Origin of the sequence: Pigmentiphaga litoralis (assembly GCF_013408655.1) — a bacterium.
Taxonomy (GTDB): domain Bacteria; phylum Pseudomonadota; class Gammaproteobacteria; order Burkholderiales; family Burkholderiaceae_B; genus Pigmentiphaga; species Pigmentiphaga litoralis_A.
In genome coordinates this window covers 3362788-3419122 of sequence record NZ_JACCBP010000001.1, presented here as the reverse complement: position 1 = coordinate 3419122, position 56335 = coordinate 3362788, and the positions used below count along the sequence as shown (strand labels likewise).

Annotated in this window: 56 protein-coding genes and 2 tRNA genes (2 of these 58 running past the window's edge); 38 read left to right on the top strand and 20 right to left on the bottom strand. The window is 63.1% G+C overall.

Annotated features, from left to right (window positions below; all coding sequences use genetic code 11):
- From hisD to HD883_RS15410, 16 genes are all read left to right on the top strand, one after another.
- A protein-coding gene (gene hisD, locus HD883_RS15485; protein ID WP_179583862.1) for a histidinol dehydrogenase crosses the window boundary here: on the top strand, positions 1-558 show its final stretch. 768 nt of this gene lie to the left of the window's left edge; only the last 558 of its 1326 coding nucleotides appear in the window; its start codon lies off the left edge, out of view; its stop codon occupies positions 556-558.
- Positions 559-562: 4 nt separating this feature from the next.
- On the top strand, positions 563-1687 hold the full coding sequence (gene hisC, locus HD883_RS15480) for a histidinol-phosphate transaminase (RefSeq protein ID WP_179583864.1): 1125 nt from the start codon (positions 563-565) through the stop codon (positions 1685-1687).
- Between the two features lie 2 nt (positions 1688-1689).
- The gene (gene hisB, locus HD883_RS15475) at positions 1690-2277 is read left to right on the top strand and encodes an imidazoleglycerol-phosphate dehydratase HisB (RefSeq protein WP_179583866.1); all 588 of its coding nucleotides are present in this window, start codon (positions 1690-1692) and stop codon (positions 2275-2277) included.
- A 1-nt stretch (position 2278) separates the two neighbouring features.
- A complete protein-coding gene (gene hisH / locus HD883_RS15470) occupies positions 2279-2911 on the top strand; it encodes an imidazole glycerol phosphate synthase subunit HisH (protein ID WP_179583868.1) in 633 nt (210 codons plus the stop codon).
- A 92-nt stretch (positions 2912-3003) separates the two neighbouring features.
- Positions 3004-3747, top strand: a complete 744-nt coding sequence (gene hisA / locus HD883_RS15465; protein ID WP_179583870.1) for a 1-(5-phosphoribosyl)-5-[(5-phosphoribosylamino)methylideneamino]imidazole-4-carboxamide isomerase — start codon at positions 3004-3006, stop codon at positions 3745-3747.
- 4 nt (positions 3748-3751) lie between these two features.
- On the top strand, positions 3752-4528 hold the full coding sequence (gene hisF, locus HD883_RS15460; protein WP_179583872.1) for an imidazole glycerol phosphate synthase subunit HisF: 777 nt from the start codon (positions 3752-3754) through the stop codon (positions 4526-4528).
- A gap of 21 nt (positions 4529-4549) precedes the next feature.
- Positions 4550-5002: a phosphoribosyl-AMP cyclohydrolase gene (gene hisI, locus HD883_RS15455; RefSeq protein ID WP_179583874.1), complete on the top strand. Its 453-nt coding sequence runs from the start codon at positions 4550-4552 to the stop codon at positions 5000-5002.
- Positions 4999-5325, top strand: a complete 327-nt coding sequence (locus HD883_RS15450) for a phosphoribosyl-ATP diphosphatase (protein WP_179583876.1) — start codon at positions 4999-5001, stop codon at positions 5323-5325. The genes hisI and HD883_RS15450 overlap by 4 nt, the downstream gene beginning before the upstream one ends.
- A gap of 8 nt (positions 5326-5333) precedes the next feature.
- Positions 5334-5687: a histidine triad nucleotide-binding protein gene (locus HD883_RS15445; RefSeq protein WP_179583878.1), complete on the top strand. Its 354-nt coding sequence runs from the start codon at positions 5334-5336 to the stop codon at positions 5685-5687.
- A 133-nt stretch (positions 5688-5820) separates the two neighbouring features.
- Positions 5821-6060: a Sec-independent protein translocase subunit TatA gene (tatA, locus tag HD883_RS15440; protein ID WP_179583880.1), complete on the top strand. Its 240-nt coding sequence runs from the start codon at positions 5821-5823 to the stop codon at positions 6058-6060.
- A gap of 101 nt (positions 6061-6161) precedes the next feature.
- A complete protein-coding gene (gene tatB, locus HD883_RS28025) occupies positions 6162-6899 on the top strand; it encodes a Sec-independent protein translocase protein TatB (RefSeq protein ID WP_179583882.1) in 738 nt (245 codons plus the stop codon).
- On the top strand, positions 6896-7648 hold the full coding sequence (tatC, locus tag HD883_RS15430; RefSeq protein ID WP_179583884.1) for a twin-arginine translocase subunit TatC: 753 nt from the start codon (positions 6896-6898) through the stop codon (positions 7646-7648). The genes tatB and tatC overlap by 4 nt, the downstream gene beginning before the upstream one ends.
- A gap of 49 nt (positions 7649-7697) precedes the next feature.
- Positions 7698-8846 (top strand): ABC transporter substrate-binding protein, encoded by a 1149-nt coding sequence (locus HD883_RS15425; RefSeq protein WP_179583886.1) that lies wholly within the window; start codon positions 7698-7700, stop codon positions 8844-8846.
- A 46-nt stretch (positions 8847-8892) separates the two neighbouring features.
- Complete coding sequence (locus HD883_RS15420; protein WP_179583888.1) at positions 8893-9927, top strand: branched-chain amino acid ABC transporter permease; 1035 nt, start codon at positions 8893-8895, stop codon at positions 9925-9927.
- The gene (locus HD883_RS15415) at positions 9927-11744 is read left to right on the top strand and encodes a branched-chain amino acid ABC transporter ATP-binding protein/permease (protein ID WP_179588538.1); all 1818 of its coding nucleotides are present in this window, start codon (positions 9927-9929) and stop codon (positions 11742-11744) included. The genes HD883_RS15420 and HD883_RS15415 overlap by 1 nt, the downstream gene beginning before the upstream one ends.
- Complete coding sequence (locus HD883_RS15410; RefSeq protein ID WP_179583890.1) at positions 11741-12526, top strand: ABC transporter ATP-binding protein; 786 nt, start codon at positions 11741-11743, stop codon at positions 12524-12526. The genes HD883_RS15415 and HD883_RS15410 overlap by 4 nt, the downstream gene beginning before the upstream one ends.
- A 137-nt stretch (positions 12527-12663) precedes the next feature.
- On the opposite strand, the gene HD883_RS15405 is transcribed toward HD883_RS15410, so the two are convergent.
- Positions 12664-13842 (bottom strand): trypsin-like peptidase domain-containing protein, encoded by a 1179-nt coding sequence (locus HD883_RS15405; protein ID WP_179583892.1) that lies wholly within the window; start codon positions 13840-13842, stop codon positions 12664-12666.
- Between the two features lie 30 nt (positions 13843-13872).
- Between HD883_RS15405 and HD883_RS15400 the strand changes: the two genes are divergently transcribed.
- Positions 13873-14676 carry a Nif3-like dinuclear metal center hexameric protein gene (locus tag HD883_RS15400; RefSeq protein WP_373563377.1) on the top strand — a complete coding sequence of 268 codons (804 nt, stop codon included), beginning with the start codon at positions 13873-13875 and terminating at the stop codon, positions 14674-14676.
- 66 nt (positions 14677-14742) lie between these two features.
- Here the strand turns inward: HD883_RS15400 and mscL are convergent, their stop codons facing one another.
- The gene (mscL, locus tag HD883_RS15395) at positions 14743-15195 is read right to left on the bottom strand and encodes a large conductance mechanosensitive channel protein MscL (RefSeq protein WP_179583894.1); all 453 of its coding nucleotides are present in this window, start codon (positions 15193-15195) and stop codon (positions 14743-14745) included.
- Between the two features lie 442 nt (positions 15196-15637).
- On the opposite strand from mscL, the gene petA reads away from it, so the two are divergent.
- The 9 genes from petA (at position 15638) to HD883_RS15350 (ending at position 24209) form a co-directional block, all read left to right on the top strand.
- Complete coding sequence (gene petA, locus HD883_RS15390; protein WP_179583896.1) at positions 15638-16246, top strand: ubiquinol-cytochrome c reductase iron-sulfur subunit; 609 nt, start codon at positions 15638-15640, stop codon at positions 16244-16246.
- A 147-nt stretch (positions 16247-16393) separates the two neighbouring features.
- Positions 16394-17779 (top strand): cytochrome b, encoded by a 1386-nt coding sequence (locus HD883_RS15385; protein ID WP_179583898.1) that lies wholly within the window; start codon positions 16394-16396, stop codon positions 17777-17779.
- Between the two features lie 60 nt (positions 17780-17839).
- Positions 17840-18676: a cytochrome c1 gene (locus HD883_RS15380; protein WP_179583900.1), complete on the top strand. Its 837-nt coding sequence runs from the start codon at positions 17840-17842 to the stop codon at positions 18674-18676.
- A 90-nt stretch (positions 18677-18766) separates the two neighbouring features.
- Positions 18767-19378, top strand: a complete 612-nt coding sequence (locus tag HD883_RS15375; protein WP_179583902.1) for a glutathione S-transferase N-terminal domain-containing protein — start codon at positions 18767-18769, stop codon at positions 19376-19378.
- A gap of 31 nt (positions 19379-19409) precedes the next feature.
- Positions 19410-19946, top strand: a complete 537-nt coding sequence (locus HD883_RS15370; protein ID WP_179583905.1) for a ClpXP protease specificity-enhancing factor — start codon at positions 19410-19412, stop codon at positions 19944-19946.
- Positions 19947-19997: 51 nt separating this feature from the next.
- A tRNA-Thr gene (locus HD883_RS15365) sits at positions 19998-20073 on the top strand.
- Between the two features lie 261 nt (positions 20074-20334).
- On the top strand, positions 20335-21402 hold the full coding sequence (locus tag HD883_RS15360) for a catalase family peroxidase (protein WP_179583907.1): 1068 nt from the start codon (positions 20335-20337) through the stop codon (positions 21400-21402).
- Positions 21402-21755 carry a hypothetical protein gene (locus HD883_RS15355; RefSeq protein WP_179583909.1) on the top strand — a complete coding sequence of 118 codons (354 nt, stop codon included), beginning with the start codon at positions 21402-21404 and terminating at the stop codon, positions 21753-21755. Before HD883_RS15360 ends, HD883_RS15355 begins: the two co-directional genes overlap by 1 nt.
- A gap of 39 nt (positions 21756-21794) precedes the next feature.
- On the top strand, positions 21795-24209 hold the full coding sequence (locus HD883_RS15350; RefSeq protein ID WP_179583911.1) for a putative bifunctional diguanylate cyclase/phosphodiesterase: 2415 nt from the start codon (positions 21795-21797) through the stop codon (positions 24207-24209).
- 39 nt (positions 24210-24248) lie between these two features.
- Here HD883_RS15350 and HD883_RS15345 read toward each other — a convergent pair whose 3' ends face one another.
- The 3 genes from HD883_RS15345 to bglX all read right to left on the bottom strand — a co-directional run bounded on the left by HD883_RS15345 (position 24249) and on the right by bglX (position 28665).
- Positions 24249-24611, bottom strand: coding sequence for a response regulator (locus tag HD883_RS15345; protein ID WP_179583913.1), 363 nt, complete (start codon positions 24609-24611; stop codon positions 24249-24251).
- Positions 24612-24628: 17 nt separating this feature from the next.
- Positions 24629-26077, bottom strand: a complete 1449-nt coding sequence (locus HD883_RS15340) for an RAD55 family ATPase (protein WP_373563376.1) — start codon at positions 26075-26077, stop codon at positions 24629-24631.
- Between the two features lie 299 nt (positions 26078-26376).
- The gene (bglX, locus tag HD883_RS15335) at positions 26377-28665 is read right to left on the bottom strand and encodes a beta-glucosidase BglX (RefSeq protein WP_218863379.1); all 2289 of its coding nucleotides are present in this window, start codon (positions 28663-28665) and stop codon (positions 26377-26379) included.
- A 294-nt stretch (positions 28666-28959) separates the two neighbouring features.
- Between bglX and HD883_RS15330 the strand changes: the two genes are divergently transcribed.
- Entirely contained in the window at positions 28960-30552 is a 1593-nt protein-coding gene (locus HD883_RS15330) for a glucan biosynthesis protein G (protein ID WP_373563375.1), read from the top strand.
- A gap of 31 nt (positions 30553-30583) precedes the next feature.
- On the opposite strand, the gene HD883_RS15325 is transcribed toward HD883_RS15330, so the two are convergent.
- Complete coding sequence (locus HD883_RS15325; protein ID WP_179583917.1) at positions 30584-32164, bottom strand: phospholipase D family protein; 1581 nt, start codon at positions 32162-32164, stop codon at positions 30584-30586.
- 209 nt (positions 32165-32373) lie between these two features.
- On the opposite strand from HD883_RS15325, the gene HD883_RS15320 reads away from it, so the two are divergent.
- Positions 32374-33555 carry a sensor histidine kinase gene (locus tag HD883_RS15320; RefSeq protein ID WP_179583928.1) on the top strand — a complete coding sequence of 394 codons (1182 nt, stop codon included), beginning with the start codon at positions 32374-32376 and terminating at the stop codon, positions 33553-33555.
- 16 nt (positions 33556-33571) lie between these two features.
- On the opposite strand, the gene HD883_RS15315 is transcribed toward HD883_RS15320, so the two are convergent.
- Positions 33572-33940, bottom strand: coding sequence for a hypothetical protein (locus HD883_RS15315; RefSeq protein ID WP_218863130.1), 369 nt, complete (start codon positions 33938-33940; stop codon positions 33572-33574).
- Positions 33940-34899: a LysR family transcriptional regulator gene (locus HD883_RS15310; protein WP_179583930.1), complete on the bottom strand. Its 960-nt coding sequence runs from the start codon at positions 34897-34899 to the stop codon at positions 33940-33942. The genes HD883_RS15315 and HD883_RS15310 overlap by 1 nt, the downstream gene beginning before the upstream one ends.
- 132 nt (positions 34900-35031) lie before the next feature.
- On the opposite strand from HD883_RS15310, the gene HD883_RS15305 reads away from it, so the two are divergent.
- The 3 genes from HD883_RS15305 (at position 35032) to HD883_RS15295 (ending at position 38374) form a co-directional block, all read left to right on the top strand.
- Positions 35032-35925 carry an MBL fold metallo-hydrolase gene (locus HD883_RS15305; protein WP_179583932.1) on the top strand — a complete coding sequence of 298 codons (894 nt, stop codon included), beginning with the start codon at positions 35032-35034 and terminating at the stop codon, positions 35923-35925.
- A gap of 90 nt (positions 35926-36015) precedes the next feature.
- Complete coding sequence (locus HD883_RS15300; protein ID WP_179583934.1) at positions 36016-36996, top strand: Bug family tripartite tricarboxylate transporter substrate binding protein; 981 nt, start codon at positions 36016-36018, stop codon at positions 36994-36996.
- Positions 36997-37135: 139 nt separating this feature from the next.
- Positions 37136-38374 carry a multidrug effflux MFS transporter gene (locus HD883_RS15295; RefSeq protein WP_179583936.1) on the top strand — a complete coding sequence of 413 codons (1239 nt, stop codon included), beginning with the start codon at positions 37136-37138 and terminating at the stop codon, positions 38372-38374.
- A gap of 121 nt (positions 38375-38495) precedes the next feature.
- Here the strand turns inward: HD883_RS15295 and HD883_RS15290 are convergent, their stop codons facing one another.
- The 6 genes from HD883_RS15290 to hemA form a co-directional block, all read right to left on the bottom strand.
- Entirely contained in the window at positions 38496-38990 is a 495-nt protein-coding gene (locus HD883_RS15290) for a hypothetical protein (RefSeq protein WP_179583938.1), read from the bottom strand.
- Positions 38990-39505 carry a nucleoside 2-deoxyribosyltransferase gene (locus HD883_RS15285; RefSeq protein WP_179583940.1) on the bottom strand — a complete coding sequence of 172 codons (516 nt, stop codon included), beginning with the start codon at positions 39503-39505 and terminating at the stop codon, positions 38990-38992. The genes HD883_RS15290 and HD883_RS15285 overlap by 1 nt, the downstream gene beginning before the upstream one ends.
- Positions 39506-39572: 67 nt before the next feature.
- The gene (gene grxD, locus HD883_RS15280) at positions 39573-39896 is read right to left on the bottom strand and encodes a Grx4 family monothiol glutaredoxin (RefSeq protein ID WP_179583942.1); all 324 of its coding nucleotides are present in this window, start codon (positions 39894-39896) and stop codon (positions 39573-39575) included.
- Between the two features lie 35 nt (positions 39897-39931).
- Positions 39932-40789: a peptide chain release factor N(5)-glutamine methyltransferase gene (gene prmC / locus HD883_RS15275; RefSeq protein WP_179583944.1), complete on the bottom strand. Its 858-nt coding sequence runs from the start codon at positions 40787-40789 to the stop codon at positions 39932-39934.
- 3 nt (positions 40790-40792) lie between these two features.
- Positions 40793-41872 carry a peptide chain release factor 1 gene (prfA, locus tag HD883_RS15270; RefSeq protein WP_179583947.1) on the bottom strand — a complete coding sequence of 360 codons (1080 nt, stop codon included), beginning with the start codon at positions 41870-41872 and terminating at the stop codon, positions 40793-40795.
- A 6-nt stretch (positions 41873-41878) separates the two neighbouring features.
- The gene (gene hemA, locus HD883_RS15265; protein WP_179583949.1) at positions 41879-43159 is read right to left on the bottom strand and encodes a glutamyl-tRNA reductase; all 1281 of its coding nucleotides are present in this window, start codon (positions 43157-43159) and stop codon (positions 41879-41881) included.
- Positions 43160-43401: 242 nt separating this feature from the next.
- On the opposite strand from hemA, the gene gdhA reads away from it, so the two are divergent.
- Together gdhA and HD883_RS15255 are read left to right on the top strand one after the other, a co-directional pair.
- Positions 43402-44745 carry an NADP-specific glutamate dehydrogenase gene (gene gdhA, locus HD883_RS15260; RefSeq protein WP_179583951.1) on the top strand — a complete coding sequence of 448 codons (1344 nt, stop codon included), beginning with the start codon at positions 43402-43404 and terminating at the stop codon, positions 44743-44745.
- Between the two features lie 144 nt (positions 44746-44889).
- A tRNA-Phe gene (locus tag HD883_RS15255) sits at positions 44890-44965 on the top strand.
- Between the two features lie 160 nt (positions 44966-45125).
- Here HD883_RS15255 and ydiJ read toward each other — a convergent pair.
- The 4 genes from ydiJ to HD883_RS15235 all read right to left on the bottom strand — a co-directional run bounded on the left by ydiJ (position 45126) and on the right by HD883_RS15235 (position 51300).
- Positions 45126-48218, bottom strand: a complete 3093-nt coding sequence (ydiJ, locus tag HD883_RS15250) for a D-2-hydroxyglutarate dehydrogenase YdiJ (RefSeq protein ID WP_179583953.1) — start codon at positions 48216-48218, stop codon at positions 45126-45128.
- Between the two features lie 20 nt (positions 48219-48238).
- The gene (locus HD883_RS15245; RefSeq protein ID WP_179583955.1) at positions 48239-49294 is read right to left on the bottom strand and encodes a hydroxyacid dehydrogenase; all 1056 of its coding nucleotides are present in this window, start codon (positions 49292-49294) and stop codon (positions 48239-48241) included.
- A 33-nt stretch (positions 49295-49327) separates the two neighbouring features.
- Entirely contained in the window at positions 49328-50200 is an 873-nt protein-coding gene (locus tag HD883_RS15240) for a tripartite tricarboxylate transporter substrate binding protein (RefSeq protein ID WP_373563374.1), read from the bottom strand.
- Positions 50201-50370: 170 nt separating this feature from the next.
- The gene (locus HD883_RS15235; RefSeq protein ID WP_179583958.1) at positions 50371-51300 is read right to left on the bottom strand and encodes a LysR family transcriptional regulator; all 930 of its coding nucleotides are present in this window, start codon (positions 51298-51300) and stop codon (positions 50371-50373) included.
- Positions 51301-51563: 263 nt separating this feature from the next.
- Here HD883_RS15235 and HD883_RS15230 point away from each other — a divergent pair, with 263 nt between their 5' ends.
- The 5 genes from HD883_RS15230 (at position 51564) to HD883_RS15210 (ending at position 55140) form a co-directional block, all read left to right on the top strand.
- Positions 51564-52034 (top strand): MarR family winged helix-turn-helix transcriptional regulator, encoded by a 471-nt coding sequence (locus HD883_RS15230; protein WP_179583960.1) that lies wholly within the window; start codon positions 51564-51566, stop codon positions 52032-52034.
- A gap of 211 nt (positions 52035-52245) precedes the next feature.
- On the top strand, positions 52246-53298 hold the full coding sequence (locus HD883_RS15225; protein ID WP_179583962.1) for an aromatic ring-hydroxylating dioxygenase subunit alpha: 1053 nt from the start codon (positions 52246-52248) through the stop codon (positions 53296-53298).
- 82 nt (positions 53299-53380) lie between these two features.
- Complete coding sequence (locus tag HD883_RS15220; RefSeq protein ID WP_179583963.1) at positions 53381-54193, top strand: SDR family NAD(P)-dependent oxidoreductase; 813 nt, start codon at positions 53381-53383, stop codon at positions 54191-54193.
- Positions 54194-54277: 84 nt separating this feature from the next.
- Entirely contained in the window at positions 54278-54544 is a 267-nt protein-coding gene (locus HD883_RS15215; RefSeq protein WP_179583966.1) for a hypothetical protein, read from the top strand.
- A gap of 20 nt (positions 54545-54564) precedes the next feature.
- Positions 54565-55140, top strand: a complete 576-nt coding sequence (locus HD883_RS15210; RefSeq protein WP_179583968.1) for an alpha/beta hydrolase — start codon at positions 54565-54567, stop codon at positions 55138-55140.
- Here the strand turns inward: HD883_RS15210 and HD883_RS15205 are convergent.
- Both HD883_RS15205 and HD883_RS15200 read right to left on the bottom strand, forming a co-directional pair.
- Entirely contained in the window at positions 55137-56129 is a 993-nt protein-coding gene (locus tag HD883_RS15205; RefSeq protein WP_179583970.1) for an AraC family transcriptional regulator, read from the bottom strand. The two genes, HD883_RS15210 and HD883_RS15205, sit on opposite strands and share 4 nt — an antisense overlap.
- Positions 56130-56240: 111 nt before the next feature.
- Positions 56241-56335, bottom strand: the 3' end of a protein-coding gene (locus HD883_RS15200; protein ID WP_179583972.1) for an ABC transporter ATP-binding protein. 616 nt of this gene lie beyond the right edge of the window; 95 of the gene's 711 nt are visible here — the last part of the coding sequence; the start codon falls outside the window, past its right edge — the gene reads right to left on this strand; its stop codon occupies positions 56241-56243.

The following is a 56335-nucleotide window of genomic DNA, read 5'->3' as shown; positions in this document are numbered from 1 at the left end:
ATGGACCTGTTCTCGCAAGCCGAGCACGACGAACTGGCACAGGCGATCCTGCTGTGCCCCGACGCGGGCTTCATTGCCGAGGTCGAAGCCGCCATCGCCCGCCTGCTGCCGACCATGCCGCGTGCCGAGATCATCCGCACCAGCCTGTCGAACCGCGGCGCGCTGATCCTGGTCAAGGACCTGGAGGAAGCCTGCGCGATCGCCAACGACATCGCCCCGGAACACCTGGAGATCTCGACCGAGAATCCCGACCGCTGGGCCGACCTGATCCGCCATGCCGGCGCGATCTTCCTGGGACGCCACAGCTCCGAATCGATTGGCGACTACTGCGCCGGCCCGAACCACGTGCTGCCCACGTCGCGCACAGCCCGGTTTTCGTCGCCGCTGGGGGTGTATGACTTCCAGAAGCGGTCCAGCCTGATCAATGTGTCGCCCGCCGGCGCGCAGACGCTGGGCCGTCTGGCGTCCGAACTGGCCCACGGCGAAGGCCTGCAGGCGCACGCCCGCAGCGCCGAGTTCCGGCTCGACGATCCCGCCCGACCTTCCACGCCGGACTGACGCCATGACCGCCAGCGACGCCAGCACGGCCCGTGTGATCGCCGCGACCATCCGCCCGGATGTCCAGGCCCTGGCGCGGTATGCCGTGGCCGACGGCACCCAGGCGATCAAGCTCGACGCGATGGAAAGCCCGTATTCGCTGCCCGACGACATCCAGGCGGCCGTGGCTCGCGCGGTGGGCAAGGTGGCGCTCAACCGCTACCCCAGCGCCGATCCCCGGCCGGTCAAGGACGCCGTACGCACGGCGTTCGACATCCCGGCCGGCGCCGACATCATGCTGGGCAACGGATCCGACGAGCTCATCAGTCTTGCGATCCAGTCCACCTGCGTGCCGGGCGACGTGGTCATGTCACCATGGCCGTCGTTCGTGATGTACGAGGCCTTTGCGCGCCTGAATCACGCCACCTTTGCCGGGGTGCCGCTGACGGCGGACCTGCAGATCGACGTGCCCGCCATGGTGGAAGCCATGGCCCGGCTGCGCCCGAAGATCGTATTCCTGGCCGTGCCGAACAACCCGACGGGGCTGATGTGGAGCGCCGATGCGATCCGCACGGTGGTCGAAGCCGCCCCCGGACTGGTCGTGATCGATGAGGCCTACCATGCCTTTGCGCGGTCCACGTCCATGGACCTCGTGCTGTCGCATCCCAATGTGGTAATCGTGCGGACGGTGTCCAAGATCGGGCTGGCCGGCATGCGCCTGGGCTACCTGGCCGGCGCGCCGGCCTGGGTCGATCAACTCGACAAGCTCCGTCCGCCCTACAATCTGAATGTGCTGACCCAGGCTGCGATCGTTGCCGTGCTCGAGCACAAGCCTGTGCTGGACGCGCATGCCGCGCAGATCTGCGCCGATCGCGACGCGCTGATCGCGTCGCTGGCGGCGCTGCCGGGCGTGACGTCCTACCCGTCGGCCGCCAACTTCGTGCTGGCGAATTTTTCCAGCGTGGCCGCGCAGCCCGGCAACGCGGCCCGCATCTACGACGACCTGAAGGCCCGCGGCATCCTGGTGCGCAACGTGGGCCCCATGCATCCGCTGCTGGCCGAGTGCCTTCGCATCTCGATCGGCACCCCCGACGACAATGCTGCCCTGTTGGCAGCCCTGAACGACATTCTTCCTACTATCCGGAATTGATCATGCGTAGCGCCGAGATCACTCGCAACACCAACGAAACGCGCATCCGCGTGGCCGTCAATCTGGACGGCACCGGCAAGCAGAAGCTGAATTCCGGCGTGCCGTTTCTCGACCACATGATGGATCAGATCGCCCGCCACGGCATGTTCGACATCGAAGTGGACTGTGATGGCGATCTGCATATCGACGACCACCACACCGTGGAAGACGTCGGCATCACCATGGGCCAGGCATTCGCCCAGGCCGCCGGCACCAAGGCCGGACTGCGCCGCTACGGCCACGCCTATGTGCCGCTGGACGAAGCGCTGTCGCGCGTGGTCGTGGACTTTTCGGGCCGTCCGGGCCTGGAATACAACGTCCCGTTCACCCGCGCCATGATCGGCCGCTTCGACGTCGACCTGGCCCGCGAATTCTTCCAGGGCTTCGTGAACCACGCACTGATCACCCTGCACATCGACAATCTGAAGGGCGTCAACTCGCATCACCAGTGCGAGACGGTCTTCAAGGCCTTCGGCCGCGCGCTGCGCATGGCGCTGGAAGTCGATCCGCGCGCCGGCAGCTCGATCCCGTCGACCAAGGGAGTGCTCTGACGTGACCACGATTGCCATTGTCGACTACGGCATGGGCAACCTGCTGTCGGTCGCCCGGGCCCTCGAACACGTCGCGCCCGACGCCAATATCCGGCTGTGCACCGATGCCGCCGGCATTGCCGCCGCCGACCGGGTGGTGTTTCCGGGGCAGGGCGCCATGCTGGACTGCATGCGCAACCTGGACGCGTCCGGCCTGCGCGAAGCGGTGCTCGACGCCTCCCGCACCAAGCCGATGCTGGGTGTCTGCCTGGGCGAACAGATGTTGTTCGACCACAGCCAGGAAGGCCCATCCAATGGCCTGGGCATCATGAAAGGCGAGGTAGTGCGTTTTGCCGGCAGCGCCTTCGACGGCGATTCGCGCCTGAAAGTCCCGCACATGGGTTGGAACCGGGTGAAGCAGACCCAGGTCCACCCTTTGTGGGAGGGCGTGGCCGATGACACGTATTTCTACTTCGTGCACAGTTACTATGTGGTGCCTGAAGACGTAGGGGTAATTGCCGGGCGGACCGATTACGGTCTCGGCTTTACCTGCGCCGTAGCCAGAGATAACATCTTTGCAACCCAATTCCATCCCGAAAAAAGCGCCAGCGCGGGCTTGCAGATCTACCGTAATTTCGTGCGATGGAACCCGTGATACGCATGCACTTCCCGCCGGCCTTCCTGGCCGATTCCTCATTGGCTTGCCGTGTGCAGCCGTCCGACCCGAACGTCACTTTCTGACTCGTCATGCTCCTCATTCCTGCGATTGACCTCAAAGACGGTCGTTGTGTTCGCCTGCGTCAAGGCGACCTCGACGACGCTACCGTGTTTTCCGAAGAACCCGCGGTCATGGCCACCCACTGGCTGGATCTCGGCGCACGCCGGTTGCACCTGGTCGACCTGAACGGCGCCGTGGCCGGCAAGCCCAAGAACGAGTCGTCGATCCGCGCGATCGTCAAGGCGGTCGGCGACGACATTCCCGTGCAGATCGGCGGCGGCATCCGCGACCTCGACACCATCGAGCGCTACCTGGACAACGGCATCTCGTTCGTCATCATCGGCACGGCCGCGGTCAAGAACCCCGGCTTCCTGCACGATGCATGCAGCGCGTTCCCGGGCCAGATCATCGTCGGCCTGGATGCCAAGGACGGCAAGGTTGCCACCGACGGCTGGAGCAAGCTCACGGGCCATGACGTCATCGACCTCGCCAAGAAGTTCGAAGACTACGGCTGCGCATCGATCATCTACACCGACATCGGCCGCGACGGCATGCTCTCGGGCGTGAACGTCGACGCCACCGTGCGCCTGGCGCAGCACGTGCGCATCCCGGTCATCGCCTCGGGCGGCATTGCCGACCTGCGCGACATCGAACAGCTGTGCGCGGTGGAAGAAGAGGGCGTCGAAGGCGCCATTCTCGGCCGCAGCATCTACGAAGGCACACTGGACTTCCAGGCCGCGCAAACGCTGGCCGACAAGCTCGGATCGGTCTGACGACATGCTTACCCGACGTATCATCCCCTGCCTTGACGTGACCGCCGGTCGTGTCGTGAAGGGGGTCAATTTCGTGAACCTGATGGACGCCGGCGACCCGGTCGAAGTGGCCCGCCGCTACGACCTGCAGGGCGCCGACGAAATCACGTTCCTCGACATCACCGCGTCCAGCGACCAGCGCGACATCATCGTGTCGGTCATCGAACAGGTGGCGTCTCAGGTCTTCATCCCCCTGACGGTGGGCGGCGGCGTGCGCGAAGTCGGCGACGTGCGCCGGCTGCTGAACGCGGGCGCCGACAAGGTCGGCATCAACACGTCGGCCGTCACCAACCCGACGCTGGTGCGCGACGCGGCTCAGCGCTACGGGTCGCAGTGCATCGTGGTCGCGATCGACGCCAAACGCGTGTCGCAGCCGGGCGAAACCCCGCGCTGGGAAGTCTTCACGCACGGCGGCCGCAAGGCGACCGGGCTGGACGCCATCGAATGGGCGCGCACCATGGCCAACTATGGCGCCGGCGAAATCCTGCTGACCAGCATGGATCGCGACGGCACGCGCTCGGGTTTCGACCTGGCCTTGACGCGCGCCGTGTCCGAAGCGGTGCCGGTGCCCGTGATCGCGTCGGGCGGCGTGGGATCGCTGGACGACCTGGCCAATGGCGTGACCGAAGGCAAGGCCGACGCGGTGCTGGCCGCCAGCATCTTCCACTATGGTCAACACACGGTCCAGGAAGCCAAGCGCTTCATGGCCGATCGCGGCATCGCCATGCGTCTGAATGACTGATGCTGCTGGATAATCGATAGCATGGCTCTGACTTCTGAAGCCGCGGATCAACCCGCGGCGTTTTCCCCGACGGACTCGGCCAGCGATGCCTGGCTGGACGAACTGGTGTTCGACGACAACGGCCTGATTCCTGGTATTGCGCAAGACGTGACCACCCACAAAGTGATCATGTTCGCGTTCCTGAATCGTGAATCGCTGCGCGAAACGCTGCGCACCGGCAACGCTACCTACTGGTCGCGTTCGCGCGGCCGCCTGTGGCGCAAGGGCGAAGAGTCCGGCCACGTGCAGAAAGTGCGCGAACTGCGCCTGGATTGCGATGGCGACGTGGTGCTGCTGCGGGTCGAGCAGGTGGGCGGCATCGCCTGCCATACCGGCCGCGAGCGCTGTTTCTACCGGCGTCTGGACACCGATGGCGCCACCCGCTGGGTCGAGACGGATCCCGTGCTGAAAGACCCCGAGAGCATCTACAAATGAGCGATTTCCTGTCCCGCCTGGCCGACACCATTGCCACGCGCCGCCCGGAAAACGGCGGTTCGCCCGACGCGTCCTACGTTGCGCGGCTGCTGTCCAAGGGTCCCGATTCGTTTCTGAAAAAGATCGGCGAAGAAGCAACCGAAACGGTCATGGCCGCCAAGGATGGCGACGCCGATCGCATCGTGTCCGAAACGGCCGACCTGTGGTTTCACTGCCTGGTCATGCTGGATTTCTACAAGTTGCGTCCTGAACAGGTGATCGCCGAGCTTGCGCGGCGTGAAGGCCTGTCAGGCCTGGAAGAAAAAGCGTCCCGACCTGCCTGAGGCCCGTCATGAGCGACAATTGCCTGTTCTGCAAGATCAGCCGCGGCGACATTCCGTCGCGCAAGGTCTATGAAGATGACGAGCTATATGCTTTTCATGACATTCATCCGATCGCGCCGGTCCATTTTTTGGTGGTGCCCAAGCGACACATCACCTCGCTGCAGGATGTGTCACAAGAGGACGCCGGGGTGTTGGGTAGAATGACGGTCCTGCTTCCGCAGCTGGCGCTCGAACAGGGTTGCCGGCCCGGACCGGACGGCGGATTTCGCGTCATGGTCAACAATGGCGCGGACGGCGGCCAGGAAGTCCCCCACCTCCACTATCATGTGATTGGTGGTCCCCGGCCCTGGGAAAGGGATTAACCCCAGGGGACTGACCCCAGGGGACTGACCCCGGGGGACTGACCCCGGGGGACTGACCGGAATTGAGTACCGGAGGCCAATCGGCGCTTCGGGTGACTGGACGAATTACCGCCTCGCGGCGCGGAGTATTGCAATGGGAAGCTTTAGCATTTGGCACTGGCTGATCGTGCTGGTTATCGTCGTGCTGATTTTCGGCACCAAGAAACTCAAGAACATGGGCGGCGACCTTGGCGGCGCGGTCAAGGGCTTCAAGGACGGCATGCGTGAAGGCGGCGAAGCCGCTGGCCCCACCACCACGCACACGACGGCCGATCCGAAGCGCGTTCCTGGCGACACGATCGACGTGCAAGCCAAGGAAAAAGAACGCATCTGATAGCGGCGCGGCCCTCCGGGCCGGCATCGTGGTTGGCCCCAGCCGGACCCGTCCGGCTTGGGGCGTCTTGTTTTTTACTTATCTGCAACGGTGCGTGCTGAATGTTCGATGTCAGCTTTACCGAGATGCTAGTGATCGCCGTCGTGGCGCTAGTGGTCATCGGTCCCGAACGTCTGCCCAAGGTGGCCCGCACAGTCGGCCATCTGCTGGGCCGGGCCCAGCGTTACGTCAGCGATGTCAAGGGTGACATCCGGCGCGAAATGGAACTCGACGAACTGCGCAACCTGCGCAGCGAAATGGAAGAGGCGGCGCGCACCATCAAGTCGACCGTCGACACCAACGTCGAAGAAATGCGCAAGGAACTGGATCACACCACCCGCGAGGTAAAAAGCCTGGCGGACGACGCCGCGCACAGCGCCTCGACCGCCACCGCGGCGGCCGACGCAGCCGATGCGGCGGTCCATGGCGGCGATGCGGTGTTCCTGCCGGAAGGCGCCACGGGCGCTCCGCATGCGGCGCATGCGCCCCACGCACCCCATGCGCCTGACGCGGTGGCCGCGGTGCCCAATCCCGCCATCACCCCGCGCGATCTGCCGCCCGGTGCGCCCCAGGTCACGCCGGACCCCATCGTCACGCTGCATGCCGATGCCGCCCCGGCGACGCCTGGCGAACCCATTCCGCAAGCGTCGCTGTTCCCGTCGGACGTCCTGCCGCCCGCCGCCGTGCCCGCCCCGGCCGACGCCGTGCCGCCTGCCGCCGTGCCTGTGGCTGACGCCAGCCAGGCCGCCGAAACCCACCCAGCTGCGGCGCCTGCCGCGCGCGATCGGGAAAAAGCGTGAGCACAGAAGACAGTTTCATTTCCCACCTGGTCGAACTGCGTGACCGCCTGATCCGCGCCCTGCTGGCGGTTGGCGTGGTGTTCATCGTGCTGTTCCTGTATCCCGGCGCATCCACGATCTATGACCTCCTGGCCCAGCCGATGCTGGCCACCTTGCCGCCGGGCACGCGCATGATCGCCACCGGCGTGATCACGCCCTTCATGGTGCCCGTCAAGGTGACCATGCTGGCCGCGTTCGTGGTGGCCTTGCCCGTCGTGCTGTACCAGGCCTGGGCCTTTGTGGCCCCTGGCCTCTACATGCACGAAAAGAAGCTGGCGCTGCCGCTGATTGTGTCCAGCACGTTGCTGTTCATCATGGGCATGTCGTTCTGCTACTTCTTCGTGTTCAAGACGGTGTTCCATTTCATTGCGACCTTCGCGCCGCAATCGATCACGCCGGCGCCGGATATCGAGGCCTACCTGAACTTCGTGATGACGATGTTCCTGGCCTTCGGCATCACCTTCGAAGTGCCAATCGCCGTGATCCTGCTGGTCAAGACCGGCGTGGTCACGGTTGAGAAACTCGCCGCCGCGCGGGGCTATGTGGTCGTGGGCGCGTTCGTGATCGCCGCCGTGGTGACGCCGCCCGACGTGGTCAGCCAGTTCATGCTTGCCGTGCCGCTGTGCGTTCTGTTCGAATTGGGGCTGCTCGTTTCTCGGTTCATCAAGAAAAAAGAAACCGAAGAACGGGCGATCGTAGAAAAAAATTGAAATCGGCCCGGGTGATGCCCGGGCGATTCGCAACTTGTTGGAGACTTGCATGCACGTGTTGAACAAACTGGCCGTCGCCCTGGCGCTCGCCACGACGGCGTTTGCCGCGCACGCCGACATCACTGTCGGCGTGAACGTATCGGCCACCGGTCCCGCCGCTTCGCTGGGCATCCCGGAAAAGAACACGTTCACCTTGATGCCCAAGACCATTGCAGGGCAGAAGGTCAACTACATCGTCCTGGACGATGCGACCGACACCACCACGGCCGTCAAGAACGCACGCAAGCTCACCACCGAAGACAAGGTCGACATCCTGGTCGGCTCCACCGTCACGCCGAATTCGCTGGCGATGATCGACGTGGCCGCCGAGACCGGCACGCCCCTGATCTCGATGGCCGCATCGGCCGTGATCGTCGAGCCGCTGGACGGCAAGAAGCGCTGGGCCTTCAAGACGCCCCAGAACGACGCGCAGATGGCCGGCGCGATTGTCGAGCACATGAAGGCGAACAACGTGAAGACGGTGGCGTTCATCGGCTTTGCAGACGCGTACGGCGAAGGCTGGTATTCCGAATTCAACAAGGCCGCCACGGCGGCCGGCATCAAGGCTGTCACTAACGAGCGCTTCAACCGTACCGATACGTCGGTCACGGGCCAGGTCCTCAAGATGATGGCGAGCAAGCCCGACGCCGTCCTGATCGGCGCCGCCGGCACCCCCGCCGCGCTGCCCCAGAAAACGCTGAAGGAACGCGGCTACGCCGGCAAGTACTACCAGACCCACGGCGTCGCCAACAACGACTTCCTGCGGGTGGGCGGCAAGGACATCGCCGGCACCTTCCTGCCGGCCGGCCCCGTGCTCGTCTGGAACCAGTTGCCCGACAGCAACCCGGTCAAGGCGTCCGCCACCGAATACGTGCAGAAGTACGAAGCTGCCTTTGGCAAGGGTTCCGTGTCCACCTTCGGCGGTCACGCCTGGGACGCCGGCAAGCTGATCGAAGCCGCCGTGCCGGAAGCCCTGAAAAAAGCCAAGCCGGGCACGCCCGAGTTCCGCACCGCGCTGCGCGATGCGCTCGAGCAGGTCAAGAACGTGGCCGGCGCACACGGCATCTTCAACCCGACCGCCACGGACCACGTGGGCCTCGACAACCGGTCACGCGTGATGGTGACGATCGAGAACGGCGGTTGGAAGCTGATCAAGTAAATCCAGGCGGAGGGTGGGCGAAGGCTCCGGCCCTTCCGGAGTCAAGATGGACCTCCAGATAGTTCTTTTCCTGGTGCAGGACGGCATCACCAATGGCGCGATCTACGCGCTGTTGGGCCTGGCGCTCGTCCTGGCCTTTACGGTCACCCGCGTGATCTTCATTCCCCAGGGCGAATTCGTCGCCTGGGGCGCCCTCAGCCTGGCCGCGTTGCAAGCCGGCAAGTTGCCCGGCACCGTCTGGCTGCTGGTGGGCGCGGGCGCCGTGGTCGCCGTGGTCGAACTGTGGACGGCGTTTCGCGCCCGGTCCTGGCGGCGCGTGCCCTCGGTGCTCGGCTGGAACGTGGTGTATCCGCTGGTCGTGCTGGCCATTGCACGGTATGTCTCGTTTGCCGAACTGCCGCTGATCGTCCAGATCCTGTTTACCTTCGTGATGGTCGTCCCGCTCGGCCCAATGATCTGGCGCCTGGCCTTCCAGCCGGTCGCCGAAAGCTCGGTGCTGGTGCTGCTGATCGTATCGGTGGCCGTGCACATGGCGCTGGTGGGCCTGGGCCTGCTGTTCTTTGGCGCCGAAGGTTCGCGCACCCCGCCGTTTTCCGAAGGCAGTTTCGAGCTGGCCGGTGTGCCGATCAGCGCGCAAACGCTGTGGGTGGTGGGCTGCTCGCTCGCCCTGATCGTGCTGCTGTCCTTGCTGTTCGAACGCACGCTGTACGGCAAGGCGCTGCGCGCCACCGCCGTCAACCGCGTGGGCGCGCGCCTGATGGGCATCCCGACCAGCCTGGCCGGCAAGCTCAGCTTCACGCTGTGCGCGCTGATCGGCGTGTTCTCGGGCATTTTGATCGCTCCCATCACGACCATCTATTACGACACCGGCTTCCTGATCGGTCTGAAGGGCTTTGTCGCGGCCATCATTGCCGGGCTGGCCAGTTACCCGATCGCTGCGGCGGGCGCGCTGCTGGTGGGCCTGCTGGAAGCGTTCTCGTCGTTCAGCGCCAGCGCCTACAAGGAAGTGATCGTCTTTACCCTGATCATCCCGGTGCTGGTGTGGCGGTCGCTGTCGTCGCGTCACGTGGAGGAAGAATGATGCGGGTGCGTCCTTCCTGGCTCGTGGCCGCGGGCGTGCTGGCGCTGCTGGGCGCGGTGTTCGGCCTGTCCGAATTCACCGTCACGCTTCTGAATTACATCGGACTGGCCGCGCTGGTCTCCCTGGGACTGGTTCTGCTGACCGGCGTCGGGGGCCTGACATCGTTTGGCCAGGCCGCCTTTGTCGGCCTGGGTGCGTACGCCACGGCCTGGCTGACGACCGCGACCTTGCCCACCTGGCTGGCATGGACAGGCGGGTCGCCCTGGGCCGGGCTGCTGCTGGGCTTGCTGATCACCGGCGCGTTCGCCTGGATCCTGGGCGGCATTTCACTGCGGCTGTCGGGCCACTATCTGCCCCTGGGCACCATCGCCTGGGGCCTGAGCCTGTACTTCCTGTTCGGCACATTCGATTTTCTGGGTGGCCACACCGGTCTGTCGGGCTTGCCGCCGATCACCTTGTTCGGCACGCAACTGGTCGGCGGACGCGACCTGTTCTGGCTGATCTGGATCGTGCTGGGCGTGGCCATGCTGCTGATCAGCAACCTGCTTGACTCGCGGGAAGGCCGGGCGATTCGTGCGCTCAAGGGCGGCATGGTGATGGCCGAATCGATGGGCGTGGACACGGCCCGTTCGCGGATCGCCATCTTTGTGATCGCGGCGCTGCTGGCCGCGCTGTCGGGCTGGCTCTACGCCCACATGCAGCGCTTCGTGAACCCGACGCCGTTTGGCCTGGGCATCGGCATCGAATACCTGTTCATGGCGGTGATCGGCGGTGCGTCGCAGGTCTGGGGCGCCTTGCTGGGCGCCGGGGTGGTCACGCTGCTCAAACAATGGCTGCAGAACGTGCTGCCGTCCTTGCTGGGGGCGTCGGGCAGCTTCGAAACCATCGTGTTCGGCGTGCTGCTGGTCGTGTTGCTGCAACGGGCGCGCGACGGTCTGTGGCCGCTGTTGGCCCAACTGACCCGCAAGGTGCTGCCCTTTGCGCCGCCCAGTCGCGCCATCGACACGGCGGTTGCGCCCCTGGAACGCCGCGCCATGCCGCAGCGGGGTGAAGAGGTGCTGGCTGCCGAACACCTGACCAAACGTTTTGGCGGCCTGGTTGCCAACAACGACATCAGTTTTTCGGTGCGCGCCGGTGAAGTGCTGGCGTTGATCGGCCCCAACGGCGCGGGCAAAAGCACCATGTTCAACCTGTTGTCGGGCGTGGACGATCCCACGTCGGGCGTGGTGCGCTTTCGCGGCGACGCCGTGACCGGCCGCAGCGCGCGCCACATTGCCGCGCAGGGGCTGGGCCGGACCTTCCAGCATGTGCGCCTGTTGCCGCAAATGAGCGTGATCGAGAACATTGCGATCGGTGCCCACCTGCGCGAACGCCGCGGCATTGTCCACGGCCTGTTCACCGGTGCGTTCAAGCTGGACCGGAAAGAAGAAGCGCGGCTGCTGGCTGAAGCCGCCCGCCAGGCTGCCCGGGTGGGCCTGGGTGACCAGCTGTGGGTGGCTGCCGGTTCGCTGCCCCTGGGCCAGCAACGCATGCTGGAGATCGCCCGCGCGCTGTGTGCCGATCCCTGCCTGCTGCTGCTGGACGAGCCGGCCGCCGGCCTGCGCTACCTGGAAAAGAAGGCCTTGTCCGAGACGCTGGCGACGCTGCGGGCCGAGGGCATGGCCATCCTGCTGGTCGAACATGACATGGATTTCGTGATGGGCCTGGCCGATCGGATCGTGGTGATGGAGTTTGGCGAGAAGATCGCCGAAGGGTTGCCGGAACAGGTGCAGAAGGACCCCCGCGTGCTCGAAGCCTATCTGGGAGGCGTGGAATGACCGCAACGACACCATCACCCACGTCAGGCGTGCGGGACGGCGCGGCGGCCACCTCCGCGCCCGCTTTGCTTGCCGTATCCGACCTGCATGTGTCCTACGGCAAGGTCGAAGCCTTGCACGGCGCCGATCTGGTCGTGCCCGCCGGCAGCATCGTGACCGTGATCGGGCCGAACGGCGCCGGCAAGACGACCATGCTGTCCGCCATCATGGGCCTGCTGCCCTCGCGCGGCACGGTCACGATCGATGGCGTGGTGCAGCCGCAGCCCGAGATCGAAAAAATGGTGGCCCTGGGTCTGAATCTTGTCCCGGAAAAGCGCGAGCTGTTCGGTGAAATGACGGTGGAAGACAACCTGCTGCTGGGGGCGTTTTCGCGCTACCGCCGCGGCGAGCGCGATCAGGCTGCGTCGATGGAAGAGGTCTTCACGCTGTTCCCCCGCCTGAAAGACCGCCGCAAGCAACTGGCCGGCACCCTGTCGGGCGGCGAGCGCCAGATGCTGGCGCTGGGCCGCGCGCTGATGGCCAAGCCACGGTTGCTGCTGCTGGATGAGCCGTCGCTGGGGCTGGCGCCAAAGATCGTGAAAGAGATCTTCCACATCATCAACGAACTGAAGGCCCGCGGCGTGGCGATCCTGCTGGTCGAGCAGAACGCCCGCGCGGCCTTGCAGACGGCCGACTACGCGTACGTGCTGGAGACCGGCAAGGTGGTGCTGTCCGGCCCCGCGCGCGAACTGGCCGACGACCCGCGTGTGGTCGAAAGCTATCTGGGCTTGGGCAAGCACTAAGGGGCAAGCACTCGCCGTCGATTACGTACTTCGTATGCCACCAATAAAAAACGCCAGGCTGTTTCCAGCGCTGGCGTTTTTGTTGCTGCGGACGAATCGGGGAGGGAACAGGCCTTGCGATCCCGCGGCTCATTCCATCACGGCGTCTGCGGTTCCCGCCGTGGTTGCGGCCGCGTGGCCACCGTCACCACGGAATCAAATTCCTGCCCGCCCCGCACCAGCTTGATCTTGACCTTCGTGCCCGGCGCCAGCGCGGCAATCGCGTTCAGCATGGTCGTGGTGTCCGTGATGCCCTTGTCGTCCACCGACACCACGATATCCCCGGTGCGGATGCCGGCCTTGGCCGCCGGACCGCCGCGCACGACGCCCGCAATGATCACGCCTTCGCGGCGCGACAGCTTGAATGCATCGGCCAGTTCGCTCGTCAGGTCCTGCGGTTCGACGCCGATATAGCCGCGCGTGACGGAACCGGACGTGATCAGCTGTTCCATGACCTGCCGGGCCGTGCTGACCGGAATGGCAAAGCCGATCCCCAGCGAGCCGCCCGACCGCGAATAAATGGCCGTATTGATCCCGACCAGGTTGCCGCTGGCGTCGATCAGCGCGCCGCCCGAATTGCCCGGGTTGATGGCCGCGTCGGTCTGGATGAAGTTTTCGAAGGTGTTGATGCCCAGGTGCGTCCGGCCCAGCGCCGACACGATGCCCATGGTGGTCGTCTGGCCAACCCCGAACGGGTTGCCGATCGCCAGCACCACGTCGCCCACCGACAGGTCTTCGGCCCGGCCGAAGGTCACGGCGGGCAGGGTGGGCAGCGTCAGTTTCAGCACGGCCAGGTCTGTTTCTGGATCGGCGCCGACCAGCATGGCCTTGCCCTTGCGGCCGTCGGCCAGGGCCACTTCGATTTCGTCGGCCGCTTCGATCACGTGGTTGTTGGTCAGGACGTAGCCTTCGGGGCTGACGATCACGCCCGAGCCCAGGCTGGACGTCTGCTGCCGGCGCGGATTGAATTCATCGCCAAAGAAGCGGCGAAACACCGGGTCATCGGCAAAAGGATGGCTGTTGGACTGCGGCGCGTCTTTGCTGGTGAAGATGTTGACGACGGCAGGCGCCGCCTTGCGGGTCGCCAGCGCATACGACGAGGTTGCGGCCGCAGCAGGCGCGGTGGCCGGGGGCGCTGCTTCGAAGAACGGGACCACCATGGCGCCGTTGGGCCCGCCGCTGCGCGGCAGCCATTCCGGACGCAATGTCGCCACGATGAATAAAATGGCCAGACAGACAGTCGTGGTCTGGGCGAATATCAGCCATAGTCGGCGCATGTAAACACTTCTGGACGTAGGAGATTGACAATGATGGCAGGCGAACCACCGCAAACGCAAACCGGCAGCGCGCGCACCGAAGATCTGGTGTCATGGCTGGCCGCCGAGCTGCAGTCGGACCGGTTCCGCGACTACTGTCCGAACGGGCTCCAGGTTGAAGGACGCCCAGTGATCCGCCATATTATCGCCGGGGTGACGGCTTCCGAGGCAATTATTCGTCATGCGATTTCGGTCGGGGCCGATACGCTGCTGGTCCATCACGGCTGGTTCTGGAAAAACGAAGACCCGCGGGTGCGGGGCATCCGCCGGACGCGGCTGGCGCTGACCCTGGGCCATGACCTGAATCTGCTGGCCTATCACCTGCCCCTGGACGCCCATCCGGTGCTGGGCAATAACGCCCAGCTGGCGCGCGTACTGGGCATCACGCCCAACCTGGTCAACGGCAAGCCGGAACAGACGGGCAGCGACGGCCTGATCTGGCTGGGACAGGCCGACGGCATCCGGACCCTGGGTGCCCTGGCCGACCGCGTGGCCCAGCGCCTGCAACGCCCGCCCCTGGTGGTCGGCGACCCGAATCAGCCGGTGTCCCGCATCGCGTGGTGCACCGGCGCGGCGCAGGGCATGCTGCAGGATGCGATCGACGCAGGCGCCGATGCCTACATCACCGGAGAGGTGTCGGAACCCACCGTGCACCTGGCGCGCGAAACGCGCGTAGGTTTCCTGGCCGCGGGGCATCACGCCACGGAACGATATGGCGTCCAGGCCCTGGGTGAGGCGATTGCAGAACGGTTCGGGGTGCGTGTGGACTTTGTCGACATCAACAACCCGGTGTAAGGGCAGGGAAGGGACCCCGGACCAAAGTCCGGGGCCGCCGCCCGCCGTGGCGGGCGGCCAGGATGCTCAGCCCAGCCGCTGGCGCGTCAGCGCATCGCGGATTTCACGCAGCAGCACCACGTCTTCCGGGGTGGCAGCGGGCGCCGCGGCGGGTTCTTCACGCTCGAAGCGGGCCTTGGCGCGATTCATCAGCTTGATCATCCAGAAGATCACGAACGCCAGCAGAATGAAGTTGATCAGGATGGTGACGAAGTTGCCCCAGCCCAGCACGGTTGCGCCGGCCTTGGTCAGTGCGTCGTAATTCATCGGCCCGCTGTAGTCGGCCGGCAATCGGAGCACCAGGAACTTGTTGCTGAAGTCCACCGATCCGCCCAGGATCAGGTTGACCAGCGGCATGATGATGTCCTTCACCAGCGAATCGACGATCTTGCTGAACGCCGCGCCAATGATCACGCCAACCGCCAGATCGACCACATTGCCGCGCATGGCGAATGCGCGGAATTCCTTCATGATGCTCATAGTTGCCCCTTCCCACCGTTGTGAACGTGCTGTCTTGACCTGCTGTCGGGCCAAGTATCAACTGCCTTTTACACAATGCGCTACCGTTTCCTCCACATCTGGGGAACTTTCGCCATAAGCTGTAGAACACTGCGGGCATTACGGTATAATCGAAGGTTAAGAAGTCCCTGCACGGGCACGAGACAGAATAGATAAAAGCAGCAGATAGAAAGCAGCAGATAGAAAGCAGCGCTAAAAAAAGTCGCTACACAACACGCAGTCAAGAACACAGCATTAGCACCACCGCAATGAAAAGCACAACAGCGCATGACACGCGCGCATGCGGGTGACTGACGCCGGAGACAGAAATACCGGACAGTGTCCCAGCCTGGGCGTGCAGGAATGCACGAATCTAGTACTGCGGGCGGTAGATACCGCGCGTTAAGGATCTGAGGGTCGTTCAATGAGTCAGGACAATGTGATGGATGCCGAACGCCGCTTCTGGGTTGGCACCACCTGTGCCGTCGGTGGCGCCGCTGCAGTCGGTGTTGCCGTCCCCTTCGTCAGCACCTTCGCGCCGTCCGAGCGCGCCAAGGCCGCCGGCGCACCCGTCGAAGTCGACGTTGGCGACTTGAAGCCGGGCGAAATGCGCACGGTGGAATGGCGCGGCAAGCCCGTCTGGATCGTGCGCCGCACGCCGGAACAGCTGGCGTCGCTCAAGGCGACCGACCCGCTCGTGGCCGACCCCAAGTCCGAACGCAATCCGGCCGAAATCACGCCCGAATACGCGCGCAACGAATACCGGTCCATCAAGCCGGAATTTTTGGTCGCGGTCGGCATCTGCCCGCACCTGGGTTGCTCGCCCTCCACCCGTTTTGCCGAAGGCCCGCAGCCCAGCCTGCCCGCCGACTGGCACGGCGGCTTCCTGTGCCCCTGCCACGGTTCCACGTTCGACATGGCCGGCCGGGTATACAAGAACAAGCCGTCGCCAGACAACCTGACGATTCCCCCCTACGAGTTCCTGTCCGATTCCCGCATCATCGTGGGTGTCGACGCCAAGACCAAGGCCTGACGCTGTTCCTCGGGTTGTTCGATATGGCGCGGGGTCACCCGCGTTACTGAAACAGTACACACACGTTAGTGAATGCCGGATCCTCCCGGCTGCGCCAGGTGCGCACCAGGGATCCGGTAAACCGCCGAGCAAAAGGAGCAGCACGTCATGGCTGGCGAGAAGAATGTCGAAACAACAGGCATCGTAGGTTGGGTCGACGCCCGCTTTCCGCTCACCTCGACCTGGAAAGCGCACCTGTCCGAGTACTACGCACCGAAGAACTTCAACTTCTGGTATTTCTTCGGTTCGCTGGCGCTGCTGGTCCTGGTGATCCAGATCGTGACCGGGATCTTCCTGGTCATGCACTACAAGCCCGATGCGGAACGCGCGTTCCAGTCGGTCGAATACATCATGCGCGAAGTGCCGTGGGGCTGGCTCGTCCGCTACATGCATTCCACCGGCGCATCCATGTTCTTTGTCGTGGTGTACCTGCACATGCTGCGCGGCCTGTTCTACGGCTCGTACCGCAAGCCGCGCGAACTGGTCTGGGTATTCGGCGTGGCGATCTTCCTCTGTCTGATGGCCGAGGCCTTCATGGGCTACCTGCTGCCCTGGGGCCAGATGTCGTATTGGGGCGCCCAGGTGATCGTGAACCTGTTCGCCGCCATTCCGTTCGTCGGCCCTGACCTTGCCCTGCTGATCCGCGGCGACTACGTCGTGTCGGACGCCACCCTGAACCGCTTCTTCTCGTTCCACGTCATTGCCGTGCCGCTGGTGCTGCTGGGCCTGGTCGTGGCGCACATCATCGCGCTGCACGAAGTGGGTTCGAACAACCCCGACGGCATCGACATCAAGAAGCACAAGGACGAAAACGGCATTCCGCTCGACGGCATCCCGTTCCACCCTTACTACTCGGTGCATGACCTGTTCGGCGTGTCGATCTTCCTGATGATCTTCAGCGCGATCGTGTTCTTCGCCCCGGAAATGGGTGGCTACTTCCTTGAGTACAACAACTTCATCCCGGCTGACGCGCTCAAGACGCCGCCGCACATCGCCCCGGTCTGGTACTTCACGCCGTTCTACTCGATGCTGCGCGCCGTCACGTCCGACTTCGCGATGGTGCTGACGGTCCTGGCCGTGCTGGCCGCCGCCGCGATCTTCGTCAAGGGCCGCTTCAACTTCAAGCTGAAGTTGGCCGTGACGGTGGTGCTGCTGGTCCTGGCTGTCCTGCTGCAGGTCTTCGACGCCAAGTTCTTTGGCGTGGTGATGATGGGTGGCGCGGTCGTGATCCTGTTCTTCCTGCCGTGGCTGGACCACTCGCCGGTGCGGTCGATCCGCTACCGTCCGGGCTGGCACAAGGCGCTGTACGCCGTGTTCATGATCAACTTCCTGATCCTGGGCTACCTCGGCACGCAAGCGCCGAACGACGTCTTCAACCTCATGTCGCAGATCGGGACCCTGATCTACCTGGCGTTCTTCCTGCTCATGCCGATCTGGAGCCGCCTGGGTACGTTCAAGCCGGTGCCTGACCGCGTGACGTTTGCCGCCCACTGAAGATTTCGACCGGGTCCGGGCGCCAACGCCCCGGACCGGCATGCCATTACGGATATCAAGATGAAGAAGCTCCTCGGTGCCCTGATCCTGATGCTGACCTGCTCGGGGGCCTATGCCGCTGAAGGCGGGTTCCCACTGGATACCGCGCCCTTCCGCAGCAACGACCTGTCGGCCTTGCAGAACGGCGCGAAGCTGTTCGTGAACAACTGTCTGAACTGTCATTCGGCGTCGTCCATGCGGTATAACCGCCTGCGCGACATCGGCCTGACCGATGAACAGATCAGCAAGAACCTGCTGTTCACCGGCGAAAAGGTCGGCGACCTGATGACGGTGGCCATGACGCCGAAAGACGCCAAGACCTGGTTCGGCGCCGCGCCGCCCGACCTGTCGGTGATCGCCCGCGCCAAGTCGGTCAACGCCGGCCCCAGCGGTTCGGACTATATCTATACCTACCTGCGTACCTTCTACCGTGACCAGGCCCAGGCCACCGGCTGGAACAACCTGGTGTTCCCCAGCGTCGCCATGCCCCACGTGCTGTGGCAGGAACAGGGTCCGCACACCGTCACGACCGTCGCCATGCACGCCGCCGAAGGCGAGCACGGCTGGGAACGCATCACCACCGTCCATGACGAGAATGGCGTGCCGACCGTGACTCGGGAGCCCGTCCCGAATTATCATGGGCACGAAAGTTCGGTCAGCCGTATCGTCCCGAAGAATCCGGCCCAGGCCGCGGTCTTCGACAATCAGGTGGCCGACCTGGTCGCCTTCATGACCTGGATGTCCGAGCCCGCCGCCCAGCAGCGCACCCGCCTTGGCGTCTGGGTTCTGCTCTTCCTTGCCGTGTTCACGATCATCGCCTGGCGACTGAACTCGGTGTACTGGAAAGACATCAAGTAGCTTTTCAGGCTACATTTCCGGGGCCAGCGTCCGCAATGCGGTCGCTGGCCTTTCACGCTTCTATCTTTAACATCTCACGGGGACCCTGCCATGATGGTGCTTTACTCCGGAACCACGTGTCCGTTTTCCCAGCGCTGCCGCTTTGTGCTGTTCGAAAAAGGCATGGATTTCGAGATCCGCGACGTCGATCTCTACAACAAGCCTGAAGACATCTCTGTGATGAATCCGTATGGCCAGGTGCCGATCCTGGTCGAACGCGACCTGGTGCTGTACGAATCCAACATCATCAACGAGTACATCGACGAGCGTTTTCCGCATCCGCAGCTGATGCCTGCCGACCCCGTCATGCGCGCCCGCGCACGCCTGTTCCTGTTCAATTTCGAAAAGGAACTGTTCGTGCACGTGACCACGCTTGAATCGCGTGAATCCAAGAGCGACGAAAAGGCGCTGGACCAGGCCCGCCTGCAGATCCGCGATCGTCTGGCGCAACTGGCGCCCATGTTCCTGAAGAACAAGTTCATGCTGGGCGACGAATTCTCGATGCTCGACGTGGCGATCGCGCCGCTGCTCTGGCGCCTGGATCACTACGGCATCGAACTCCCGAAGAATGCGGCCCCGCTGCAGAAGTATGCCGAGCGCATTTTCTCGCGCCCGGCCTACATCGAAGCGCTGACGCCGTCCGAGAAGGTGATGCGCCGTTGATTCGGCACGTCCTGATAGCTGGCAGACACGTATGAGCGAAACCTCCACCAAGCCTTATCTCATCCGCGCGCTGCACGAGTGGTGTACCGATAACGGCTACACCCCGTTCCTCGCGGTCACGGTCGACGAACGCGTCACCGTGCCGCGAGAGCACGTCAAGGATGGCGAGATCGTGCTGAACGTCGGCCGCCTCGCGACCAGCAAGCTCGACCTCGGCAACGAGTACATCGAATTCCAGGCGCGCTTCGGCGGCGTCGCACGCCAGATTTCGGTGCCGGTTGACGCCGTCACCGCGATCTACGCGCGCGAAACCGGCCATGGCATGGCCTTCGAAGCCACGCCGCCCGCCGCCAAGCGTCCGGTCGGCCTGGCCGGCGCCGTGGATGACGACAGCACGTCCAATGCGGCGGATGGCGAGACCGCGGCCGACACGGGTCCACGCCCGGCCCTGGCGGCCGTGCCGGCGCCTGACGACGACACATCGGGTTCAGGCAGCGACGACGACACGGATCCGCCGTCGCCGCCGAGCCCCGACAAGGGTCGTCCTCGCCTGACGGTAATTAAATAGGCCTGCTCGTCCAGGGGTCCGCATTTTCGTGGCTATAATGCTGACCTTGTTGCCGGCTTAGCTCAGTTGGTAGAGCAGCGCACTTGTAATGCGAAGGTCATGGGTTCGACTCCTATAGCCGGCACCACTCGAATGTACGCAGTACCCCAGAAGGCCAGTCAGCAGACTGGCCTTTTGTTCGTCTGGCGTCCTGCCGTGCGCCGTCACACAACCGGTTACCTGCCCGGGCTCAGCTTCAGCCGCCCCACGCCGTAAAGAGAGTAAGAAGTCAGGGCGACTGTCTAACCCCCCCTGAAGAACAACAATCTCTCCACCCCGAGCATCTCTCGATAGCGACTATCGACGTACCGATGGCTCCAGTGGATCACGGTAGTCGAAGAAGCGATCCATGCGCTCCCACGTATCCGACGTCATCGCTGGCAGCCCAGGTGTTGCCGCGTTCCTGCTTGGCCTGTCGATCGCCACCGGCGCCGGCGCCACTGAACCCGTTCCCGGCCCCGTTTCCGTTCCCGCTACCCAGAAGGGGGCCACCTCGGCCGTTGCGGCCCAGACGGTGGATGCCTTTGACCGCCTGTTCCAGGGGCCCCATGCGGGGGCGCGTGCGGTGCATACCAAAGGCATTCTGGCGGAAGGGACTTTCGTGCCCACCGAACAGGCGGCGCTGCTGTCCCGGGCGGTCCACTTTCATGGGCCGGCGATTCCGGTGGTCGTGCGGTTTTCGAATTTTTCAGGGCTGCCCGCCAATGTCGATGGCGACGCGGCAAGCAATCCCCGCGGGATGTCGATCAAGTTTGTGCTGCCGGATGGCGGCGACACCGACATCGTCGCGCATTCGTACAACGGGTTTCCTGCCGCAACGCCAGAAGACTTCCTGGAATTTTTGCGTGTCCTGGGATCCCAGGATGCCAGCCGCATCGACCGGTTCCTGGCAACACACCCCGCAGCGCAAACCTTTGCGGCCGCACCCAACCGGTCGCCGCAAAGTTATGCCCGGGAGTTCTACTACGGCGTCAACGCGTTCCGGTTTACCAACGACGCGGGGGTCAGCCACTACGGCCGCTACCGGCTTGAGCCGATCGCTGGCGCAGCGTACTTGGGACCCACCGACGTGGCCGGCAAATCCCGCGACTACCTTGCCCAGGAATTGCGGCAACGCGTCAGGCAGGAGCCTGCCCGGTTCCGGCTGCTGATCCAGCTTGCGCGGCCTTCCGATCCGGTCAACGACGGGACGATGGTCTGGCCGGACGACAGGACCGTGATCAACGCCGGGACCTTGACGCTGAACCGGACCGTGACCGATGACGCCGCCCGGCAGCGCGCATTGCTGTTCACGCCGTTGAATCTGGTCGGGGGCATTGCGCCGTCGGCGGATCCGATGCTGGTGGCCCGGACCCGGGCCTATCGCGTGTCATTCGAGCGTCGCGTCGGGACCCACGCCGACGAGAAGGATAAATAATGTTCAAACGCATGTCCCGAAAACAGCTTGGGGGGATCCTGGCTGCCCTGGTGCTGATTGGTTCAGCCACCGCTGCGCAGACCCTGACGATCGCCCAGAAAAACCGCCAGTTCGCCAAAGACAAAGTGAGCATCGTGGCCGGCGACACCCTGCGTTTCACGAACGAAGACGAATTCCTGCATCAGATCTACGCGTCGTCGCCAGGCATGAAGTTCGATTCCGATGAACAGGCGCCGGGCGATATCGTCGACGTGAAGTTTCCCAACCCCGGCGAGTTCGACGTTCGCTGCGGCATCCATCCCAGAATGCTTTTGCACGTCAGCGTGAGCAAACCCGCTGCTGCAAAGCGTTGAACGAGGCTATCGCGCCTGACGGCGCCGAGCGTACCTATTATGTCGATCCGTTTGAAAATCCTGGTGGGATGCCTGAGCCTGACGCTGATCACGCTTCTGCTTGGCAGCTTCATGCAGCGGTCCCAACGCGAGCTGGGGTCGATCGCCACACAGATCTATGACGAGACGTTCCTGGCCGTCAACTATTTGCGTGCGTCGCAAAATGGCCTGATCGCCGTCAAGACGTCCTTCATGCAGCAGGCCCTGGAAGCCGCCACCGGAAGCGCGTCGGTGTCGATTCCGCGCGACGTTCCGTCGCTGGCGCCGGCGATCAACGAAGTGCTGGCCGATCTTGAGGTGGCCGGGGACAGGGCCATGTCGCCCGCGGCCAAGGACGCCGCCGCCAGCCTGCGTCAGCGTGTGCAGCGGCTGTCGGATCCCGCGTTGGCGGCCAACCTGTCCCTTGCCGATCTGGACGAGATACAGAACGAGTTCGACACCCTGGTGGAGATCTATGCCGGTGACGGTTTCCGCTACCGGCGAAGTGTCGGGAAACTGATTGCGGAATCCGCAAGGCAGACCTGGATCGCCATCGGCCTGTCGGTGTTGGTGGCCCTGGGTATCACGTATCTGCTGAGCCGTTCCATCGTTCCTGCCGTCCGAAATGCGGTGCGCATCGCGACGTCCATCGCCAGCGGTCAACTCGATAATCACATCGACACCCGCAGCGGAGGCGAGGCGGGCAAGCTGTTGTCGTCACTGGCGGCGATGCAATCGAGCATTGCCGCGAACGTGGCAAGAATCAACGGCTTGATGGCGCAGCAGATGACGGCGCACGCGGGGGAAATCGCGGTGCAGAACGACCGATTCGAAGCCGCGCTGAACAACATGACGCAAGGCCTGTGTCTGTTCGACGAATCGCATCGTCTTATCGTGTTCAACCGTCGCTTTGCCGACATGTTCGGTGTCCCCGAGCTTGGCCTGCTGGCGGACGACATCACCACGGATCCGGAACTGAAGCCCCTGCTCAGCCGCAGTCCGGTCACCGCGCAGTCTCATGATCTGTCGGACGGGCGGGTCATTGCCGTCTCGCGTCAGGAAATCGCGACCGGGGGGTGGGTCGCGACGTACGAAGACATTACCGAGCGCCACAAGATCGAGACCAAATTGGCGCACATGGCGCGCCACGATGCGCTGACCGGCTTGCCGAACCGCGTGCTTTTCCGCGAACACATGGAGCAGACCCTGCGCCAGCAGCCGCGCGAAAAGGGGCTGGCCGTGCTGAGCCTGGATCTGGACGGGTTCAAGAACGTGAACGATTCGTTGGGCCACCCGATGGGGGATGCGCTGCTGCAGGTGGTTGCCGACCGCCTGCGAGACTGCACGCAGGACACCGACCTGGTTGCGCGACTGGGCGGTGATGAATTCGCCGTGATCCAGAAAGAGGTGCCGCAGATGGCCGACACGCGGGCCCTGGCCAGCCGCATTGTCGAGGCCCTGAACAAGCCCTTCGACATTGACTCGCAGCTGATCCAGATCGGCGCCAGCGTGGGTATTGCGACCATCGAAGACGTGGCGGACGCGCAAGGCGCCGTGGCCGGCGAGCTGTTTCTGAAAAGCGCTGACCTGGCGCTCTATCGCGCGAAATCCGAAGGACGCGGCACCTACCGGTTCTTCGAGGCCGAAATGGATGCCTTGCATCAGGCGCGGCGCAACCTGGAAGTCGCCTTGCGGGTGGCCTTGGATCGCGGCGAACTCGAGCTGTTCTATCAGCCCCTGGTCAACACGGCGCACCATGAGATCTCAGGCTTTGAAGCCTTGCTGCGATGGAATCACCCCCAGCGCGGGATCGTGTCGCCGCTGGAATTCATTCCTGTGGCCGAAGAACTGGGGCTGATCAAGAACATTGGACGCTGGGTGCTGCACCAGGCCTGCGCGGAGGCCGCCGGCTGGCCCGAAGCGGTGAAGATTGCCGTGAATCTTTCATCCATCCAGTTCCGCAATCACGACCTGGTCGCGGACGTGGCGAGTGCGCTGAAAACATCCGGTCTGGCGCCTGATCGACTGGAGCTGGAAATCACGGAATCGCTTTTGTTGCAGGACAACGCATCGGTGTTGGCCACGCTGCATCAGCTGCGCAAGTTGGGCGTGAGTATTTCGATGGACGATTTCGGCACGGGTTATTCGTCGCTGAGCTATCTGCAGAAATTTCCGTTCGACAAGATCAAGATCGATCAGTCGTTTATTCAACGCCTGGCGGAACAGGATTCGGTGTCGATCGTGCGCGCCGTGATCAGCCTTGGAAAGTCGCTTGGCATGTCGGTGCTGGCGGAAGGCGTGGAGACCGCCGAACAGCTCAAGGTGCTGCAGGCAGAAGGGTGCTGGGACATCCAGGGCTATCTGGTCAGCCCGCCCAAACCGGCGCTGGACACCATGGGCCTGATCGACCGTTACTGCGTGACCACGACGGCGTAAATGCAGCGCTATCGCGGGTAAAAAGCCGCGCCTTCCCGGCTAGGCCGGCCCGGCCAGCTTCAGCACCTGCTCCAGCAGGTCCGGCAGCGAATACGGCTTGTCGAACACCTTGGCGAAGAGTTCGGGGTGGCGGCGGGCCAGAGCGCCCTGGGCGCCGCTGACCAGGATGATCGGCAGGTCCTGGTATTCCGGACGCGCCTTCAGGTCCTGCGCAAGCTCCAGGCCGGTCATGAGCGGCATCATGAAGTCAGTGATGACCAGCGCAGGCGGTGCGGCCAGAATCAGTTCCAGCGCCATCTTGCCGTGATAAGCGAGCGCAACCTCGTAGCCTTCGTCCTCCAGGGCAAAGGCAAGGACGTCTACAAGCAGGCTCTCGTCATCGACTACCACGATCTTGGTCATAGCGTACCGGCTCCGCCCTACTCGACCCGGGGAGCAGGCGCGCGCAGCTCGTCCACAGAGGGGTTGGAGACGTCGAACTTGCCCCGTACGTGCAATCCGCCCTGACCGACGGCAATTTCGTACATCGACGACGGATAGACGCCGTCGCGGATCTTGAGAATGCCTACGACACGGCGCAGGTCGGCGCCGGCCGGATGCTGCTGCAGCAGCAACAGGTTGTCCACGATGCCGGAGATTTCGGGCGTGGGGCTTTCCGCGCTCAGGCCAAACAGATTGCGCGTTTCCCACGTTGCCAGCAGCGTGACGCCGCGGCCCTTCAGTTCATTGCCCAGCGCCGAAAAAAATTCGACGATGCGCGTCTTGTCGAGAATGGTGCGTTCCAGCGCGCTGTAGCCGTCCACGACGACCCGGCAGGCATTGACGGCCGCCACGGCATCGAGCAGTTCATAGGCAAGCTTGTCGGCCAGACTCTCGGTCAGCGGGCGCCAGAGCAGGGTGACCGCGCCCGAGGCGACCAGCGATTCCAGGTCGATGCCGATCGCCGTGGCCTTGCGCAGCAGGCGCTGGGGCGATTCGGAAAAGCCCAGCATGACGGCGGGCTGTTCGGGCGTGGCGAGCTTGAGGAACGACAGGCCCAACGTGGTCTTGCCGGTGCCCGAGGGCCCCATGGCGAGCGTGACCGAGGCGGCGGGAATGCCGCCGCCGATCAGGTCGTCCAGCCCGTCGACGCCGCTGGCCAGCCGTTCGGGCGGGGCCGCGTCGAGCATGGACGGGTGGGCCAGCAGGGCTTCCAGACGCGGAAAGACGGACATGCCGGTTTGCGTGATGGTGTACTGATGCAGGCCCGCCAGCGCGCCGCTGCCACGGGATTTGGTGACCTGCAGGCGGCGCGAGGTGCGGGCGCCGACATAGTCTTCGTGCAGTTCGATCACGCCATCGACCATAGTGTGTTCGGGGCTGGCGTCGCCGGGCTGGGCGCTGGTCAGCAGCAGGATCGTGCAGCGCGAAAAGGCGGCGTTGGCCTGCAATTCGGCCACGAAGGTCTTGACGTCGAGCGAGTCGTCGGCGGCGTCGCGGGCGGTCAGCAGGCCGTCCACCACCAGCATGGTCGGATTGCGGCGCGCCATTTCCTTGCGCAGCATGGTCACGACGGCGTCGAGTCCTTCGGACCGCAGGGTCTGAAACAGGCTGACATAGGTCATGTTGCTGCCGACGTGCTGGGCGTCGTAGAAGTCCAGCGTCGACAGCGCCTCGAACAGGCGTTCGTGAGATTCGGCCAGCAGCGTCACGTACATGACGCTGTTGCCTTCCCGGGCTTGCGAGAAGGCGACCTGGTTGGCCAGGATGGTCTTGCCTGCGCCGGGGCGGCCGCGCAGGATGTACGACGCCCCTTCGACGAATCCGCCGCACAGGATGTCGTCAAGGCCGGGAACGTTGCTTTTCAGGCGCTTCAAACGGTTCACCACGTCGTCATTCCTCAAACGTCATGCGCGCCGGCGTTGCGGGCATGGGCAATACAGCGTCAAGGGAAGGGCAGCCGCGGCTGGGCGTGCTGCAGGTCCGATGCTTCATGGAAACCTTTGGTCTGGAACGAGTGGGGAGCGCGCCGCCGCGCGGGTCGCCTGGGGTCAACGCGGTGGCGGATCGAATCGGCGCACGCGGGACGGGCGCCGCGACCGGTGCTCATCCGCAAATAGTAGCGTGAGTCCTCACCGCGCTGTCACGCCATTTGGTAACGTCTTTTGGCAGCACGGGTCGGCGCGCGCTATCGAAGCTCGAAGACCGCCTGCTGCACATTTTCCGAATCCAGGCCGATCTGCACCGCGAACTGGCCGGCTTCGGCCACGTGCTGCAGGCGGGCATTGAAGAACTTCAGGTCGTCTTCGTCCAGGGTGAATCTGACCGTGCGGCTTTCGCCGGCCTTCAGCGCCACCTTCCGGAAATCCTTCAGCTCCTTTTCCGGGCGCACCACGGATGCGGCCTCGTCGTGGATGTATAGCTGAAGCACCGTCTCGCCATCGCGCGCGCCCGTATTGCGGACTGTGACGGACGCGTCCAGCTTGCCCTTGCGGGCCATGGCCGGGGCCGACAGCGTGATGGGCGACACGTCAAAGTCGGTGTAGCTCAGGCCATAGCCGAAGGGGTAGAGCGGCCCGTTCTTTTCTTCAAAGTACTGGGAGGTGTAGTTGCCCGGCTTGCCTTCCACGAATGGCCGGCCCACGCGCAGGCGGTTGTAGTACGTGGGAATCTGCCCCACCGACCGCGGGAACGACACCGGCAGCTTGCCCGACGGGTTGTAGTCGCCGAACAGCACGTCGGCAATGGCATGGCCGCCTTCGGTGCCGCTGAACCAGGTTTCGAGCACGGCATCGGCATGGGCCTGTTCCCAGGTCAGTTCAAGCGGGCGGCCGTTCATCAGCACCAGCACCAGCGGCTTGCCCGTGGCCTTGAGCGCTTCCAGCAGCGCGCGCTGGCTGGCGGGAATGTCCAGGCGCGTCCGGCTGGACGATTCGTGCGACATGCCGCGCGATTCGCCCACGGCCGCCACGATCACATCGGCTTCTTCGGCCACCTTGACGGCTTCGGCGATCATGTCGGCGGGCGAGCGCTTGTCCTGGATGATTTCGGGATTGTCGGTATCCAGGTAGTTCAGGTATTCGACGATGCGTTCATCGTTGGTGATGTTGGCGCCGCGCGCGTAGATCACGCGCACCTTGTCGCCGGCCACATCGCGCAGGCCCTGGCGCAGCGTGATCGCCTGCCTGGCGACCCCGGCTGCCGACCAGCTGCCCAGGATGTCCAGCTGCGAGTCGGCCAGCGGGCCGACCAGCGCAATCGTGCCGCTCTTTTTCAGCGGCAGGGTCTGGTTGCGGTTTTCCAGCAGCACCATGGACGCACGCGCCACCTGGCGTGCCGCGGCGCGGTGCAGCCGGCTTTCGGCATTGACGTCGGCCGGATCGTTCGCCGCCACGCCGATACGGCGGTACGGATCGTGGAACAGGCCCATGTCGTATTTCGCGCCCAGCACTTCGCGCACGGCATTGTCGATCTCGCGGATCGACACGGCGCCGGACTTGATCAGCCCGGGCAGTTCCTGCAGGTACAGGGCGTCGTGCATGCTCATGTCGATGCCGGCCTTGATGGCCAGGCGGGCCGCTTCCCGGTTGTCTTGCGCAACGCCGTGGCGCACGAGTTCGGTAATCGCGCCGTGGTCACTGACCGTCACGCCCTTGAAGCCCCAGTCCTTGCGCAGCAGGTCGTGCATCAGCCACGTGTTGGACGTGGCCGGCACGCCGTTGATGGAGTTCAGCGCCACCATCACGCCGCCCGCGCCGGCATCGATCGCGGCGCGATAGGGGGGCAGGTAATCCTGGTACATGCGCATCGGGCTCATGTCGACCGTGTTGTAGTCTCGGCCGCCTTCCACCGCGCCATACAGCGCGAAGTGCTTCACGCTGGCCATCAGGCTGTCGCGATTCGCGGCCGACGTGCCCTGAAAGCCCCGCACTGTCACCTTGGCGATTTCCGACACCAGATGCGGATCTTCGCCAAAGCCTTCCGATGTCCGGCCCCAGCGCGGATCACGCGAGATATCCACCATGGGCGCAAAGGTCATGTCGATGCCGTCGGCGGACGCTTCGATGGCCGACGTGCGCGCGCCCAGGGCAATGGCGTCCATGTCCCAGCTCGACGCCTGCGCCAGGCTGATGGGAAACACCGTGCGATGGCCGTGCACGATGTCGTAGGCAAAAAAGATCGGGATGCCCAGGCGGCTGTGCTTGACCGCGGCGTCTTGCAGCGGCCGGTTTTCGCTGGGGGTGACGGTATTGAACGTGCCGCCGATGCGGCCGGCCGCGATTTCCTGAAGGATGCGCGGCTGGGGCATTTCCGTGCCGATGCTGATCAGGCGCAACTGGCCGATCTTTTCTTCCAGCGTCATCTTCTTGATGAGGCCGGCAATGAAGGCCGGCTTGTTATCGAGCTGCGCGGCAGGCGTGGCGGCCAGGGCGGGAAGGCTGATCAGGCTGGCGACGACGGCCAGCGAACACAACATTTTCATGGGACGGCAATCTCGGGTGGCACGTTGATGCGGTGACGCGGCAGCGACCCCGCAGGCGGTCGGGCGGGCGACGCGTCGAGTGAACCGGCCGCCTGTTTCGTCTTGGCGGCAACCGGACGGGCCCTATTGTAGATGCGCCATCTGGCGAGCGCGTCCTGACCTGCGGAACCGCGCCGGCGCGGCCCCATCTGCTATGGTTTACCCGCGGCAACGGCGCGGCATCGTGATACTTTGCGGGTGGCGGACGGTCGGCTGTCCGCGTTCCATCGCAAATTTCTGGAGATTTCCGTGGTCTTTTCTGCCATCAGCGCTTCCGTGCGTCGTCCTTCAGTACTGACGTCGATAAGCCTTTCATGTCTTGGCCTGTTGCTGGGCGCCGCACAGGCCCATGCCTTCTCGCTGGACGACGTGACTGCCAAAGCCAAGGCGCTGGTGGACAAACCGTACGCCGCGCCGGCCAGCAACCTGCCGCCGGTGTTCAGCCGCATGCAGTTTGCCGACTACATGAAGATCCAGCCGCGCGCCGACAAGGTGGAGTGGAAAGACCTGGATACCCCGTTCAAGCTCAGCTTCTATCACCAGGGCATGCACTTCAACACCCCGGTGCGCATCAGCGAGATCACGCCGCAGGGCGTGCAGGAAATCCGCTACGACCCCGAACGCTTCCATTTTGGCGACCTGCATTTCGACAAGGACCAGACGGCCAGACTGGGCTATGCGGGCTTTCGCGTGCTGTACCCCATCAACCAGAAAGACAAGCAGGACGAGATCATGAGCGTCTTGGGGGCCAGCTATTTCCGGGTGATCGGCAAGGGCCAGGTGTACGGCCTGTCGGCGCGGGGGCTGGCGATGGACACGGCGCTGACCAGCGGCGAAGAATTCCCGGCCTTTCGTGAATTCTGGATCGAGCGACCCAAGCCGCAGGATCGCCAGCTGGTGATCTATGCCTTGATGGACTCGCAGCGCGCCACCGGCGCCTACCGGTTCACGCTGCGCCCGGGTGACGATGCCGTGCTTGATGTGCAGTCGCGCGTGTTCTCGCGCAGCAACGTCAACAAGATCGGCATTGCGCCGCTGACCAGCATGTTCCTGTTCGGGCCGAATCAGCGCACCGACAGCACGCAGAACTACCGTCCGGCCCTGCATGATTCCAATGGCCTGGCGATTCATACCGGCGACGGCGAATGGCTGTGGCGCCCGCTGAACAATCCGCGCGACCTGGCCGTCAGCACCTTTCGCGTCAACCAGCCCAAGGGCTTTGGCCTGCTGCAGCGTGGCCGCGAATTTTCGCGCTACGAAGACCTGAAAGACCGCTACGACCTGCGCCCGAGCGCATGGATCGAGCCGCAAGGCGATTGGGGCAAGGGCCAGGTCGAATTGGTCGAGATCCCGACACCCGACGAAACGAACGACAACATCGTGGCCTTCTGGACGCCCGACGCCAAGCCCGCCAAGGGCCAGCCCATGCAGTACGACTACCGCATGCACTGGACCATGAACGAGCCGGCGCTGATCGACAAGGACATTGCGTATGTGAAGCAGACCCTGCGCACGGCGGGCGAGATCACGCAGGCCAACCTGATCCGCCACCTGGATGGCAGCGTGGGCCTGCTGGTGGACTTCGAAGGCGCGTCGCTGGCCAATCTGCCCGCGGACGCCGCGGTTCGGCCCGTGGTCAGCTACAGCGGCAATGCCGAGATCCTGCACCAGTCGCTGGAACGCAATCCGGTCATTCGCGGCTATCGCATCAACCTGCGCGTGAAGGTGAACGATCCTTCGCAGGCCGTCGAATTGCGTGCGGCCTTGGCGCAGGGCGACAAGGTGCTGAGCGAGACCTGGAGCTACCAGATCCCGCCTAACTCGGTCACCGTGGCGCGGTAACCAGGGCCGATAATGACGGCCCGCTGATCGGCTACAGCAGCCAGTCGATCGGCAGCCACGACAACACCCGGATGGCCAGACCCTTGAGCAATCCGGTTTTCGGTTCCGAGTCGTAGCGCACCTGCTTGCCGTCTTCCCAGGCCAGCCAGTACAGGTCACCCTTGTCGTCCAGCCGCACTTCGTACGAGACCTGCGGAATCTTTTCGTCGAAGGCGGCATGGACGGCGTCGGTCAGCTTCGGGTTGTCGATCACGAAGCCGAGTTCGGTGTTGAGCTTTTCCGATCGCGGGTCGAAGTTGTACGACCCGACGAACATGCGCTTTCGGTCCACCGCAAAGGTCTTGGCGTGCAGGCTGGAACCGGAGCTGCCCAACGGGCCGCCGACATCCGACGTTTCGGTGCCGGGTTGGCGACGCATCTCGTACAGCGTGACTCCCGCTTCGAGCAGGGCCTTGCGGCGCTTGGCATAGCCGGCATGTACCGGCGCCACGTCGGTGGCTTCCAGTGCATTGGTCAGGATGCGCACCTTGACGCGTTCCCGGGCAAGCTGGGTGAACGCTGCCGTTCCCGTCTCCGCCGGCACGAAATACGACGACACCAGGTCCAGGCTTTCCCGCGGCGTATCCAGCAACTGCATGATCCGCGGCATCATCAGCTTGCTGTCGGGGGCCTCGCCCAGGCCCTTGCGCGGATCGTCGCTGATCATCCGCACCTTGCTCCACTGAAATTCGATCTTGCCCTCGTACAACGAGTCGAGCAGGCGCGATTCGTCATTGGCTTTCCGGTAGCGGTTGGCCTGCGGATTGTCTTCGGCAAGCGGCGGCAAGGCCTCTTCGAGCGGCACCGGCTTTTTGGAAGCCAGGATGCGGTCGATGGGATAGGCGGACAGGCTGGCCCAGTACCGGTCGAAGTCTTTCGACATGTCCGGCACGACAGCACCCACGGCAATGACGTCCAGGTCGGCAAACACCACGTCGTCGGTGGCGCCAAAGTACTCGTCGCCGATATTTCGTCCGCCAACGATCGTGGCCTGGTTGTCCACCGTGAACGACTTGTTGTGCATGCGCCGGTTGGCGCGGTCGAAGTGGGTCAGGTAGCCGATGGCCTTGGGCGACCGTACCGAAAAGGGATTGAACAGGCGCACTTCGAAGTTGGGGTGCCGGTCGAGTGCAGCCAGCGCATCGTCCAGGCCCGCGGTGCCGTTGTCGTCCAGCAGCAGGCGCACGCGCACGCCGCGCTCGGCCGCATCATGAAGCGCCCGCAACAGCAGCGTTCCGGTTGCGTCCTTGTGCCAGATGTAGGACTGCACATCGATCGTGCGTTCTGCGCCCTGCACCAGCCGCATCCGGGCGGCAAAGGCGCCGCGCGCGTCCGACAGGGGGCTGATGCCAGTCAGCCCCGGGTTGGCGGAGGCCGCGCCCGCAAGCGATCGGCCAATGCGCGTGCCTGCACCTTCGGCCGCGCTGATGGCCTGCGATTCCTTGCGGCCTTCCTGCGAAGGCAACGCACAGCCACCCAGCGCAAGCACGGCAACCAATACCAGCGCCTTCCACGGCGCGGCGGGGGATCGGCGCCCGGATGCGGGGCGGAAGGTAAGGGCAACGACAGACATGCGTTCAACCTGGAAAGAGGCGTTACAAGGCAGCACCGGCGTGAACACGGGCGGCTACTGCTGGGCTGGATCGTTGTAGCATGAGACAAAGCGCTTACTGATGGGCTACGCCGTTAGGCTGGCCGGTAATTGTCTTGCTATGTATCACCTGCTGTTTCCCATGTATTGGCGTGGCGGCAACGCCTCGCGCGCATTTTCAGAGGCCCAGCGTGATCAGTACCGTTACCCAGAGTTTCATCGGCATGCCTGCCGACCAGGAAGCTCGCCGGCTCGACGCCGTGCGGCGCTATGACATCCTGGATACGCCGCCCGATGGCGCGTTCGATAGCGTCACCGCGCTGGCGGCCCGCCTGCTCGACGTCCCGATCGCGATCATCAGCATCGTCGACACCGATCGCATCTGGTTCAAATCCCACCATGGCCTGGACGTGGAACAGATCCCGCGCGACGCCGGACTTTGCGCGTCGGCGATCCTGCACGACGACGCCTGGGTGCTGACCGACGCCAGATTCGATCCCCGCGCCATGACCAACCCGCTGGTTGCCAGCGAGTTCGGCCTGCGCTTCTACGCTGGCGTGCCGCTGCACACGTCCGACGGCCACAACCTGGGCACCCTGTGCGTGCTGGACAAACGGCCGCGCGGCATCAACCGGGACCAGATCGGCCATTTGTCAGACCTGGCCTCGGTCGTCATGGATCAGCTTGAATTGCGGCTGTCGGCGCGCCGCGCAATCGACACGCTGTCCACCGCGGTGGCCGAAAAGGAAGCTGCGCTGGCCCATGCCGATGTCATGGCGCAGGAAGTCGACCATCGGGTCATGAACAGCCTCCAGCTGATCACCACCATGCTCGAAATCCAGGCCGAAGAAAACGCCGACAACGTGGCTGGGCACGAGATCGGCCGCGCGGCTGGCCGCGTCGCCGCCATTGCGCGCGTGCACCAGCACATCCAGCTGTCGGAAGACTATGAAGGCGTGCAGGCCGTCGAGTACCTGGACCACCTGTGCGAAGACATTTCCGACTTCGTGGGCGGGACCGGCCATGTGCACGTGACCGGGTCGCCCGTCTACCTGTCGACCGACAATCTGGTGTCGCTGGGACTGGTGGTGAACGAACTGGTGATCAATGCGATGAAGCAGGGCGCGCATCACGTGACCGTGTGCCTGGAACCGGTCGAGGGCGGCTTGTGTGAACTCAAGGTGGACGACGACGGCCCCGGCATTGCGAGCAACTTCGACCCGGCGCGGTCCACTGGCATGGGCATGAAGGTCGTATCGTCACTGGCCCGCAGGCTGCGCGCCACCCTGTCGTTCGGGCGAGGGACGGACGGGAAGGGCGCGTCGATCTGCTTGCGGTTTCCGATCGTGCGGGACGCGGCGCCGCGGCGCTGACTGCCTTGGTGCAGTCCTAGCGGAAGCTGCCGCCCACGATGCGGCCCTGGTTATCCAGCTGCGCAAAATAGCGGCTGTTGTTGTTCCGCATTTCCATCGTGGCGATGTCTTGCGGCAGCACCAGCTGCACGTCGGGATACATGCGCCGGAAGCCCGACGGCGTCGGCCGCGTCGCAATGAAATTCTGGAAGGTGCCCATGTTCGACACGTAGCCCCGGATGGGCTGCGGCTCGGCCAGCGAGACATTGCTGCCGCAGGCGGACAACGACAACACGGCCGCAAGTGCGGCGGAAACGAGAAGCAGGCGAGGCATGGCGGCGGGACCTTCTGGCGGGTGGCCTTCGCGCAGGGCGAGGTCGGGTTGGGTCACTGTCGGATGAGTCATTATGCCTGCGCCCCGTGGCGGGGGGAATCGGTCGATGGCGTCGCCGGATGATAGGCGTTCGCGACGGCGTGGATGGTGTCGATCACCACCTGCACGGCCGCGGCCGGACGGGCGCCAGCGAGCAGGATCATGCCGACCGGAGGCATGCGGATCGGCAGGTTCAGGTCCAGGATGCCCAGCATGTGTTGGGCGGCGTAATGCCGGGCAACGTGCAACGGCATTGCCGCAATCGTGTCGCCGCGCGCCAGCAGGATCTGCATCAACAGCAAGGACATGGTCTCGATGCGAGGCATGGGCCGGTGGACCCCATGGGCAAGCAGCATGGCGTCCAGTTCCCGGCGCAGCGGGGCCAGTTCCGGCGGAAGGATCCAGCGCGCATCCACCAGATCCTGAAAACCGATACGTCCGCGCGAAATCAGTGGATGGGTGGCGCTGGCGACCAGGCACACCGGTTCCTCGTACAGCACGTGGTGCGTGAACTGCGTGGAATGGACATCGGTGGTCAGGCGTCCCAGCACCAGGTCCAGTTCGCCCCGCGCCAGCGCAGGCAAGACCGTATCGCTACCGCCTTCCACCAGTGTCACCACCAGGTCGGGCGCGGTCTGCGCCAGCGTGTCCAGCATGCCGGTCACCAGCATGGGAATGGCCACTGGCAAGGCGCCGATCCGGACCCGGCCCGTTGCGCCCCGCGCCATCAGGTGCGCTTCGGCCACCGATTCCCCGACCGAAAATAGCAGCTGGCGCGCCCAACGGATGGCCGATGCGCCTGCCTCGGTCGGCGTAATGCCCCGGGGGTGCCGGTCGAACAGACGCGTGCGATACAGGGTTTCGATTTCCTGCAGCAGCTTGCTGGCGGCAGGCTGGGTCAGGTTCAGCCGGGGCGCGGCGTGATGGATATTCTGCGTTTCGCCCAAGGCGTCCAGCAATTCGAGATGCCGCAGCCGAAGGCGGGACAACATGCGCGAGTCGAGCTGCGGGTGCATGAACACGCCCTCCGGAATTCCTGACGGTTATCGATGGATCAGCATAATTCATTAGTGGGGAATATCGATGCGCCACATACTTTTCACGAGCCTTTCAAGGAGCGACTCGTGAAAATCACCATGCTGGGCACTGGCGCCGCACTGCCCGATCCCGACCGCGGCCAGTCCGCCATTCTTATTTCCCTCGACTCTGGCAAACACTATCTGTTCGACTGCGGCGAAGGCGCGACGCGCCAGATGGTGCGCGCCAACGTCAATCCGGCCGATGTTGGCGTGGTGTTCCTGACCCATTTGCACCACGACCATATTGGCGACTTTCCCTACTTTGTCATTTCGAGCTGGATGATGAACCGCAAGGGATCGCCGGTGCTGCTTGGGCCCAGAGGCACGCGCAACTTTGCCCGGCATCTGTTCGAAGACGGCGCATTCCACACAGACTTCGCGGCGCGGTCGGCGTATCCCCTGCGCCAGGCGAACATCGAAGCCGTGCGGCCCGACGTGCGGGAGATTTCCCCCGGGATGGTATATCAGGACGACGAAGTAAAAATCCACGCCTTGCATGTGGACCACATCCCCGAGCACATCTGCGAATGCTTCGGCGTTCGTTTCGAAGCGGAAGGCAAGGTGGTGGCGTTCAGCGGGGACACCAAACCGTGCGACGCCATGGTCGAACTGGCGCGCGATGCCGACCTGATGATCCACGAATGCACCTTTCCGGAATCCTTCATTGCACACCGTGCCAAGACGGGCGTCGGCATCTATGCCCACACCAGTCCGACCGAACTGGGTGTGATCGCGGCCCGGGCGGGCGCAAAGAGCGTGGTGGCCACGCACTTTGGCCATTTCGATTCGACAAGCCCGGTGCTCAAGCGCGCCGCCGGTCACCACCTGCCGGTGGACCTGATGGGCCCGCATCTGATGGACGAGGTGGCGGCCGACATTCGCAAGAACTATCACGGGCCGCTGCGCCTGGCGCATGACCTGATGCGCATCGATCTGTAGACCGCAAGCGGTTGGGTCTGCCTTGCTGCATTGTCCGGTTGCCGCGCGCGCTCGCGTGTCATCCGCCCTTCGTCATCTTCGGGAGTCGTCATGAAGCCATGTTCATTGCCCCGCGTGCTCGCCTGCGCGGCAGGCATCGCGATCAGTGCTGTCGCAACTGCTGCCCTGGCCGACTGGCCTGAGCGGCCCGTGCGCGTCATCATTCCCTATGCCGCCGGCGCGGCGGGCGACATTGCGTTTCGCGCCTTGTCGCCTGCGCTGTCGGCAAGCCTGGGGCAGCCGGTCGTCATCGACTACAAGGCGGGGGCCGGCGGCAATATCGGCACGGCCGAAACCGCGCGCGCCAAGCCCGACGGCTACACGCTGGTGCTGGGTGCCACCAACAACTTCGTCATCAACCAGTACCTGTACAAGGACATGGCGTTCGACCCGCTCAAGGATCTGGTGCCAGTGACGCGGGTCGCCGACGTGCCGTCCGTGCTGTTCGTCAATGCATCGGTGCCTGCCACGTCGTATCGCGAATTCGCGGCGTACGCCAAGGCGCATCCGGGCAAGCTGAACTATGGATCGCCCGGAGCGGGCACGGCTCCGCATCTGTCGGCGTTCGCCTTGTCGAATGCCATGGGCGCGGCCATGGTGCACGTGCCGTACAAAGGCGCGCAGCCGGGTGTGACGGGGCTGCTGGCAAATGATGTGCAGATGTTCCTGGTGGGCTATGGCGTAGCGGGTGCGCATCTGGCGTCCGGCCGAATTCGTGCGCTGGCGGTGGCGGGCACCCAGCGGCTGCGGGCCTTGCCCGACGTGCCGACCTTGGCGCAAGCCGGTGCTCCCGACGGCGTCTTGAGCAACTGGTGGGGGCTGGCGGCGCCACGGGGCACGCCGCCCGCCGTGATCCAGAAGCTGGCGGATGCGGTGCGGCAGGCCAGGCACGATCCCAAGGTCCGTGACACGCTGGAGGCCCAGGGCTTCGTGCTGCCCGACGACACCCCCGCCACGTTTGCCGCCCAACTCGTGCATGAGGCCGCGGCCTGGCGGGACATCGTCGCCAGGTCGGGGGCAACGGTGGAATAGCGACCGGGGCCGGGGGGCGGGTGGCGGGGTCGCTAGGGTAAACTCGAAGGCCCCCTCCAGGGCGCTGCCTGGCGTGCCCGGGCCTGGTCCCTACCAGGCGTCGGTCTGCCGCCAGGCCACCCGCAGCACGCAGTGACCCATGCGCATCCGTCCCGAATCCGTCGCCTTCATTTTCCTTCTTGCGGTGCTGTCCGCGTTGCCCGCGCTGGCAACCGACATGTCCTTGCCGGCACTGACGCAAATCGGTGCGTCGCTGCAGGTGTCGCCGTCGCGCGCGGCGCTGACGTTGAGTGTCTTCCTGGTCGGCTTTGCCATCGCGCCCATCGCGTACGGGCCTCTGGCGGACCGGTACGGGCGGCGGCCGGTGCTGCTGTTTGGCAGCACGCTGTTCACGCTGGCCAGCGCGGCCTGCGCCATGGCGCCGACGCTGGAAGCGCTGCTGGCGTTTCGCGCGATTCAGGGCGTGGGGGCGGGGGCCGGCATGGTCATGTCGCTGACGATTGTGCGGGATCTGTTCGAAGGCCAGTTCGCGCGGGCGCGGCTGTCGTATGTGGCCACAGTGCGCATCGTGGCGCCCATGATTGCGCCCACCCTGGGCGGCTGGGTGCTGGTGATGTTCGACTGGCGCGCCATCTACGTGTTCATGACGATTGCCGGGGCGGTCGTGACGCTGGCGGTGTACCTGGGCCTGCCCGAGAGCCGGCCGGCATCAACGATGCTCAAGAGCCTGTCGATCCCTGCGCTGGCCAAGACCTACAAACGCGTGATCAGCCACCCAGTGGCGTTCGGCAACGCCGCCGTGAATGCGCTGACCTTTGGCTGCCAGTTTGCGTACATCACCGGGTCGCCTTTGCTGATGATGGAAACGTTGGGCATGTCGGCGCAGGGCTTCGGCCTGGTGTTTGCCGGGACGGCGTTCGGCATCATGCTGGCGTCCATCCTGAACGGCCGGCTGAACACCCGTGGCGTGTCGCCGCACCGCTTGCTGAAAGTCGGGCTGGGCTTGTCGAGCGGGACGTCACTGGTGCTGGCCGTCATGGCCTTTACCAACACCTTGCCGCTGGGCCTGCTGATCCCGGTCTTGATGGCGAACACGTTTTCGTTCGGGTTGATTGCGCCCAATGCATCGCACGCGGCAGTCGAGCCGGTGCCGGAAGCGGGTGGGGTCGCGTCGGGCGTGGTGGGGGCGCTGATGATGAGTGTGGGCGCCGTGTCCGGCTCGCTCGTCACGTTTTTCTATGATGGCCACACGGCCCGCGCCATGATGGGCGTGATGCTGGCGTGCGCACTGCTGGCGCTGAGCATCTATACGTTCTGGGTTCGCCCACACGACAAACGGTGGCGGGCGACGAAGGCGGCAGCGCCGGCGGCGCGATAGGGCGGGGTCAGCGGGGCCGATGTGTAGCGGGGGCACCTTGCAGAAGACCGCTGGGTTGCAGGTGCGTCTTGCAGCAGGGGCCACCGCGTAGCAGGCCGGTCAGCCGACTGCGCGCCGCGGGCTACCGCAGGACGAATCCGCCCACCTTGCCATCCCGCGCCACATTCAGCGTCGCGATGATGTCGTCGCCGTTGTCCTTGAACGAGATCTTCCACAAGGAAAACTCGTAGCCCTGCTGCTGATATTGCGTCAGGCGGTCGGCGGTGTAGCCGGCCTGCAGGCGCGGGCTCAGCTGGGTCGACACGGCGTCAAACGCCGCCTTGTCCAGCTTGCCGAAGTTCGCGTTCCCCAAGCCCACGAACTGCTGATAGTCCTTGGCCTGGATCGCCGCAAGCAAAGACATGACGATGCGGTCTTCCAGCTGCGGCGTGATGGTCACGGGCGCGCCGGTGGAGGAGGACGCCGCGGACGACCCCGAAGACGACCCCGACGTCGACCCGGCAGCAGGCGCTGCCGCCGCAGGGGACCGGGCCGCCTGCGCCGCGAACGCCGAAGCGGAGACCAGGCAAGCGCCGGCAAGAAGGCAAGCACTCACAGCGCCGCGCAGGGGACTCATCATTCTTTTCCTTCGGACAGTTGTCGCGCGGCAATCCGCCGCAGGCACTCATGCGCCGTGCCGATCACCACGTGCGCACTGCTGCACGCCAGCATCAGGTTCAGATTCAGGCCGAAGTCCTCGACCAGCATGCCCGCGTCGTCGATCTGCGGGCCGTGCAGCACGGGGTCCGTTTCGGCCCACTGCTCGACCAGATTGCGGGGCTCGCTGGTGTAGACCCAGATCTGTTTGCCCAGCGCCGCCGCATAGCCCACCTCGAACGCCGTGCCCGAGTCCGGCTCGCGTCCGCGAAACGGATTCAGGTTGGCCATGATGGCGTCGCAGTCGCGGATCATGGCCACGTTCGCCTCGTAGATCGCGCGCGCGGCATCCCGGCCTGACAGCTCGGCCTTCAATTCGTTATCGAGCGGAAAACACCCGGTCAGGCCCAGCTCGGTGCACAGGGTCTGCAGGCTGCGGCCGAACGCCGCCGCATCGGGCCGAAACACATCGGGGCCGGCAAGATAGATTTTCATGCCGGTCTCCGGATGTAGACGTCGGGATGGAACGGCGGGGAACGTCGCAGCAGAGGGGCCGTCAGCGTCAGACGACGCCGGCTTCGGCCAGCATCTGCTTCAGTTCGCCGGTGCTGTCGAGTTCGGCAATGATGTCCGAGCCGCCCACGAATTCACCCTTGATGTACAGCTGGGGAATCGTTGGCCAGTTCGAAAATTCCTTGATGCCCTGGCGCACTTCCGCGTCTTCCAGCACATTGACCGTGGTCAGTTGCTTGACGCCGTTGGACTTCAGGAACTGGATGGCCTTGCCCGAAAAGCCGCACTGCGGGAACTGCGCGGTGCCTTTCATGAACAGGACGACCGGATTGTCGGTCACGGTTTCGCGCAGAAATTCTTGTACGTCGCTCATGGCGAACCTCACGTGCTAGGAATTGAATACATCGATTATAGGTACCCGCCGGAAATCCGTTCGATGTCCGACAGGTCTCGGCGGCTGCTTACTCGCTGGAATCCGGCTTCTACCAGCAGCGCGCGCACGGCGGCGGCCTGGTCCCAACCATGTTCCAGCCAGAGGCTGCCCCCGGCATGCAGATGCGGCCGCGCTCCGGCAATGATGATCCGCAAGGCTTCAAGGCCATCGCGAAAATCCGTCAGCGCCTGCCGCGGTTCAAAACGCAAATCCCCTTGGTCCAGGTGCGCATCGCCCGACGAGATATACGGCGGATTCGACACGATCACGTCATAGACCGCCGGCAAGCCGGCCGAGTTCAGCGCGTCGAACCAGCTGCCCTGCGCAAAACGTACAAGGGCTCCCAACGATATGGCGTTCTTTTGCGCCACCGCAAGGGCGTCAGTGCTTACATCGGTCGCAACGACATCGGCATCGGGCCGCGCCAGCGCCAGGGAAATCGCAATGGCGCCGCTGCCCGTGCCCATGTCCAGCACGGCGGGGCGGGACTCGCCTTTCAGGGATTTGCCTTCCAGCGTCTTGCCTTCCAGATCGCCCAGGGCCGTTTCCACCAGCACCTCGGTATCGGCGCGGGGAATCAGCACCGACGGCGTGACCTGGAACCTATGTCCCATGAATTCTTTTTCGCCCAGCAGATAGGCCACCGGTTCACCGGCGCGCCGGCGTTCGGCCAGTTGCTTGTAAGCGCTTACTTGAGCGTCGGTCAGCGGATCCGTGTCATGTGCGATCAGCCACGCCCGATTCACGTGCAGCGCATGGCCCATCAGCACCCGGGCTTCCAGCACCGGCAGTCCGCTGGCGGCGATCAACGAGCGGACATCGGCTGCCGCCACGGCTTACTCGTCGCCCAGCGCGGCCAGCAGCTCCGCCTGGTGTTCCGACGCCAGCGCCGAAATCACTTCGTCCAGGTCGCCATCCAGCACGTTCTGCAGCTTGTACAGCGTCAGGTTGATGCGGTGATCGGTAATCCGGCCCTGCGGGAAGTTATAGGTGCGGATTCGTTCCGACCGGTCGCCCGATCCCACCAGGCTCTTGCGCTGCGCGGCTTCCTTGGCCTGGCGCTCGCGCACTTCCTTGTCCTTGATCCGCGCGGCCAGTACCTTCATGGCCTTGTCGCGGTTCCGGTGCTGCGACCGGTCGTCCTGGCACTCCACCACGATCCCGGTCGGCAAGTGCGTGATCCGCACGGCCGAATCCGTCTTGTTCACGTGCTGGCCGCCCGCGCCGCTGGCCCGGAAGGTATCAATGCGCAAGTCGCTGGTATTGATGTTCACCTCGGCCACTTCATCGGCTTCCGGCATGATCGCCACCGTGCATGCCGACGTGTGGATGCGGCCCTGCGTCTCGGTCGCGGGCACGCGCTGCACCCGATGGCCGCCCGACTCGAACTTCAGCCGGCCATAGGCGCCATCCCCCGCGATCCGTACGATCGCTTCCTTGTAGCCACCCAGTTCCGATTCGCTTTCGGACATGACCTCGACCTGCCAGCGATTGCGCTCGGCAAAACGGGTGTACATGCGCAGCAGGTCGCCCGCGAACAGCGCGCTTTCGTCGCCGCCGGTGCCCGCGCGCACTTCCAGGAACAGACTGCGGCCATCATCGGGATCACGCGGCAGCAGCAACACCTGCAGTTCCGCTTCCAGCTGTTCCAGGCGCAGCTTGCCGCTTTTCAATTCGTCTTCGGCCAGGCCCTTCATGTCGGGGTCCGACAGCATCTGCTGCGCCGTCGCCAGGTCCTCTTCGGTGCCCGTGTACGCGCCGAACGCCACCACCACCGGCTCGAGCTCGGAGCGCTCGCGCGACAGCTTGCGGAAGGTGTCCATGTCCTGGGCCGTGTCCGGATCGGCAAGCAGGCCGTCCAGTTCGGCAAGGCGTCGAGTCAACTGCTCGAGCCGGGACCGCATCGATGCTTTCATTGAAGGCTAGTGGTCGTTACGCGAGGCGCGTGACGTGAAGAGGCGCGGCAACAAGGCCAGCAACTGCTTGCGGTCAGCGCCGTCGCTATGGTTTAGCGCGGCCAGCGGGCCGTGAAGATATTTTTGCGTCAGCCCATGGGCCAACTGCTCCATGACCTGCTCGGGATCGTCGCCCCGCGCCAGCGCCTTGCGCGCCCGGTCGAGTTCGGCGGCGCGCACGGCGTCGGCAGTCTGATGCATGTACTGGATCACCGGCACGACTTCGCGCGAGTCCATCCAGTGCATGAAATTCTGTACCCGCGTCTCGATGATGGCTTCGGCCTGCGTCACGGCCGCCTTGCGGGCATCGGTCGCGGTCTGCACCAGCCGGCCCAGGTCGTCCACCGAATACAGGTAGACGTCATCCAGCCGGCCCACTTCAGCTTCGATATCGCGCGGCACGGCCAGGTCCACCATCACCATCGGGCGATGCCGGCGCGTCTTGGTCGCCCGTTCCACCATCCCGAGTCCCAGGATAGGCAGCGAACTGGCGGTGCTGGACACGATCACATCGAATTCGCACAGCCGATCCGGCAACTCGCTCAACCGCATCGCGCCCGCCGAAAACTTCGACGCCAGCGTCTCGGCCCGCTCCACGGTACGGTTCGCCACCACCATCTTTTTCGGACGGTGGGCAGCCAGGTGCGTCGCACAGAGCTCGATCATCTCGCCCGCGCCGATCAGCAGCACATTGCATTCTTTCAGATCGCCAAACACCCGTTCGGCCAAGCGCACCGACGCCGCGGCCATCGACACGGATTGCGACCCGATCGCCGTTTGCGACCGCACTTCCTTGGCGACGGAAAACGTGCGCTGGAACAGCTGATGCAGCAAGGTTCCCATCGAACCGGCGTCTTCCGCCGCGCGCACCGCGTCCTTCATCTGGCCCAGGATCTGCGGTTCGCCCAGCACCATCGAATCCAGCCCGCTGGCCACCCGGAACGCATGGCGGACGGCGTCGTCCTGCATGTGGCGGTACAGATGCGGCTGCAACTGGCTGCTATCGAACTGGCGGAAATCCGCCAGCCACGCCGGCAGCTGCTCGGCCACGCTGGAATCGGCCGCACAGTAGATCTCGGTCCGATTACAGGTAGACAGAATCGCTGCCTCCGTCACCGCGCCACCAAAGGCCGAACGCAGGCCCGCAAGCGCCGGTTTGAGCAGTTCGATAGGCAGCGACACACGCTCGCGCACCGAGACGGGGGCAGAGACGTGATTCAGACCAAAGGTGAGGACGTCGACAGACATGGCGGGATTCAGGCGCCGCTTGACTAGCGGCTTAGCCTTCCATTATAGGGCAGCACCTGCGCAAGACCGAATTGTATTGGGCGAAGAGGGTAATAGATGCGGACTATCAGGTTGCGTTGGCCCAGCAATCGGAGCTACGTGATTACCCATATTGGTGCATTTAGCGCAGTCAGGCATGATCCAATGTGGTGCGCCGTAGGTAGAAACGCGGTGATTAGCCCTGTCACGGAGACCCCGAACGCATGATCGATGAAAAGCTGCAGCCCATCCTGAACGAAGTCATGAACCGCAATGCCGGCGAACAGGAATTCCATCAAGCCGTCAAAGAAGTCCTGGAAAGCCTGGGCCGCGTGATCGCCAAGCGCCCCTACTACGCCGACAACGCCCTGATCGAACGGCTGTGCGAACCCGAACGCCAGATCATCTTTCGCGTGCCGTGGATCGACGACAGCGGCCAGGTCCAGATCAACCGCGGTTTTCGCGTCCAGTTCAACTCGGCGCTCGGCCCCTACAAGGGCGGCATCCGCTTCCACCCGTCGGTCAACGTCGGCATCATCAAATTCCTGGGTTTTGAGCAGACCTTCAAGAACGCCCTGACCGGCATGCCCATCGGCGGCGGCAAAGGCGGGTCCGACTTCAACCCCCGCGGCCGGTCCGACCGCGAAGTCATGCGCTTCTGCCAATCCTTCATGACCGAACTGCATCGCCACCTGGGCGAATACACCGACGTTCCCGCTGGCGACATCGGCGTCGGCGGCCGCGAAATCGGCTACATGTTCGGCCAATACAAACGCCTCACCAACAAATATGAGGCTGGCGTGCTAACCGGCAAGGCCCTCTTTCACGGCGGATCCCGCGCCCGCCGCGAAGCCACCGGCTACGGCGCCACCTACTTCGTCGAACGCATGCTGGCCACCCGCGGCGAAACGTTTGAAGGTAAACGCACCGTCGTCTCCGGATCCGGCAACGTCGCCATCTACACCATGGAAAAAGTCCTGGAATTCGGCGGCGTCATCGCCGCGTGCTCGGACTCCAACGGCTACGTGATCGACGACAACGGCATCGATTTGGACCTGGTCAAAGAGATCAAGGAAGTGCGCCGCGGCCGTCTGTCGGAGTACGTGAAGCTGCGCGGCGCCGGTGCCCACTACATCGTAGACGGCTCCATCTGGGACATCCCGTGCGCCGTCGCCATGCCGTCCGCCACGCAAAACGAACTGACCGGCCGCGATGCCAAGCGTTTGATTGCCAACGGCGTGATGGCCGTAGGCGAGGGCGCCAACATGCCGTCCACCCCCGATGCCGTCAAGCTGTTCCAGGACGCCCGCGTGCTGTTCGCGCCGGGCAAGGCGGCCAATGCGGGTGGCGTGGCCACGTCGGCCTTGGAGATGCAGCAGAACGCGTCGCGGGATAGCTGGACGTTTGAAAAGACCGAGACACGGTTGGCCGAGATCATGCGGGACATCCATGATCGTTGTGCCGAGACGGCGGACGAGTATGGGGCGCCTGGGGACTATGTGCTGGGGGCGAACATTGCTGGCTTCGTGCGGGTGGCGGAGGCGATGGATGCGTTGGGGGTGATCTGAGTCTGGATCGACTTCAGCGCTGGCTATGCAAAAGTCATGTCAGCGTTTTGACGGCGCCGAAAATTCGTGTATTATTTCGTGCTGTTCAGGGCGCGGCGAAAAAGCAGCGGTCTGGCAGGAAAAGCAGTGCAGAAGTAGAAGTACGGCCTGGTAGCTCAGTCGGTAGAGCAGCGGATTGAAAATCCGCGTGTCGGTGGTTCGATTCCGCCCCAGGCCACCAAGGATATTAGCGAAAGGCCAGTTCTTCGGAACTGGCCTTTTTGCGTTGGGCGACCGACGAGGAGCGACTGGCACCGCCAAGGACGTTGCGTTTAGCGGCTTTGCTTGGCTGTCGGCGACGCCGCCCATTCGACTGCTGGTCAGCTGTGTCGGCTGAACTGTCAGCTAGGCATCTCGCTTGCCCACGCCGCGCGGTGAGCGACGTTTGCCCTGAACTGTGCAAGCAGCACACTGACCGGATGCGGCAGCATGGCTTGGTCGACGAGTTTCGCCTGGCAGCGGCACGAATAGCCCGTCGCTGCCAGGCGTCCCTGCAGGGACGGATTCGCAACGTGCTTCGCCCAGCTCAAGCCATAGATATGTTCGGACTGCCCACGGTTCACACGCTCGTGACCATACAGGCCAGCCATGCCGCAACATCCACTGGCCACGACCTCGATATCCACGCCAAGGCGCGCGCCTACGTCGACCCACGCCGCAGTTGCTGCGGGTGCGTTGGTGCGTTCGGTGCAATGCGGCAGCAGCGCCCAGGATGATCGGGTTGCCGCATCAAACGCGGGCATCGTTTCAAGTCGAGCGGCCAACCATTCCTGAATCAACATGACGTTGGGCGCGTTGTCGGCGCCGAGAGTCTTGGCATATTCGGTCCGATAGGCCAACGTCATGGAAGGATCAATGCCAACCAAGGGCACGCCCGCAGTGGCAAGGTCGTTAAGCATGTCCGCATTACGTGCTGCCGTCTGGCTGAACCTGCCCAGGTAGCCCAGCACGTGCTGCGGCTTGCCGTTGGGACGGTAGGGAACCAGCCATGGCAGGAAGCCCAGCGCCGTCAGCAACTCGCACAGGTCTAGCACCACGTTCGTGTCATAGAACGACGTAAACGCATCTTGAACGATCGCGACACTTCGCGTCTTCTCGTCGTCCGTCAACGTTGCAAAGCGTCCGGCTGATGCAAGGCGCGCGCCTCGACGAGCGGCCTCTGCGACCAAGTCGATTCCTGTCATCGCGGGCAGGGCAACCAGTCCCACGCCGCCCAGCACCGCCCGCCCCGCTCGACTCTGCGTGACGCCGTTGACAAGACGCGGCGCCTTGGCTGCAGCGGGCAAGTAGTGCTCAAGCGAAGCGACAAGCCCGTCTTTGGCAGGCCTTAGATATCGGCCGTAATACAGCTCAAGAAATCGCGACCGGAAGGCGGGTACGTCCACCTTGATCGGACACTGACCCACGCACGATTTGCATGCAAGGCAGCCATCCATGGCTTCTTTGACTTCGGTTGAAAAGTCGGATTTTCCTTGCCGGGCCGACCAGCTATTGACTGTCCGTCGGACAACGTCGATAACATTGCGCCAGCCGGATTGTCCGCGTGCCCGGACGGCAATGTCTGAGGGATCGACGCCACGCTCGGCGAGCATACGAAGCCATTCGCGCATCAGCGATGCACGTCCCTTCGGTGAATGACGACGCTCGCGAGTGCCTTTCCACGATGGACACATGGCGTCATCGGGATCGAAGTTGAAACAGGCTGCATTGCCATTGCAATGCAGCGAATCCTGGTTGGCTGCGCGCACCGCGATAGGGATGGTCCTGTCGAGCGCACCGCGCGTACGTACGGCGTCAATCCGCGTCAGCGAGCGGCCCGGCGGTGCTGCGATCTTGCCAGGGTTCAGCTGATTGTTCGGATCGAACGCCGCCTTGATCTGCTGCATGCGCGAGTACAGATCACCAAAGAACTCAGGCGCGTATTCCGACCGAAATCCCTTGCCATGTTCGCCCCAGAGAACACCGCGGTACTTGCGCGTCAGTGCGACGACCTCGTCCGTGATGTCGCGAATCAAGGCTTCCTGCGCAGGGTCTTTCATGTCCAGGGCGGGACGCACATGCAGGCAGCCCGCATCGACGTGCCCGAACATGCCGTAGACAAGCCCACGCCGGTCCAGCACTGCGCGAAATTCGGCAATGTAGTCGGCAAGGTGCTCGGGCGGGACCACCGTGTCTTCCACAAACGGCACCGGACGGCGTTCTCCAGGCATATTCCCCAGAAGGCCCACCGATTTCTTTCGCATGGACCATATGGCTTTGGCAGCTACTGCGCCGTGAGCAACTGTGTAGCCCCGTCTGCCGGACCGGCCCAGGTCAACCGCCAGCATGCCTTCCACGCGCGCCAGTTTCTCGGCAAGCGCCGCTTCGTCGTCGGCCAGGAACTCGACCACATTGATGCCTTGAGGAGGACCGGCAGCATCGTCCGGAAAATACTCTGCGACCTCCAGCCAGATCGAATCCTTGCGCGCCAAAGCTAGGACGGTTGCATCGACGGTTTCGGTTGCTGCAGCTTCGAGTCTCATCAGTGCAGCGGCATCGCGCAACGCTGCGTCGAAGCTGTCGTAGCGGATGTTGAGCAGGGCCGTACAACGTGGGATGGGCGTCAGCGAGATCTTGGCCTCGGTGACGAAAGCGAGGCTGCCTTCCGCCCCACACAGCACCGAATTGAGATTGAAGCGCCCGCAATGGTCACACAGGTGGACCAGGTCATACCCCGTGACGCAGCGATTGAGCTTGGGAAACGTCGAAGCAATCAGTTCGGCATCATCGACACGGATGCGGTCGAGCAATCGATGGATGGCGCCCACGCGATCAGGACGCGCCTTGGCCACGTCGAACGCAGCCGTGTCCAGCGGGCGGGAATGCCAAGTGGACCCATCGAGCAGGACGGTCTTGAGTTCGAGAACGTGATCACGTGTCTTGCCGTACAGCACCGAACCTTGTCCGCTCGCATCAGTCGCGATCATGCCGCCGATCGTGGCCCGGTTGGAGGGTGACAACTCGGGGGCGAAGAATAGTCCCTGCGCCTCGATGGCAGCGTTCAACTGGTCTTTCACGACGCCCGCCTGCACGCGCGCCCATCGCTCTTCCACATTGATCTCAAGGATCGCGTTCATGTGACGCGACAGATCTACGGCGATACCGTCCGTCAGGGATTGACCGTTGGTGCCTGTGCCCCCTCCGCGCGGCGTAAACGTCACTGCTTCGAAGCGTTGGTCGTCGGCCAACTTGGCTACCCGGATGACGTCGGCCTCGTGACGAGGAAAGACGATCGCCTGCGGAGCCACTTGGTAAATCGAATTGTCGGTGGCAAAAACGGTCCGGTCGGCGTGACTTTGAGTGATATCCCCTTCGAACCCTCGCAGCCGCAATTCGGCAAGAAAATCCACGGTCAATGAGGTGGGATGGTCACTGGGCGACAGGCGAGGAATCATCGGTTGGGAAGTTTAGCGCGTCAGGCTGTAACGGACGCGTCACGGCGGGCGCGTTCACTGCGTTGCACGAAGGTATCCCACACTTCAGGGTTGACGATCCGCGGGGCGCGGACCCCTTTGAACATGTCGATGATCTGGGACGCCGCCATCGCTGCCACGTTATGCCGCCCTTCATGGGACACGCCGGCGGTATGGAATGTCGCCACCACATTGTCCAGGCTGAGCAAAGGGTGATCGAGCGGGGGTGGTTCGGGGTCCCATACATCCAGGCCCGCGCCGGCAAGATGGCCCGTGCGCAGAGCCCCGGCAAGGGCATGTTCGTCATGGATCCCGCCACGCGCCGTGCTGATGAACAGCGCGCCTGGCTTCATCGACGCAAAGCGTGCCGCATCGAACAGGTTCAATGTGCTTTCGTCCCGAGGGCAATGCAACGACACAATATCGGACGTTCGCACCAGGGTATCAAGGTCCACCGGTTCGGCGCCTCTCGATCGGACCGTGTCGTCGGTCAGCAAGGGATCGCAGGCCATTACTTGCATCCCGAATGCCTTTGCAAGCGCGGCGGTCTTCGCGCCGGCATGGCCGATGCCTACCAGACCCAGTGTCTTGCCGCCGATATCGCGCCCCATGACCGATTCCCGCGAAAAGCCGCGAACGGTACGTAGCTTTCGGTCGGATTCCACGATTCTCCGTGACACGGCCAGCATCAAGCCAATGGTCATTTCCGCGACGGCAGCGGCATTGCCGCCGATCTGGCTGACGACCAAGACCCCTGCCCGTGTGCACGCATCCACGTCGACCGTATCGTAACCGGCGCCAGTCGACGATACGCATAGCAGATCAGGGCAGCGTTCCAGCAACGCCCGATGCGCATGAAAGTGCAGCGGCAGTTCGTCCTTGGCGGCGGTGATCTGGTAGACGTGGGCATGTGTCAGGACGTCCCACGCGTGGTCGTCATTGCCCTGCGTTGGTGCAACCGTTACCGCGATCGATGGTTCCTGTTTCAGCCGTTCATCGAATACCGGATTGATCCAAAGGTCGAAGCGTGCAACACGCCAGGGTGTCGAGCTATTCATACGATTTCCTTCTATGCGGGGGCGACGGGCCGATCACTCTTTCGGTTGGGCGTTGGCTAGCGCGCGCAAGGCAACCTTGTTTTTTTCCAGCGATTGCTGCCACTGTTCGCCGCCCAGGTAGGCCAGCACCGGGGCATCCGACGACGCGGCAGCAATGAATTCCGGGTCTCGCAGGCTTTCGGCAATGGCCACGTCGAGGCGCTTCACGATTGCAGCAGGGACGCCCTTCGGCGCGGCAAAACCACGTTCCGAACTCATGGTGACCTTGGTTCCCATCTCAGTCGCTGTTGGAACGCCTGGCAAGGCAGAAGACCGGGTCTCACCGAACTGAACAAGCGCCTTAAGTTGTCCCGAACCGTTGCCGTGTAGTTCCGGCACTTCGCCGGCGCTGACCAGGCCGAAGCTCAAGTGTCCGCCAAGCACGTCGGTCTTTTGTGCAGCGGTGCCTTTGTAGGGAATGGCATTTACATCCACCTTGGCTTCTCGCTTCAACAATTGCAGGGCAAGTTCGCCGTTGGTGCCGACGCCGTTGTGACCGAAGCTCAGAGCGCCTGGTTGCTGACGCATCGCAGCCAGCAAGCCGGCGAACGACGCGACCGGACTATCTGCCCGCGTCACGATCAGTGTCGGATCATCCACGACCCGCGCAATCAACGTGAAATCCTGCGGCTCATATTGCGATTTCTTAATCATCGGCACGTACAGAAAACCCGGCACGTTGATCACCGCCAGGGTGTAGCCATCTGCCTTTGCCTGTTTGACGTGCGCGTTCGCGATTTCGCCAGCCGCGCCGGGTTTGTTGACGACGACGAACTGGGCTTTCGGGCCAAGCCGCTTCTGCACGAAGGGCAGCAGCTTGCGCGCCATCAGGTCAGTGCCGCCGCCCGGCGCGAAGCCGACCACCACTTCAATCGGCTTGTCATCGGGCCACGCAGCCTGTGCGGCCGGCGCTGCCGACAGAAGCAGGGTCGCCGCGGCAAGGGTGGAAAAGTATGCCAGTCTCATCAGTGTCTCCTTTCTTATTAGAGAATGATCGATGCTGACGTTCTTTCCTTCAAGCGATAAATTTGACTGGGTTATAAGTCGTTTTTCGACTTTGCAAGTGGAGCCAGGCAGTCGGGAGGTGACTCGAAATCCGTGGCACGCGTCACGTAGTCCTGCATTGTCTCGAGCAACGTGCGCCCGTCATCGGTGCGGCGAAAGAAACAGTAGTTCAGGCTAGGCAACGGCGGCTCGCTTTTTAAAGCGACTAAGGCGCCTTCCCTCAGCCAGGGTTCCATGAACTGGGACGGAAGAAAGCTGATCCCCATGTCTGCAAGCACCAGCGCAACGATGGCCATGAGGCTGTTGCACCCCAAGGTGCGCTGCAGCGTGATGCCTTGTTCCTGCGACCACACTTCGATGGCTCGTGTCAGCCCGGACCCTTCCGTCATCGTAATGACCGGATGCCGCTCAAGTTCCTTGCGACGCAGGACCGTTCCGGCGTCGATTCGTCCGGGTGAAGCGACCCAGGTAAATTCGACGCGGCCGACCACCTTTGCCGTCACCTGTGTTCCCTGACCCGGCCCGGGGGCAACGGCAAAATCGAGTTCTCCACGCACCACCTTGCGCTCCAGATGTCTTGCCAGGTCCACATAGTGCTCGAGCACCAAGGCAGGATGGTCCCGGTTCACCATGCGGGTGAACGTGGGCAACCACGTCAGTGAAATCAATTCGCTGACGCCAAACCGACAGACGCCGGTCAACCGCGTCCCGGTCAGATCGCTGGCGCGAAATTGTTCCGATAGATCAAGCATTTGGCCTGCAAGCGCAATCAGGCGCTGACCGCACTCGGTAAGCTGCGCGCGCCGGCTGGATCGATCGAACAAAGGTGCCCCGACCGATTCCTCAAGTTCGGCAATTCGTTTTGACAAGGAGGATTGGGTCACATGCAGCCGGTTGGCGGCGATGCTGAAGCTGCCTAGATTCGCGGCCCAGTAGAAAGCTTCGATCTGTTTGAGTGTCATGGGTGCTATCTGAAGTGACGCCGTCGATCAGGGCTTTGAATCGCGGTCCCGCGCGGCGAATTCGGAGCTGATATCGGCCTCGATGAAAAAGCTCGGAAAGTTGGGTCGGCACGCCGCAGAATGAGACGAGCAATCTCTCGGGTTGTACCGTCTAACTTCACAGGGAAGATCGTATTCCAACTGTCAAGCCAGGCAACTAGCTCCAGCGTGTAAGCTAGCGCCTTTCCCACCGTGGCACACAAGATGCCATGCACAAGGCAGTCATGACCGAGCGTTCAGATTCCGACGACGAGTGCTATTTTGCTGAGACCTACACACCGGCGTTGCTTGCGCAGGCAAGTCAGCTGATTTCCGCCGAATTCCATGTGATCGTACAGAACAATGGATTCACCATCTCGGACTGGCGAGTGCTGTCGACATTGTCGAGTGGCAAACCGATGAGCATCGGCGAACTGGCCCAGATTTCGGTTACTAAGCAGTCGACGGTCACCCGTCTTCTGGATCGGCTCGAGGCCCAGGGCTATGTCAAGCGACTTCCCCATGAGTCAGACCGCAGGATCACGCTGATTACCGCCACCCCGCGCGGCAAGCGGATGACGGCGAGCCTTATCGCCGAGGCCAAGGCGCACGAGGAACTTGTCCTGGCGCCGCTCGGCAAGAAAAAATCCGACGAACTGCGAGCGACGCTGCGTCTGTTGATCAAGTTGCATCGGGCACCTCAGTTTCCTTCGTGACGCGCTCCGTCGAGTTTGAGGCGCAACTCTTTCGCCTGGCGTCCAGCACGCCTCAAACGTACTTGCACTTGCGATGTTGCCAATGTTCCTTGAAAAAGATTTCCACACTGCAGAAAGTGGACAGGAGCAACAGAAACCGTACCGGCTTGACGATCTCCTAACTCCACACTTGGCCGTCGTTTGACATCATTGGTCTACGGGAGGCAACAAAATGGAGTTGGTGAAAAACGCTTGGTACGTGTGCGCATGGCCTAAGGAAATCCGCGCTGGCGAACTGCTGGCAAGAAAAATCTGCGGCGAATCGTTGGTGTTTTTTAGAGACGATGCCGGAGAAGTGGCAGCTTTGGAAGATAGATGCTGCCACCGTGAATTGCCTTTGTCCAAAGGCCGTATCGAAGGCGGCACTATCCGCTGCGGCTACCACGGCTTGCGCTTCAACGGCGAGGGTAAATGCGTTGAGTGCCCGATGCAGGAACGCATTCCTCCTGCCGCAACCGTGAGAAAGTACCCAACAGTTTTGCGCCATGGTTGGGTCTGGGTCTGGCCCGGCAATCCTCAACTCGCCGACGAAGGCGCCATACCTGAAATTTTTGCCCGCAACGATCATCGCGGCTGGACATCTTGCGGCGACGTGACGTTTGTGAAAGGCAATTACCAGCTGATCAGCGACAATTTGTTGGACTTGACGCACGAGACGTATGTCCACAGCACTTCCCTCGGCAGTCAGCACGTTGTGGAGCATCCCATTCATGTCTCACATGATGACAGGAGCGTCACTGTGCAGCGATTGATGCCGGATCATGAGCCAGCGCCCTTCTGGAAGGCGATGCTATTCGAGAAGTTGGGCAGGCATGTTAACGCCGACCGATGGCAAGTCGTCAATTTCATTCCGCCCGCAAACATCGTTCTTGATGTAGGTGTCGCACCTGCAGGAAGCGGCGCGTTGCATGGCGACCGTTCCGCGGGAGTCGAAGGTTGCAACCTCAACGCCATCACCCCAGCCGACGACGAGTCCACTTGGTATTTCTGGGCATTCTCCCGCAACTTCAATCAGGCTGACGCTGACCTGTCGAGGAAGATTCTTCAGTCAGTGGCAGGGATCTTTGATGAAGACAAAGATGCGATCGAAGCTGTGCAAGCCAAGATGAAAGAGCAGCCTGACCGTGAAACCATGAGTCTAGTCACCGACAAGGGACAGCTCATCGCGCGTCGTCTGGTCAAAGGTCTTATTGAGTCCGAGCATACGCGTAAGGCCTCGGCGTAGCTCTTCCGCTACGCGCCCCTGCGTGCATCTACCTGAGCATAGGGCGCCCGCGTATCAAAGCCTCAACTGATTGGACTCTTCAATGACAAATTCTGCTTCTCTTGCCTTTCCGGATCTCACCCGTCTCGCTCCGCGCGCCGGGTCCAAGGTAGTCATCGCCGGCGGATGCGGCGGTCTGGGCCGAGTACTCGTCCAAGCCAGTATTGACAACGAACTCGACGTTTGCGTGATGGATTTGCAGGTGTCTATCGACAGGCACCCGCCACCCTCGGGAGTGTTAAGTATCGCCGTCGATGCGACCAATGAGGAATCTGTAAAACTCGCCTTCGAGCAACTGCAGGATATCTGGGGTCACATCGATCATTTGTTCTTCATGGTAGGTTTTGCGTTAGTGCCTATCCGACCGCTTGAAGCCGTTTCACTCGATGACTGGGAGCGAATTCAGGCAGGGAATCTTCGTTCGGCCTTCCTATGCTCGCGCGAAGCATTGCCGCTGCTCATGAATTCCGCTGCACCAAGCATCGTCAATGTGTCTTCGGGCCTTGGGGTGAACTTGCTTAAAGGTTACGGGGCTTATGGTGCCGCCAAGGCTGGACTGATCGGCTTAACAAAGGCCTTTGCAGCAGAGTACGCGCCGAAGCTGAGAGTTAACGCGCTGGCGCCGGGCGCGGTACTAACCGCGTTTATGGGCGGTGGAACGGGATACAGCAAAGAGGTAACCGAGGAGTGGGCCTGGTTTACCGATAATCAAGACAAACATCTGCACCTGATTCCTTTAGGCCGCATTGCGGTACCTGAAGATGTGGTCGGCCCAGCACTGTTCCTGGCAAGCGAAGCGGCTAGATTTATCACGGGTCAGACTTTGCATGTAAACGGTGGACGAATCACTCCCTGATCGATTGGCGATCCCTACTTCGCAGCGACGAGTTCCGACGGCGTCAACGATACCGCCGGAGCCTCTTTCAGCAAGGAACCATGAATGTCTATATTCAGAACATTGCCGACTCAGTCGGCTCTATTGCCAGTATCGACAACCTACGCAGCAGTCGCATTGGCGCTCTCGGAAGGCACCGCCGCGGCTTTGAAGCACCTCCTCAATGTGCCGTATGGCCCCCTGGATGACCATCGTCTCGACCTGTATTTTCCAGAGGAATCCCACAAGCCCTGTCCGGTTTATATCGGCATCCATGGTGGCAACTGGTCCCACGGATTCAAAGAGTGGTTCGCATTCGGCGCCGGTCCGTGACAAGGCGCGGCGCGATCTTTGTGGCTATCGACTATCGACTTAGCGGCATCGAGAAATTCCCTGCCGCGTTGGACGACTGTTTGGCCGCCGTAGCGTGGACAAAGCAGAACATCGCTCACTATGGCGGCGACCCAAATCAGATTTTTATAGGAGGCCATTCGGCAGGTGGGAATCTGGCTGCGCTCGTGACACTTCGATCGGACCGCCATGTTTTTTTCGGACTGGAGCCTGGTGATATCAAGGCGTGCTTTCCCTTCAGCGGGATCTACGACCTGAGGCACTCGAGTCGATATGCCGAAAATCCGAGCATTGGCTCAATCGACGCGTGGCTGACCTCGCAAGACGATGCCCACGCTGCGTCCCCCATTTGCCATACGAAGAACAATGTCACTCCGTTCTTCGTATCTTGGTCGCAATATGATGCGCCATTGATGTTGGCTCAAGCGTTGCCTTTCGTAGCCGCATTGGTCGAAACCGGCACTTCCGTGAAGAGCCATGTCTTCCCAGCGTTCGACCACTTCCATATCCACCTTGACCAAATCAGGGACGCCAACTACTTCAACGACGTGTTGCTTAGAACCATGTTTCCCACCTAACGCTGAAGCGTTTGCGTGGGCGATTCACCGAAACGTTTCCTGTAGCTGATGGAAAAGCGTCCAGCATGATTGAAGCCCCATTCATAGGCAACGTCGACGATAGACCTCCCATTACCTGTCAGAAGCTCTTTACGCGCACCTTCAAGACGTAGCCCACGCAGAGCGCACATCAAGCTTGAACCGCGATGTCGGCGGAAGCTGTGGCACAAGGTGCTCACCGACACCCCAGCGTATTCCGCGACATCAGTCAGAGTAATAGCATCAAGCAAATGATCTTCGATATATTGTTCTGCGCGTCTTACGCAGCTCGGCACGTTAATGCTCGAGTCATTGGCTCGCTTGAGCGCCTCACTAAAGTTGTGCGATTGGTGAATCAACAAATGTGCAATGGCTGCTTCTTCCATATGCCCATGAATAATCGGGCTTATGGCACACGATTCGGCAGGTGGCGCGCTGCCCAAGACATACTCCATCAGATGTTTCCATGCTTGACCCGTCGGGGTTCGCAAGTCCATGCCTATTCTGAACTGCAAAGACCCTCCAAGGTCATGACCCAAATAGGAGCTACAGGCTTGCTCAAGCTTGCTGCGGGGAATTTTCAGCATTACATGACGGCAATCCCTCTCCCAGAGCGCGCGAAAGGGGATGGTAGGCGCAATGACGCCCGCCATATCGCATGACAGAAGCGTTTCGTTGCCCTCGTGATAAACGCGGCTCTGACCTGCTTGCAGCATTTGAATGAGCAGGTAGTCATCGAGCCGACCGGGATCTGCCTGGACGATCGATCCATATTCAAGCTCGCAAACCCGCATGGAGCCGACGGATCCCTGACGAAGGGAGGCTCTAAAGCCAACGCTTCTTACGTCAAGATGATGGGCACTCAGGGTGTTGGTGACGTGGTGATGCATCTCATGCGCGTCCTTTGAGCGAACCACCTCGCTGTTCTTGAACACGCCGGCATCTAGAAGTGGGGGAGCGAAGGTTGCCACAGGGACCTCATCAATGGAGGGCACAACTAACGGCTCCCTGCCTACAGCGAGCCTGCTCGGTGTTCCGTCGTGATGTTGAACGTATCACACATCAGGTCTGTCGGCTCCACCTCAAACGCCGATATAACGCTCCCAAAGCATCCGGTCATCTGCCAGTGCCTGACTGGGACCTTTCCACACCACCTTGCCTCGTTCGATGATGGTGT

What these genes read in the sequence shown, in the direction of transcription:
- hisC (WP_179583864.1), top strand. Translation starts at nt 563, where the DNA reads ATGACCGCCAGCGACGCCAGCACGGCCCGTGTGATCGCCGCGACCATC.
- hisB (WP_179583866.1), top strand. Translation starts at nt 1,690, where the DNA reads ATGCGTAGCGCCGAGATCACTCGCAACACCAACGAAACGCGCATCCGC.
- hisA (WP_179583870.1), top strand. Translation starts at nt 3,004, where the DNA reads ATGCTCCTCATTCCTGCGATTGACCTCAAAGACGGTCGTTGTGTTCGC.
- hisF (WP_179583872.1), top strand. Translation starts at nt 3,752, where the DNA reads ATGCTTACCCGACGTATCATCCCCTGCCTTGACGTGACCGCCGGTCGT.
- hisI (WP_179583874.1), top strand. Translation starts at nt 4,550, where the DNA reads ATGGCTCTGACTTCTGAAGCCGCGGATCAACCCGCGGCGTTTTCCCCG.
- HD883_RS15450 (WP_179583876.1), top strand. Translation starts at nt 4,999, where the DNA reads ATGAGCGATTTCCTGTCCCGCCTGGCCGACACCATTGCCACGCGCCGC.
- HD883_RS15445 (WP_179583878.1), top strand. Translation starts at nt 5,334, where the DNA reads ATGAGCGACAATTGCCTGTTCTGCAAGATCAGCCGCGGCGACATTCCG.
- tatA (WP_179583880.1), top strand. Translation starts at nt 5,821, where the DNA reads ATGGGAAGCTTTAGCATTTGGCACTGGCTGATCGTGCTGGTTATCGTC.
- tatB (WP_179583882.1), top strand. Translation starts at nt 6,162, where the DNA reads ATGTTCGATGTCAGCTTTACCGAGATGCTAGTGATCGCCGTCGTGGCG.
- HD883_RS15425 (WP_179583886.1), top strand. Translation starts at nt 7,698, where the DNA reads ATGCACGTGTTGAACAAACTGGCCGTCGCCCTGGCGCTCGCCACGACG.
- HD883_RS15420 (WP_179583888.1), top strand. Translation starts at nt 8,893, where the DNA reads ATGGACCTCCAGATAGTTCTTTTCCTGGTGCAGGACGGCATCACCAAT.
- HD883_RS15415 (WP_179588538.1), top strand. Translation starts at nt 9,927, where the DNA reads ATGCGGGTGCGTCCTTCCTGGCTCGTGGCCGCGGGCGTGCTGGCGCTG.
- HD883_RS15410 (WP_179583890.1), top strand. Translation starts at nt 11,741, where the DNA reads ATGACCGCAACGACACCATCACCCACGTCAGGCGTGCGGGACGGCGCG.
- HD883_RS15405 (WP_179583892.1), bottom strand. Translation starts at nt 13,842, where the DNA reads ATGCGCCGACTATGGCTGATATTCGCCCAGACCACGACTGTCTGTCTG.
- HD883_RS15400 (WP_373563377.1), top strand. Translation starts at nt 13,873, where the DNA reads ATGATGGCAGGCGAACCACCGCAAACGCAAACCGGCAGCGCGCGCACC.
- mscL (WP_179583894.1), bottom strand. Translation starts at nt 15,195, where the DNA reads ATGAGCATCATGAAGGAATTCCGCGCATTCGCCATGCGCGGCAATGTG.
- petA (WP_179583896.1), top strand. Translation starts at nt 15,638, where the DNA reads ATGAGTCAGGACAATGTGATGGATGCCGAACGCCGCTTCTGGGTTGGC.
- HD883_RS15385 (WP_179583898.1), top strand. Translation starts at nt 16,394, where the DNA reads ATGGCTGGCGAGAAGAATGTCGAAACAACAGGCATCGTAGGTTGGGTC.
- HD883_RS15380 (WP_179583900.1), top strand. Translation starts at nt 17,840, where the DNA reads ATGAAGAAGCTCCTCGGTGCCCTGATCCTGATGCTGACCTGCTCGGGG.
- HD883_RS15375 (WP_179583902.1), top strand. Translation starts at nt 18,767, where the DNA reads ATGATGGTGCTTTACTCCGGAACCACGTGTCCGTTTTCCCAGCGCTGC.
- HD883_RS15370 (WP_179583905.1), top strand. Translation starts at nt 19,410, where the DNA reads ATGAGCGAAACCTCCACCAAGCCTTATCTCATCCGCGCGCTGCACGAG.
- HD883_RS15360 (WP_179583907.1), top strand. Translation starts at nt 20,335, where the DNA reads ATGCGCTCCCACGTATCCGACGTCATCGCTGGCAGCCCAGGTGTTGCC.
- HD883_RS15355 (WP_179583909.1), top strand. Translation starts at nt 21,402, where the DNA reads ATGTTCAAACGCATGTCCCGAAAACAGCTTGGGGGGATCCTGGCTGCC.
- HD883_RS15350 (WP_179583911.1), top strand. Translation starts at nt 21,795, where the DNA reads ATGTCGATCCGTTTGAAAATCCTGGTGGGATGCCTGAGCCTGACGCTG.
- HD883_RS15345 (WP_179583913.1), bottom strand. Translation starts at nt 24,611, where the DNA reads ATGACCAAGATCGTGGTAGTCGATGACGAGAGCCTGCTTGTAGACGTC.
- bglX (WP_218863379.1), bottom strand. Translation starts at nt 28,665, where the DNA reads ATGTTGTGTTCGCTGGCCGTCGTCGCCAGCCTGATCAGCCTTCCCGCC.
- HD883_RS15325 (WP_179583917.1), bottom strand. Translation starts at nt 32,164, where the DNA reads ATGTCTGTCGTTGCCCTTACCTTCCGCCCCGCATCCGGGCGCCGATCC.
- HD883_RS15315 (WP_218863130.1), bottom strand. Translation starts at nt 33,940, where the DNA reads ATGACTCATCCGACAGTGACCCAACCCGACCTCGCCCTGCGCGAAGGC.
- HD883_RS15310 (WP_179583930.1), bottom strand. Translation starts at nt 34,899, where the DNA reads ATGTTGTCCCGCCTTCGGCTGCGGCATCTCGAATTGCTGGACGCCTTG.
- HD883_RS15300 (WP_179583934.1), top strand. Translation starts at nt 36,016, where the DNA reads ATGAAGCCATGTTCATTGCCCCGCGTGCTCGCCTGCGCGGCAGGCATC.
- HD883_RS15295 (WP_179583936.1), top strand. Translation starts at nt 37,136, where the DNA reads ATGCGCATCCGTCCCGAATCCGTCGCCTTCATTTTCCTTCTTGCGGTG.
- HD883_RS15290 (WP_179583938.1), bottom strand. Translation starts at nt 38,990, where the DNA reads ATGAGTCCCCTGCGCGGCGCTGTGAGTGCTTGCCTTCTTGCCGGCGCT.
- HD883_RS15285 (WP_179583940.1), bottom strand. Translation starts at nt 39,505, where the DNA reads ATGAAAATCTATCTTGCCGGCCCCGATGTGTTTCGGCCCGATGCGGCG.
- grxD (WP_179583942.1), bottom strand. Translation starts at nt 39,896, where the DNA reads ATGAGCGACGTACAAGAATTTCTGCGCGAAACCGTGACCGACAATCCG.
- prfA (WP_179583947.1), bottom strand. Translation starts at nt 41,872, where the DNA reads ATGAAAGCATCGATGCGGTCCCGGCTCGAGCAGTTGACTCGACGCCTT.
- hemA (WP_179583949.1), bottom strand. Translation starts at nt 43,159, where the DNA reads ATGTCTGTCGACGTCCTCACCTTTGGTCTGAATCACGTCTCTGCCCCC.
- gdhA (WP_179583951.1), top strand. Translation starts at nt 43,402, where the DNA reads ATGATCGATGAAAAGCTGCAGCCCATCCTGAACGAAGTCATGAACCGC.
- ydiJ (WP_179583953.1), bottom strand. Translation starts at nt 48,218, where the DNA reads ATGATTCCTCGCCTGTCGCCCAGTGACCATCCCACCTCATTGACCGTG.
- HD883_RS15245 (WP_179583955.1), bottom strand. Translation starts at nt 49,294, where the DNA reads ATGAATAGCTCGACACCCTGGCGTGTTGCACGCTTCGACCTTTGGATC.
- HD883_RS15235 (WP_179583958.1), bottom strand. Translation starts at nt 51,300, where the DNA reads ATGACACTCAAACAGATCGAAGCTTTCTACTGGGCCGCGAATCTAGGC.
- HD883_RS15230 (WP_179583960.1), top strand. Translation starts at nt 51,564, where the DNA reads ATGACCGAGCGTTCAGATTCCGACGACGAGTGCTATTTTGCTGAGACC.
- HD883_RS15225 (WP_179583962.1), top strand. Translation starts at nt 52,246, where the DNA reads ATGGAGTTGGTGAAAAACGCTTGGTACGTGTGCGCATGGCCTAAGGAA.
- HD883_RS15220 (WP_179583963.1), top strand. Translation starts at nt 53,381, where the DNA reads ATGACAAATTCTGCTTCTCTTGCCTTTCCGGATCTCACCCGTCTCGCT.
- HD883_RS15215 (WP_179583966.1), top strand. Translation starts at nt 54,278, where the DNA reads ATGTCTATATTCAGAACATTGCCGACTCAGTCGGCTCTATTGCCAGTA.